This is a genomic window from Psychrobacillus sp. FSL H8-0487 (assembly GCF_038008385.1).
In the GTDB taxonomy this organism is placed as follows: domain Bacteria; phylum Bacillota; class Bacilli; order Bacillales_A; family Planococcaceae; genus Psychrobacillus; species Psychrobacillus psychrotolerans.
This window is the reverse complement of sequence record NZ_JBBOZA010000002.1, coordinates 57,672-98,742: the sequence shown is the minus strand read 5'-3', so window position 1 is coordinate 98,742 and position 41,071 is coordinate 57,672. Positions and strand designations below refer to the sequence as shown.

Sequence of the window (41,071 nt, the reverse complement as noted above, 5' to 3'; positions counted from 1 at the left end):
ATAATCCTTCAATCACATTAGCATTTAAGTTAGCTCGTTTATTTAATTGTCATATTGAAGATATTTTTATTTATGAGGAGGACCATCAATGAAACACAATAGAGCAATTTTTTTAATTTTAGGTTTCATTATGCTAATAAATGCACTTCTAATTAATGGTGTTTATATTTTTTCAGGTAAGTTTCCAGAAGGATTAATGGCAGTTGCTTTAACGATTATGGCGTTCTGTTTAGCTTATTTAGCACCCCACTTTTCTGCAAAAGATGAGCGGGCTCAAAAAATCCGTGAACGTGCAGTATATATTAGTTATTTTTGGGGTATTGGTTTTGCCGTTATTTTAATGATTATTTTCAACCCTACATCGTCGCTTAACCTTGCTGCCTTTCAAGTATTATCACTATTCATGGCATTATATATTTCTACTGTCTTTTTAAATATGGTTTATTATGCAAAAAAATATTAAAAACATTGTTAACGATCCCAATAGCTCAGCTCATTTTTTATGTGCTTTTAAATCAACCTTTACCTTTAACATAGCCTTATATTTTTAAAATTACTTATCAAGTAAAATTTGTTTTAAACGAGCGTTCGGATAATTCAGATTTAAGCCCTAAAACCCTTGTAAATTACCTATTATCTTGCTAATATAATAAGTGTAAATAACTTTTTTCGTTTTAGGATTTCTTTAACAGAAGAAATAAAATGAACAAAGTGACTTCTTTAAAATATTTTTTGGATTGGGGACGCTCCTGCGGAAACAGGGGCGTTTCTTTATGTTTTCAGTAGATGTGGCATAAAAATTACTTGCATGGTATAAGATAAAAGCTTATACTAATGATAGTTATTTAATCTTTGAAAGTCCTTATTTTCCCACCGTTAAGGTGAGCAGAAAACAAAAGGACATTACGTCTGTTTCCATTAGTTTCCCTACCTTTTTTTGGTATGAGCAGAAACACAAATGTGATAAAAAATTAACCTAATGAAATAATCCAAACTCCTACTTATTTTTGTCTTTCAGACACTAATTCTAGGAGTTTTTTTATTTTTATCCCCAACCTTTATACGTATCGTTATTCAAAAAGTCTGTATCTCAGTGTATTTATACACTCGTGCTACGGGCTTTTTTTATATATAAAACTAATCCAAAAAAATTCTAAGGAGGTCATGAATATCATGACAAAACAAATCGAATTAACAAAAGAACAACAATCACTTATTTGGAACACGAAACTAGTCCCTGCGAATGCAAATGAGATGGAAGCCAAAGCCTTCTTTTCAGTTTGTGAAGAATATGGTTTAAATCCTTTGCTTGGCGATATTACGTTTCAAAAACGCGAAACAAAATACGGACCTCGTGTTAACTACTTAATCTCTCGGGATGCTTACCTAAAATACGGAATGCGACAAGATGATTTCATCAATATTTTATCGTCAGTGGTAAAAGAAGGAGATGAATTCCGTTTTGATCCTGTTGAGGGTGTTCCAGTTCATAGTTTCGGACCGAAACGTGGAAAAATCCTGGGTGCATGGTGCGTGGTAAAAACGAAAACTCGTGGAAATACATTAGTATTTGCAGATTTTCAAGAATACCATTCATCTTTATCTTCCAAGAATCCTGTTTGGAACAGTATGCCTTCAGCCATGATTGAAAAGGTAGCTCATTCTATTGCATTACGTCGTACCTTCCCTTTAGGAGTGGTATTTACTGGTGAAGAGGAAGTAGTAGAAACTTCGGATTTCAATTCGGAGCAACCAAATGATGATGTTAAAAATACAGAAAGTACACCTTCTTTAACTGATGAACTAGAAGTAGCTCGTAAGAAAGAAGAAGCTAAAAAACAAGCGAAAATAAAGGCTGAAGCTAAAAAGAAACAAGTAAAACAGCCATCTGATGATTCTTCCGTAGACAAATCTGAACCAATTGCAGAAGTACTACCTAAAGTAGAAACACCTGCAGAAACAGAACAACCTACAAATGTTATCCCTTCTGAAGAAACTCCTGTAGAAATAGTACAAGAGAAAAAAGAAGAAGTAATACAAGAAGAACAACAGATTCCAGTTAGTACAGAACCAACAAATGAATTACCGAACAATCACTATGAATTCATCCATGCAGAAGTAGGAGTTTCAGGCACTAAGAAAGAAAAATTTCTTAAAGTCACTGCTAAAAAGGATGGAAACAATGTCCTACTATTTGTGCAGCAAGATAAAATCGAGCTATTTGATGAAATCGAGCAAGGTAATAAATTTGTAGCAGACACAGAAGATCGTAACGGATTCCTATTTGTTGAAACTGTACAAGCTGTCGCTTAATGAAAGGAGAATGTGAAATGTGTTTGCCTTCCATTGTTGATGTGGCACAAGAGCAGGGTTTAGAAATAAACCCTCGTTCCCTCAACAAAAAAGAAGTATATGCAAAATGTCCCTTCTGTCTAGGAGATTCTATAAACGGTAAATTTAAACTGTCGTTAAATCAAGAATATAACGTGTTTAAATGCTGGTTATGTAAGACTTCGGGTGGCGTATTAGAATTTGAAAGCCGACTTACTGGAAAGAGCTTTACTGAAGTGAAATCCAAATATTTCGGTCAATCAAAAAAGAAACGCCATTACGTCGAATATCTTAATCCTATTCAACTTCGTAAAATCGGATGGAATGACTATAAACGTCAAAATCGTGAAGATTTTATGAAAAAGAAGGACGAGGTACTTCGGGATTGGCAGAACTATGAGTATAACGAAATGGTAAAACATTTCGCTTTACTTATGGTCGTTTCGCATATTGAAAACGCTAAAGAACGTCAGGCCGAACTGTTGGAGTATGTTTATGAGTCAGCTAAAAAAACAGGTATATATAACTTGTTTATTAAGTTGATGGAGGAATATACAAAAATGGATTCCGAACGTTCTGAATGGGCATTAGAGGGAGTAGATATCGCACGTGCAGCATGGAAAATATCCTTGCAGACGTATGATTTTGATATGGACAATGTAATGAAACACGTATTGTTCATTTACTACTTGAATAAATCAGAAATGAAAAATATAAATCTAAAAGTAGAGAAGGAGATTGTTTAATATGTTAAATCAATGTAATTTTATCGGACGTTTATCAAAAGAGGTAGAGATGAAAGTTACACCGACAGGAAAATCAGTAGCTAATTTTTCACTAGCAGTTCAAAGAGATATTCCGAATGCTAGTAATGAACGAGAAACAGATTTTTTAAATTTTGTGATATGGGGTAAACCAGCGGAGAATATGGCAAATCAACTTTCAAAAGGCGATTTAATTCGAGTTACGTCAAGAGTACAAGTTCGTTCCTATGAAAAAGACGGGAAACGCTCATATGTAACAGAATTTGTCGTAGATGGTTTTCCAGAGTTCTTGCGAGTGAAGAAATGGGAAAATGGTGGACAAGGTGGTACTTCTCAGAATCATACACCTTCTACAAACCAAAGTTCTTATTCTTCAGCCCAAAATCATGATCCATTCTCTAATAATGGTGGATACCCTGAAGTGAGTGACGATGAACTGCCGTTCTAACGAGCGATACTCTAAAAATGTAAATAAGTAATCAGATACACACGTAATAACCCGATGAAAGGGAATTTAAACTCCCTTTTATTTGGGGAGTTATGTGAGGTGTTCTAAATGGATGAAAAGATAGGTCTAGAAATAGAAAATTTATTGCAAACCAATACTTTTTCATTTTCAAGACTAAATTTATTTGAAAGCTGTGCATTTGCATGGTTTCTTAAATATGTCGTAAAAATTGAACAAGAAGATACGTTGCCACTTATGTTAGGTAAAGCAGTTCATAAGGCAATAGAAATGAAAATGACTGGTTCTGAGGACAAACATGCACTACTCGAAGGATGGAAGGAAGTAGATTTTTACCCCTTTGATTTAGTTGAGTATCAAAAACTCTTTTCGCGAGCAAACGTGACGAAAGGAGAAGCTAACCGTCCGAATGTTAATGTTGAACTTCACTTCAAGTTACCGCTTGATACTCGTGAAGGGAGTCCTATAATTCAGGGATTCATCGACGTATACCAGGAAGTTTTCAGTACGTATAGTTTCACTGATTGGAAATCCAATCGTGTTATGTACGATCCTTTGGACACAATGCAATTACCACTATACGCATGGGCAATTAGCGAAATCTACAATGTTTCCAGTGTTACAGGAACATTGTTTTTTTTACGCTTTTTTAAGGACAACGCCAAAACAATGACTTTTACAGAAAAGCATATGAAACAAGCACGTAATTGGGCTTTGGAATTAGCAGAACAGATAAATTCCGCTTTGAAGCAGTATTACCTTCAAGATGAAAATTTAGAAAAAACGTTCCCGCCAAAACCAAACAAAGGCTGTGCTCATTGTCCGTTTGCTTTTACCTGTGTCATGAATTATCCAAATATCAAAAACAGTGAAGGAGTGTTCGCAAGTGAATAACTTAGCAACCAAAAAAATCGAAGAATTAGTACAGGAAGATGCAATTGCATTAGCTCAACAAGTAGATCGGTATGAACAAGCGTTAAAGCTCATGAAAGATAAGCTAAAGGCGTATGTTCAACTGAATGGACCTGTAGAAGCTAACGGAAAAGTATATGATTTCTTTCCATCATATTCTTGGGAATTTGAATCAGATAAATTGAAAGCAATATCAGGCATGATGGTGATTGATGGACTAAATCCATTTGAGTATTTGTCCCTCTCTTCAACAAGTCTGAAAAAGCTGAAATGGTCTGATGAATTACTAAGTCAATATGGCCAAAGGAAAGCAAGTAGTAAGAGCTTCCGTTCTGTCAAAGCCGAGAACTATCAAAAAAACTAAAGTAAAGAGGGTATTCACTATGAATCTTTTATTTAAAAAAGAAAAAAAGAAAGTTACACCATTATTATTTTCACCTGTATATATTCCTGAAATTTTAGGAGCTATGTACAAAGAGGGAGAATTCTTACCCCATGCTCGTATGAATTGCTTATTCCGAACAGATACAATGCTGGTTGGTACTGCAATAAAAGGGGAAGAAACTTTGTATTTTGTTGCTACGCATACTGATGTGATCAAGCATATTGATTCACAAGGAGCAGTTCCGTTGGCACAAACATATCATCTTCGATTTTTTAAAGATAAAAAACGAATGAATGCTCATATTTCGAAAATAGTAGCCTAAACAATCCAAAAACTAAAAAGTGAAGGAGTCATTATTATGACAACAATCAAACAACAATCGCTATTTGTATCTGAATCAACTCTTTTATATAACAAGGACTTGCATACAGTAATTACTGAAATGACAGGAGCAAGTAAGACACCTAAAGCAGTAGATGAGTTTTTACGTAACGTTTCTTTGAAAGAGGTATACAATTTATCTCTTGAGGATATTCAAACTTACGGATTCTCACCTAGTTCTGCCAAACGTCTTTATTTTGCTATTCAATTCGTTGAGCGTGTTAAAGAATTGAAACCTGCAGAACGTAGTACTATTCGTTCTCCAAAGGATGCAGCCATGTATATGATGGATGAATTAGGTCATTTACAACAAGAGCATTTCGTTGCGATATATTTAAATACCAAAAATGAAGTAATTAAAAAGAAAACTCTATTCATAGGTTCATTGAGTTCTTGTGTGGTCCATCCTAGAGAGGTTATGAAAGAAGCAGCGTTATGTTCAGCAGCTAGTTTCATGGTTTTTCATAATCATCCATCCGGTCAAATAATAAACATAGTATCCTAAACTAGAGTACTCTAAGTACTTAAAGTTTAGGATTTTTTTAATTCAATACTTTAACTAATGAATAAATATAGGTATTATTTATAGGAGTTAAGGTATTTAAAGGTGGTGGAGAAATGAAAGTTCAAAAAGTAGTTGTTGAGGAAAAATCATATCCATTATACATACTATTAGACAAAAATTTTGAAGTGGTAGAACCGGTTAAGAGATATATAAAGTACTTGGATAATACGGGGAAAGCGCCAAATACGATTAAAACATATTGTTATCATCTCAAGCTGTTTTATGAATTTATGAGCCAAAGAGGAATTAGATTAGAAGATTTGAAATTCGAGGAAATGTCAAACTTTGTGGGATGGTTAAGAAATCCAACGGGGGAGGTAAAGGTAATAGATTTACAACCAAAGAAGGCTAAAAGAGAAGAAACATCTGTTAATGCCATACTTAATGCTGTAACTAGTTTCTTAGAGTATTTAAATCGTACAGGAGATTTTAAAGCTATAGATATGACTAAAGAAGCGAGGGGAAGAAATTTCAAGGGGTTTCTTCACCATATTTCTAAAGGTAAATCTTATCAAAAAAATATTTTAAAGCTTAGGGTCAAAAAGAAACTTGTACAAGTATTAGAACACGAACAAGTTAAAGCAATAATCGATGCGTGTCATACAAAAAGGGATAAGTTACTTATTATGCTTATGTATGAAGGAGGACTTCGGGTAGGAGAGGTATTATCCCTTCGTATCGAAGATATTTCTACTTGGGATAATCAGATTAATATCATGCCAAGAGATCACAACGAAAATGGGGCTTATATTAAGCTTAGAAAAGAACGAACAATCGATGTTAGCAAGGAATTAATGGCTTTATACACCGATTATTTAGTTCATGAATATGGGGAAGATTTGGAGCATGATTATATATTTATAAATCTCAAAGAATCTTATTTTGGGAAACCTCTAAAATATCAAAGTGTATTAGATCTTATAAGGCGATTGGTGAAACGGACAGGGATTACCTTCACTGCCCATATGTTGCGTCATACGCATGCCACAGAACTCATTAGAAGTGGATGGGATGCTGCTTACGTACAAAAAAGGTTAGGTCATGCACATGTACAAACAACACTTGATACATACGTTCATCTTTCTGATCAAGATATGAAAAATGAATATAAAGCGTATCTCCAAGGGAGAGAAACATAAAAAATGAAATTTCCAAGCGTTGCAACAAATCGAAAGCTCGTCACTAACACAGAGATTAATAAAAAAATAGCGGATATGACTAGTGTCTTACAAGGGTTTTGGGCAGCAGATAGATGGGATATAAGAATTTGCCCACATCCTAGTGCGATAGAGTTAAGTAAGAATCCTTCGTTAAGAAATCGTTGGGTAAATTTTGATAAAGTAGAAAACATCTGGTTAAAAACAGAATTAAAATACTTTTATTATGTTCTCTTAAATAATGGAACTTGGAGTGCAAAAACTGTTTGGATTAGAAAAGGAACAGTGATAAGTCGAATGTTGGGGTTTTTAAATTTAAAATATCCCGATATTACCTCTATAACTGAAGTACCTATAGTAAAAGCTTTGACGGAATACCGAACTTACTTAGTAGAACAAGGAATAAAATCTACGACTAAAAATTACAAGCTTGATATAAATCAAAATAAAATTTCTGTGCAAGCGAACTCCTACTACGTTACTAATTTAAAACAGTTTATGGAGTTCTATGAGGATTTCTATTTTGATGGTGAAGAATGGGATAAAGATGTTTGGGATCTAAGAAAACTTTCATTGCCGGAAGATAAGATAAATCCAACGTCCTACGAATATACAATCAATTTCAAGGGTTTTGAAAATGATTATTTTAAAGAAATCGTCAAGCGATATTGTAAGTTAATGTTAAATACACGTAGCTTTTCCCATGTAGTTGATATGGCGTCAAAATTAAGAGAGTTTTTTAATTTTATAAATACAAATTGTGAAGGCATACGAAGGATTCATCAATTAACTAGGAATGAAGTTGAGCAATATTTAAATGAAATTAATTTAAAAGGTTTAAAACCTAGTACTGCGACTGGACGAATATCTACTTTAGAAGTTTTTTTCTCTACACTTCAAAGGTTTGATTGGAAGGATTCGCCTTCCCAAATCCTTATCTTTCGAGAAGATTATCCTAAAGTGCCGAAGGCACAACCACGTTATATAGATGAACATGTCCTTGAACAATTAAATGTTAAATTGGATAAATTGGAACCTTATATGGCTGCAATGGTTATGGTACTTCAAGAATGCGGAATGCGTATCGGTGAACTTTGTACATTGAAAAAAGGGAGTGTCATAACAGATAAAGAAGGGGATTGCTTTTTAAAGTATTATCAGTGGAAAATGAAGAAAGAACATACCATTCCTATTTCTAAAGAAATTGCTGCATTGATATTGGTTCAAGAGCAAAGAGTGGCTTATGAACTTGACGATGGATGTGTATATGTATTTCCACGGAAAGATGGTTCTCCATTGAAGCAAGATACCTTTAGAGTTAAATTAAATAAATTAGCTTATGAAGAAAAGATAACGGATAATAAAGGAGAGATTTTCCGATTTCATGCTCATGCCTTTCGGCATACAGTTGGCACTAGAATGATAAACAACGGAGTGCCACAGCATATTGTTCAAAAATTCTTAGGGCATGAATCACCAGAAATGACTGCAAGATATGCCCATATTTTTGATGAAACTCTAAAGAAAGAGTTCATAAAGTTTAAGGAAACTTTGGTGACGAATAGCGGTAGCATTCTGGATTTAACCGAAGAAAATACTGAAGCTGACAATACAGATCTTCAATGGTTTAAAAAAAATATCAATGCACAAGCACTTCCTAATGGCTATTGTCGTTTACCAGTAATTGCGGGACCGTGTCCTCACGCAAATGCTTGTTTAGATTGTACGAACTTCTGTACAAGTAAACAATTTCTAAATGAACATGAAGAGCACTTAGACCGAACTAAAGAAATATTAAATAGGGCTAAACAGAACCAATGGCAGCGTCAGGTTGAAACTAACGAACGTGTTAAAAATAGATTAGAGCAAATTATTCATTCGTTAAAGGAGACGAATTAAGATGACTAGAAAGAGTAACACAACTGCCATAATTCAACTATCCAAAGAAAAGTCGGAGAAGACAAGAATTAGGGTTGAAAAGACAATTTCAGAGATGGCACTGAAAAAAGAGAAGATTAATTTTAATTCCGTTGCACAAAAAGCAAGTGTTTCAAAGTCATGGCTGTACAAACAAAAAGACATTAGAACTAGAATAGAGACATTAAGAGGGATGCAAATAAGTGAATTAGTTCCCCGTAAACAGAGTAAAAACCTTCGTTCAGAAGATAGTTTAATTAAGACATTAAAAATCCGAATAAAGGCACTAGAAGAAGAAAACAAACAATTAAGGGATCAAGTTCAAAAATTACATGGCAAGTTGTTTTAGAGGTCTTGTTGAATAAGATAAAATAGTACATTGCAAATTAAAACAAGAAAAGCACTCTGTTAAATATGGAGCAAGGCATTCCCGAAGATCTTCTATGGTTAGACTACAGCTAATGTTACTGGATAGATAACATTCCCTTGGGGAAAAATCAAAATATACAAAAGTAAGTGGAGAAAAACGACTCGTTTTTCTCCACTTACCCTTTATTTTATGATTTTTATAAAAACTTCTCGAAATTTTCCCGAAATAGATTTGTTAATTTTGTTGCTTGGATATCATAAGCCTCTTTATCTTTCCATGTATTGCGGGGGTTAAGAATTTCAGATGGTACATTAGGACAACTTTTAGGTATGTTAAGACCAAAACTCCGTTCCATTTCAAATTCTGTATGTGCTAATTGACCTTCAATAGCTGCTGTAACCATCGCTCGAGTATGGGAAAGGGAAATACGTTCGCCTATTCCATAAGGGCCTCCTGACCAACCTGTATTAATTAAATAAACATCCACGTCATGTTTCCGAATTTTCTCTCGAAGCATTTCAGCATAAACTCTAGGTGATAATGGCAAGAATGGTGCACCAAAACAGGTTGAAAATGTTGCTTCTGGTTCTGTTATGCCCCTTTCAGTTCCAGCTAATTTACTGGTATAACCTGAAAGAAAATAATACATGGCATGTTCTTTTGATAATTTAGAAATGGGTGGTAAAACACCGAACGCATCTGCTGTTAAAAAGAAAATAACATTTGGATGTCCTGCCGTACTCGGATTAAGAGCATGCGGAATGTTATGGATCGGATAAGCTGCTCGTGTGTTTTCTGTTAAACTACAATCATTATAATCTGCCAAATGTGTATGAGGATCGATTATGACATTTTCTAAAACAGATCCATAAGTAATCGCGCGAAATATTTCTGGTTCTTTTTCCTCTGATAAGTTGATGCATTTTGCGTAACAACCACCTTCAATATTAAATACACCTTTGTCTGACCAACCATGTTCATCATCACCAATTAACATACGATTAGCATCTGCTGAGAGAGTGGTCTTTCCCGTACCTGATAAACCAAAAAATAAAGCAACATCTTCATTTAATCCTTTATTTGCAGAACAATGCATAGAAAGAACATCATTAATTGGTAAAAGATAATTCATTATAGTAAAAATCGATTTTTTAATCTCTCCTGCGTACTGTGTTCCTCCAATCAATACGATTTTTTTATCGAAATTAATCACAATAAAAGTTTCGGAATTTGTTCCATGAATGGAAGGTGTAGCTTCAAAATTAGGAACGCAGATTACAGTGAAATCTTCTTTGTGTACAGCTAACTCTTCTTTTGTTGGACGAATAAATAATTGATGAGCAAATAAATTATGCCAAGCATACTCGTTAATGATTCGAATAGGTAGACGATATGCTTGATCGGCTCCAGCGAACCCATCAAATACAAATAGTTCTTTTTCTTCTAGATAATTAGAAACATCCTTTAAAAGAAGATCAAAATTTGCTGACGTCATTTGTTGATTTGTTTTCCAATCAATTGCAAGTTCAGAGGCAAGTTCTTTAACAATAAATTTATCTTTAGGTGAACGGCCTGTATATTTACCTGTTTTCGCTACTATCGCGCCACCAGAAGAAAGTTGAACCTCTTTACGCTTGATAGCGATTTTTATTAGTTGACTAGGTGTTATATTAAAATGTAATTTGAGTGCGTTGTTTAGTCCCATTTTATATCCATCCTTTTTAGTTATCTTTTATTTTTTATATTTCTAGTAATTTAGACTCCTTTTTATCGAGATTTCCTGTATGTGAAAGTTGATTGCATTCATGAAAAGCGAAATGCTTACATCCTAAACATTTATTATGGTTAATTTCTGAGATGGAATAGTCAATGGCTTCGCCTGTACGACTAAATATATACTTTTCACCAATTTCATCATAAAGACCAGACTTTTTCAATGACTTTTTCAAATCATCAACTATACCTGAAAGCACAAGAATTCCACCTTGTTTTTTATAATAATTGACAATATTCTTCAAATTCGCTTCACCTGTCGAATCGATGAACGGTACTTTCCCCATACGTAAAATCAAGACAGTAGGTTCATAATGAATTGTATCCATTATGCGTTGTTCAAACACTTGTGCAGCACCAAAAAAAAGTGGCCCTTCAATTGTATAAATGCTAATTTGTGGGCAGTTATGAGCTTCGTTAACTACATGGGATTGAACAATTTCATTCTTATGAGTGTGGTCTGGTAACACTTTGGAAACAACCAACATATTACTCATGCGTTTTGCGAATAAAACGACAGCTAAGATGAGACCAACCATAACTGCTATCGTAATACTGGTGAAGACAGTTAAAAGAAATGTAACCAATAAAATAAGAGAATCGCCACTTTTCATTTTCAACACATGAAGAAACTGTTTTCTTTCACTCATATTCCAAGCCACTATCATTAAAACAGGCGCCATACTAGCTAACGGAATAAGTGAAGCATAGGGTGCTAATATTAAGAGGGTTAATAAAACAAAAATCCCATGAATAATCCCTGACATAGGAGAAGTAGCACCAGATTTAATATTTGTCGCTGTTCGTGCAATTGCACCTGTAGCTGGAATTCCTCCAAATAAAGGAGTAATGATATTTGCAATTCCTTGGCCCATTAATTCACGATTACTATTGTGTTTACTATTCGTCATCCCATCTGCTACTACAGCGGATAAGAGAGATTCAATTCCTCCCAATATAGCAATTACAAATGCAGGTACTATTAAACGCTGTATTCTTTCCCATGTTATATCGGGAAAGCGAAAATGAGGGAGTTGGCTTGGAATTTCTCCAAAGGTGGAGCCTATAGTTGAAATATTGCCTGAAAAGAATACTGTTGCTATTATTGTTGTTACGATTAAACCAATTAGTGATCCAGGAACTTTCGGCAATAATTTCGGTGTGAGTAAAATGACGAAAAGACACAATATGGCAATTCCTATACTATAAAAATTCATTGTATCAATATGAAAGATAATTTCCTTCATGTTGTCAATGAACTTCTCATGTTTTTCAAGCCCTGTCAGTCCAAAGAAATTTTCAATTTGCCCTGTGAAAATAATAATGGCAATCCCTGAAGTAAAACCAATTGTGACAGGACGAGGGATGAATTTAATCAAAGAACCTATTTTAAAAATCGCCATTAAACACAAGATAATACCGGCTAAAAAACCAGCAAGTAATAAATCTGTATATCCATAAGCTATGACAATCCCAAAAAGAATAGGTACGAAAGCACCAGTAGGTCCTCCAATTTGATATTTCGATCCACCAAATAAAGAAATTAAGATACCAGCAATACATGCTGTGTAAATCCCGTATTCTGGTTTCACACCTGATGCAATAGCAAATGCCATAGCTAATGGTATAGCAATTACCCCTACAATAACGCCTGAAAGAAGATCTTTTTGGAAATGCCGTATTGAATAGTCATCAAATCTTCCTGTAAAAAAGCTTTTCATTATACCCCTTCTTTTTCTATGAATGATTAAAATAGTAAATTGATTGTATATTATTGATTGTTTAGGGAGTTATATCTATTTAAATTTCCATTGATTACTCCGATTCTATGATTTAGAAAGTGTATCTTCTTCATCTAATTCTTCTAACATAGAAAGGGTATCAATTAAATGATTATTGAAGATTTCTCGTGTAACTATTAAAAGTTTTATAATGGATGGGTCGCGAAGTGAATAAACAACTCGTTTACCATTTTTGATACCAACTACAATATTTTTAGAGCGTAATACACTTAGTTGTTGGGAAACTGCGGAACCTTCACTATTAAGAGTGCTTTGAATTTCTGTAACGCTCTTTTCTCCTTCTGACAGTAATTCAAGAATCCGTATTCTTAGTGGATGTGCCAAGGCTTTAAAAAAATCAGCTTTAAATTGTTGTATATCTGTCCACAATCAATTTTCCTCCTTTGACAAATTCGATTATACATATTCAAATGTTTGAATATGTATAATCGAATTATACCTCCAGTTCTTTTGATTTACAAATCATTTTAAGTTAAAAATACAGAAATGTAGTTTTCTATCGTTAATACCTAAATTAATTAGTTAATCAACAATTCCTAGTGCGAAGTATCTTTACAGCGAACGACCAGACTTCGTTTATCCATCCAGTTGGTACAAGTTCCTGTTCTAATAAAGGCAAAACGACATGATCCCCACCGAAAACTAAATTTACAGGGGTAAACGAAATAAAAAGGCGACCACTCATTTGAAGTGCCCCCATAAAGTTAAACAGTTTTTCTTATCTTTTTTGACTAATTCTTTCATAAAAAAGGTAATTTTATAATTTAGTTATGCTAACTCTGAAGACATGTAGTCAAAGCCAAGAGATTGCTTTCATAATATTTCTCCCACTTTACTATTGATATAATCCCATCCCGTCGAGTGAAGATATTGATGTGACCAAAAGACTACAGGAAGTCGGTATATTAATGGGGATAGAACTATTAGATCATATTATTATCGGTGATCGTCAATATATATCACTAAATGAAAAGGGGTATATGTAATGACTTCTTATCAAAAATTCTTAAAAGAAAAGTCTAATGGAGATTTAACAAACCCAACATCTTATGCTTCTCTATTAATTTTGTCAGCCGTTGAAGGTGGACGAGAAGATTGTCTGAAACGTTTTACATTCGACAATATTCGACAACAATTAAATGATAGAAGGAAAGAAAAATGGGGAAAATCACTAACAAACTAACAATCCAAAAAATTAAATTATAAGGAGATCCACTAAATGAAAAAAGAAGAAAGCCAAAATCCAAATTACTTATGGCGTAAATTACAAGGTCACTTGAATGCAGCGAAAGAAAGTACATTAAATGCACTAAAAGAACGTGGTGTATTTATTGAATGTTGCGAGGAGCGAGGTTTTGTTTATCAACTTGCTCTATCTGCATTTGAAGAAGTGATTAACTTGGAAATAGGACTGAAAGATGGAGATATTATTATCCATCAAATGGTCCGTTATAACAGCCAAAAAGCAGTTTAATAAATTTAGAGAGCGTATTATACGTTCTCTTTTTTTATTTTAAAAACAATTGAAAAGGATGATTTTTAATGGAAATATCTCAAAATATAATAGAGCCTAAAACAATTCAACTGTTAATCAAGGCACGTAAAGAACTCTATAAACCAAATAGTCGAGTTATCCTAACCAAAGATATGGAAGATCCATTTCAGCCTTTAAAACGAGGTTTAAAAGGTACTGTGCGTCGTGTAGATGATACGGGAACTGTTCATGTTCGGTGGGATAATGGTTCAGGTTTAGGGGCTACACTAAAGGAATCGATTTCGGGTGTTCTCTATGAAAAAGAAATCACAAAGTATAAAAAAGAAGATGTTTTAGCTCGTATGGGAGATATGGGTTACATGGTTCATAACGCTATTTGGGATGATGTAGGCGACCATTATGATTTTTGTAATGTTTGTGAGAAATATGTAGATATAAAAAACTCTCAAAACCACATCTGTAAACAATGTGAAAGTGGTCTAATCCTGTAATTCTTTAAACGTTAATTTAAAAAATATAAAGGTGGAATATATTATGAATCTTAAAGAAAAATTAGAGCAATGCGTAAATATACCAGGGGAAGTAATATTATCAAAAATAGAGCAAGAGTATGGTGTAAGTGTCTTTGAATTTAACTTTCATTTGTTTAATACTGCTGAAGAACTCTTTGAATGGCTTTTTCTTGAAGAAGTTGAAAGTAAAACTGAATTTCTAAATATTATAAAGAAATTAGGTAGTTTTACAGAAGAAGATCTTCTGAATGATAGTGTTATGGAGGCATTTGTATCTCAACATGAGAACGTATTTGTTGTAGATGGTATTTTTGCTTACTCCAATGAATGGATTGAAAATATAAGGGTCTAACCAAATAATTTAATCGAAAAATTATCGGAAGAGTGCATACAATGTGTGCATTCTTTTTTTTATTAAAGGAGATAAGAAAGTAATGATACTAACAAAAGAATTTATAAAAGAGGTCCTACTAAAAGCAAAAGAAGAACTTCCTTATTCACAAAAGGAAATACATAAGGATGTTATTCTATTTGCTTATTATCTAGTAGGAGAAGATCATAAGGCGGCTGATAAAAAGATAGACCTTCATATGCACTGTGCGGAATTTAAATATAAGTAGTGATGAAGAAATGTGTATAGGTAATCAATTTTATAAAATGTGAAACTATAGATTGCGGGGAAAAGGCTTGTTATTCAAAAAGAAATTACCAATATTAGATAGGGAATTACTGGATTTACATAAAAGTGAAATCATTAAAAAATTGCAATTTAAGTATGTTCCCGTTGTACTTTACGGTGATGAAGCTTTTACTTTTGCTAGAGAGAATCTTCCTGGTTATCATAAAAAATCAGATAAACAAATGAGAGGTGGCTATTTCCATTATGAGGAGCTACCCCCAAAATATTATAATACAGGGGTCGTTCTTATTTTTAATGGGGAAATTGGTACTTTAGCACATGAATTACGCCATGCTAGACAATATCAAGATAAAAACAGATGGATGAAACGTGGAAAATGGTTAATGTTTCTTTATAAAACAATATACGTTTTTTATCCAACAGAGTGGGATGCTTTTCGTTATGCAGCAACTTATTTAACTAACTCAAAACTTCGGAAAGCCGCTTTCTGGTATAAATTTTGGATTGCACTCAATATAACTGCTTATTTACTGGTACCACTGATCTTTATTTGCTTATATTTCTTTAGTTAATTTATTTGGTTCACTTCACTTACTCTCTACTTTTAATTAAAGAGAGTAAGTTTTTAATTTTGAGTGAAATTATTCTATATGCTTGATTCCTTGCCTAACCCAATTCACTAATTGCTCGTAGTCCCTTTTTAATAAATTGTATTCTTGTGTGATATGTTCAAACGATTGCTTCATCTCACTATAACTCTCTATTGCCAACTGCATATGATTTGGAATTGTTGTATCTTTCGGCACTGTTTCTCGCTTGATAAGGAATGGACGAAGGGTTTTATTCCATCTAAATGCACACGCCTGCTTGGAGCGTCCTAACAAGATACTGGCTTCTTCAAATCCTGAAATTTGCGTTAATCCTTGTTCATTCTTCTTTAAAATTATCTCTTTTAGTAGATTATCTTCCTCAGTAGTCCAGCTATCTTTTCGAACTTTAACATTCATGCAATTCACCCTTTTGTTTTTAACAAGTATATGCGAAGTTGGGATATATTCATTACAGGAATTGGTTTGTCTATAACCTGGCTAAAACTAAATGTAAGATGGCCAACTAAAACAAATTAAATAGCCTTACTCCTATCTAGCATGGGTTAATTTTTTTGGCTAATAATCAAACTTTATCTAAAATAGAGACAATCTGAGGCAAACGCAACTTCCCTGAATTAGTCCATCCTCTCGCTTTCACTTTACAATGAAATGGTGGTGTTGTTGAAAGTATCTTTTCCTTAATTTCCTTAGTAAATCCGATTTTAACACTTCCTAAATAAATTCCATCCAAACTTTTTAATTGCACTGTTAATGGTCCAAATGTGACTTTTGAAATTGTACATTCCGTATAACTCCAAGCAATAGTTTTTCTCCAATTGTCTGAACGTCTGCCTGTAAGATAGGGAGTTCCTAGACGTTTAGCCACAATGCCCTCCATTTTACTTTCTTTCATTAAATTAAAGACAGCTTCACCTTCAGTGTATATGTATGGCATTAATTCAATAAAAGGTGAATCTATATTTGACACTACTTCAGTAAGAATTCCTTTTCTTTCTTCAAGTGGAAGTCTTGTAATTGTTTCATTTTTATATGTAATAATATCAAATGCAATGAAAGTTACTTCCTGTTCCTTATTTCCACTGAAACGAGACATTACTCGTTCGAAATCATCGGGTACTACAGTTCCAGGTGCAATTAGTTCTCCATCAAGTAAGGCTTCGGTACCTGAAAAAAGTAGTTCAGGAAAACGATTTGTTGTAATCGTACCATGTCTTGTATAAGAGTAGTTATTCCCTACTAATAGCCTTATTCCATCTCGCTTAGGTTCGTAGATCCAGCCTTCTTCTGATGTTGCTTTTTCCTTATACTCTAATAGCATTGGCTTTACTATTTTCATTACTATTTCACCTCAAATATATTGTTTCCAACTTGAAAAATTACAATACATAACCAAAGGGAGATGAAATACAGAAAAATTTACCGGTTGTAAAATGAAACAAACGTTCGTATAATGAAAGGAAAAGGAGGGTACAAACGTGCGTTTATATTTAATGAGATGTATGGAGCGTAAACAGTTGGTTGAGCTAATGTATTTAGATTCCAAAGGGAATATAAGCAAAAGGCGAGTAAAAGTCCTAAAGATTCAAGGTGATACATCCCAAGCATTTTGCTTCAATCGAAATGCTAAACGTACCTTCGTTATAGAAAATGTTCTCTCACTTGTTCCTGTCGTCCACAAGGTGCGTGAAGTTATATGATGCCAAATAGTCATATAAATATGGAGAAATCCAAATATGGAATTGATGTAAGAAGAAATGTGAAATGGAAAACTTCTATGATGCTGACAGAACATGTGAAGATGCTGCGGGAGTATGGGGCTGAAGTAAAAAGGGAACCTCGACCTGATTTAAATGAGTGGGATTTAGAAGCTATCCATGATTGCTTACAGCGTGCAAGCGTGCAAAAATCGGATACTAAAATAAAAATGTGGCGTGATGGTGAGTTTTTTTATAATCGTGGAATCATCGAAAGTATAGATCTCACTAGAAGAACATTAGAACTAGAAGATCCATTTTATTTATTTTTACTGAACTTGAATGAAATTGTAGATGTGACAATTATGGATTAAATAAGGTATATTGGAAGAAACCTATGAGGGCTGTGGTTGCTATGAAGATAATTGAGTGGAATATTAATCAACGTTTAAATTATTCTAAAAAAGATATGCCCGAGTGGATAGCAGATGTAATTAAGCAACGCCAAGCAGATATAGTAATTCTTACAGAATTTTTTCAAGGGAATAATTGGGGAGAAATTAAAAAGAAATCCTTTGGCGATGCGTACTATTTCTTAACTAGTAATAATTTTCAAGGTGGTAATAATGATGTAGCGATTGCCATAAAAAAAGAAAATTTAGAGGTTATATATTCAAAATCGTTTTTATCAGTTAATCATAACGTTGCGGATCATCTAGAGGTTAAATGTAAAACAAAAGATAATAAAGAATTTTTAGTCGTTGGTATGAGAATCCATGCTAGTGCAAGTCATGACGAAAAATTAGAAGAGATGATGCTTGTTATGGATAGTGTACGAGATGAAAAAGTCGTTATTATTGGCGGTGATTTTAATAATAATAGACGAGGATTTAATGCACCTGAAGGCTGGCATCTTGAAAAATTAGACGAAATTCTAAGTGACAAGTTTAAAAGATATACTCCTAGAGGTTCAAGTATTTTTTCGGAAAATCCATTTAACAGCAATTCAGATTATGAATTTGCATCAGACCACTTTCTCATAAAGGGAATTGACGATGATAAGATTTTTTTAAAAGATTATAATAGGGATTTTACAGAAAAAGACAAGCAAGTATACAAATGGGGAAGAGATTTCAATATATATTTAGGAAAAGATGAAAAAGGGAAAAATAAGTATGATAGTGTGAATCCCCCATATCCAGATCATGCTATATTGATTGCTGAAGTTAAAATATAAAAAAGTTCATCAGATTTTTGTTCAACCTATCTTAGTACAACAAATATCATAAAAGCTAAAAGACAGTAAAATTTATACTGTCTTTTTTGTTGTTTATTAGTTTATATATAATCTCCTAGTAAATCAGAATTCCATCTATGAATTGCATGGTTTTCCTTCGCAAGAACCTTCTCTAAGTAAATCTCCGTCGTTTCTAATCGTTCATGCCCCAAAGATAACATAATGGTATAAACACTTATTCCGCTTTTTTGAGAAATGATAGCAAAAGCGTGTCTGAAATAATGGGGAGTAATTTTCTTGATTTTATCAGGTTCTTTCCCCAAAGAAATATATAAAGAATTTATCTCCGTTGTAACATACTTCGATAAATAAGTCGGTTTGAAAGCAGTACCTTTATTTGTGGTAAATAAAGGCTCGTTTAAATCAGCCTTTTCAATAGAAAGAAGTCCTCTTGCAGCACGAAACATTTTGATTGTATCTACTACTTTACTTTTTAATGGAATCTGCCTTTTTTTATTACCTTTTCCTACAACATCTAAGTAATAGCCCCCTGAGATAATGTCCTCTTGTAAGGAAGCAATCTTTAGGTTACAAAATTCTTCGTTTCTTAGTCCAGTCGTTGTTAATACATGAACAATAGTAAACATGACAGGGTGTTTTATATCCCGAAAACCATTGAGTAACGTAACAATTTCCATTGCTCCTAGATCTCTATTCGGACGTTCTCTTTTTCGAGTATTTATTATCTTTAAATCCTCATAAATTGGTTCCTCAATATACTTTTTCTTGAATAAGAAGATAAAAAACGACTTTATAATAGAAGTTTTTCTTTCTAGGGTAGCAATGGAGTAGCTACCTTTCTTTAATACGTAAGGGCTACTGGTGGTTAGCCATTCTTGGTAACGCCTTAAATGACGAGAATCTAATGATTTAAAAAGAGAAGCCTCTACTATATGGTCAATATCAATATCAATTTCAGTATGATAGGTCAATATATTGGTAATAAATAAAGATAACTCTCGTTCATACTCTTTTACAGTTCGTTCAGCCCTGTTATGTTCTTTTATTAAATGTTTCCTTTCGTGTAAAAACCAAATAAGCATATCTGTATCCGAAAAGTCACTAAATTTTTGTTTATTATATTTTTCGGCTAAATCTAGTTGGTTTTGTAAAAAAGGGATTTTTTCTTTCTTAAATAATTCTTCATGCCAATTTTGTAATTGTGCAGAATTATTATTTAAGGTAATTTCAGAGGTCATAATAACAACTCCTTTGTAATATGAAACTATATGTAATAAATATAAAAATATTATATTATAACTATTTATATTAATAATTATATCATAAAATATTCTCATTTAATCACTAACTACTAATCTAGTAAAACAAATACACCATTTGTTATACTTTATTTTAATAATGAATTATATATAATATATTTTATAGTTAATTAAAATTGAATATGCATTAATAGTAGTTTATAATATTAATAGAAGGTTTAACATATTATGTTAATTTAAAATAAAATAAAAATAAGCATAATATAATTGTTTTTATAATGAATTAAAGATAAGGGGAAATTTTATTACTAATTAACAATAAGAAGGAAATTGATTAAATCTATGCGTAGCGAGGAGGTTTTTAGTAAATGGACGAATTTCTATTCCCTGTTGGTTCAATTGTAAAAGTTGAGAATATGGATGAAGAACTCAATAATTATTTAATTATTGGGCATAGAGTAATCAACCACTTTAGTATGAAGGCTTGGGATTATATATCAGTTCCCTATCCACAAGGGTTTACAAGGTATTTCAAATCTAATAAGGATTTTGACCACGATGATTATTTTTATTTTAATCATTACAACATTGATAAACTAATTCACAAGTGTGATGTGATAATAAATGAGGTTGAGGATTGATTGTTATGTTGTAGTACGTAGAAATACCGACGCAAATGACAATATAGCGAATTAAACCTTGAATGGTGGGAGGATACGCACTATGGAAGAATTAGAGCAGCTAACCATTTTTGATAGTTCTTCTGATATGGTGGTAATGATACCAGTAGCAGAAGAACTATCAATCGAGAACTTAAATGAAGAAAAAATAACACCTCTACCTATAATAGAAGATAGTCCTTACATAGAACATGAACTTGTGCCTTATGAGATTGGCGATACTGTACGAGTAGATCCCAACAGTTTAGATGAAAATGATGTGTTGAATTATAATTATCTGTTGGATTTTTTGAAAAAAGAGGGGATAGTAACGAAAGTTATTCATAAACCAACTCTCCAATATGAAGTTGCTTATAGAGATACAAATGCCTTTATGTACCATAAAGATTTGACAATATAAAGAGAATAGCGAGTGCCGCCAACTATTGGCATATAAGAAAGGATGAATAGTCATTAAAGAACTACAAGATATTGAAGATAAAATAAATGGTCGTATAGAGTGGTTAGAAGAACATCAGACACCGCAAAATCAAATTAGACTAATTGAGTTATCTAAGTTACAAGAATGGATTTTATTTGATACCGAGTATTAATATAGGAGGGTTTAAATTGCAGGAACGCACTTTATTCAGAGCAAGGAAAACTTACACTGTATCACCTATTGTGCACACTATTAAGGACGGTGTTACAACTCCGCATAATGCTTTTGTTGATAATCTTGGCAACATACTTTCCTTGCAAGAGGTACAGGATTTAATTGAAAAAACGAAAAGTTTCTATGAGTTGGACAGTATAGATAACCATATTAGAAAAAACAATTTAGAAGCGTCCTTAATTAAAATACGAGAACTTTATGATATATACCTGGAACAAGATGAAAACGGCTTATACCTTGTACCCGAACCTAACTATAATTATATTGAATTTGGCTTTAGAAAAAGGGCATGGTACGGTACTTGCGGATGGTGTAGCCATAAAATTTCTAGTAAATTAGTTGAGGGTTATTATGCATTAAACCATTTTTCTCATGAACTCGAACGAGAGAAAGCTTGTAGCGTAAATTGTGCTGAAGCGTTATGGAAAGATGTTGTGAAAGACTGGATACATAGACAAGGATTTCAAGAACTATTTAAGTTGTAGTTGTGAGGATATGAGGAGTGAAAATTAAGTGGAAAACTGTGATTACTGTGGAAAAGTGATAGATTTTGATACTTACTTTAATTTTGGTGGCTGTTGTAAAGTATGTGCTGATAAAGATTTAGATAAAAGAGGAGTGAAATAATACTTGGAATTCATTGATGAAACGCCTATAGAAAAATATTCAAGACAAGAAGTAGCAGATCTTTTGGGTATCTCCAAAGTTACTGTCTATCATTATTCCAAACAAAACAAGATAAGAAAAGTTCCTGATCCACATAAAATTATGAGAGAGGCTCATTATTACAAAGAAGAAGTAGATAAATTGGCTGAAGAAAAAAGGAAAATAGAGACTGTAGGTTACTCAATTCCACAACTCCGAAAAAAATTAGGCGTATCTGATCAAAAAATCTACTCATTAATAAAAGAGCACGACTTAGTAGTAAATAAAATTCCGCATGGTGATGAACGTTTTATATATGATATACCTGAAGATACTGCACGATGGATTGAAAGAGAATTAACTAGGACGGCTTCAGCAAGAGGAATCCGTTCAGAATTCTACGATTCAAATTTAGATATAGCCATATTTCAACGTTTCTCATCTAAGGATCAATCAGGAATTCGTCTAAAGCGTAATAACATAGGTGAGTGGGGATTTTATTCAGCCTCTCTTTCATGGATTCCATATAAAAAAGGTATTAATGAATATGGATATGTTGCAGATTACAATATTCATAGACCATTAATAAAGCTAAAAGGGAAGGGATATACTGATTTCATTTTACCGAAGGACTATGAGTATACATTTTTATTTCTAGATTTTGTCTATGCAAATCGAGGGATAGAGAATATTCGATTAAGAGAACATGAAGGGCATATCGCTTTATCAGTTAAGAGTGGGTTAATGCAGATTATCGAACCACTTAATGAAAAATTCCCTATAGATTTACTAGATTCATTTTTAAAGAATGGGGGAGCTGGAGAAGTTATATTCCATGAGGATGAATGGCATTTTATAAGTGGCTATCGTAAAACCTCTTTGGAATTACCAATATCTTTGCTAAATGATGTACAAAAGATTGCAGACCAGGAGCAGCAGCACACTAGTGAAATAATAGAGAAAGCAATTAAACAATTTGTTGAATCTAATGGTTAAAATGTAGCTTTATATAAGTTACAATTTAATTTAAGAAGAACAAGTAAAAAAATGTACACTCAAACGGGGGGGGAATATTTTGAAATCTATCTTTTGGTTTCTTTTAGGTTTAATTGTTTCATGGTGTATATTGGGGATTATTACAGGTGACTATAGTATTAAAAATATATTTTTTTTAATAATTGCCTATTTAGGTGCTAAATTTGCTATCCGTCAGAGGAAGAAATAGGATGGTTGAATTCTTTAAATCACGAGTAATATATTCTCTTAGTATTATGGGTAGAGATTTCTGTAATGGTTAACCCCTTCTTCAAGTAAGATGGCCTATTACAGTATTACGAGTAGCCACTACCAAGACTGGTAGTGGCTATAAACAATTTAATTATAAAATTGCTCATTTTACAAAAAAATATCTCTTAAAATATCCTTTTTAAACTAAACTTAGCAAGGAGAAAAAAATCATGAAATAGATAATTGTGTATGTGGTATATATAAAGGCAATACTTTGCTTTTCATATATTTTTATTACACCATTTCTAAAAAAGTTGCTTTTGATAAGTCTATCAATGATAAGAGTGGCAAGAATTGATAGTATGAAAAAGTAAAGAAAACTTTCAGTTGCTCTGAACGTTACATTAAAGATAAGAATTAATAAAGAGAGATTAATATAGGAAAACAGCTTTTTTAGTTCATTATTTTGAACAACGTTATTCATGTTCTTACTGATAATACCATTGAGATACATCATAATATTCTACATCTGTTGCCTGAGTATAGTTTGATTTAGCAAAATGAACTAATGTTGCATGGTAGATACGTTTTTGTTGATAGTTACTCCAAGAGCTAGTAATCCAGCTTCCAGAATAATGACTTCCTATATGAGTTGCTACCCAAGTTGATAACATTGCATTTGCCCATAGACGAAACTTTTCTCCGTTTTTAATTCCTGCAACCTTCTGTACGTAATAACCAAGAAAGAAAGAGGCGGTTGCTGCTACATAGGTGTGGTTGAAAGTTTGATAAGCTGGTGGAACTACTGTTACTGTAGTATCCCCATTATCTTCCGCAAATGTTCCGATAGTTTGTTCTGTTGGTGATACATTCACGACACCATCATATAAATTTTTTAATTCTTCTTCCGTCAAAGGTGTACTTCCACTAAAGTTTATTCCTTCATAAGAATAACTGAATTGTTCTTGTGTTAGCGCTTCATCGAGGGGTACAACACTTTCACCTTTACTAGCATAAACCGGTAAAGTAACAACACTGACTGTTAACACTAAGGATAAGAATGGTATTAGTATTTTTTTCATATTCATCTCAAAACCTCCGATTGTTTTATTGTTTTTTCCTAAAATTAACAAGCATTCTTTAATTCTTCTAGAAGAATGCTCTCCTATCGAGTTTTAAAACTATTGAACATAACTCCAGGGATTAATATAAATTAAAAAACATTATTCACTAAGAACAAGTAAAGTTATTGTAATTACCTTCCAGTACCTACTAACCATAGCTCTAGTATAGAAATCACTAATTCCATGACTATTTTCACCTCCTTATATAGATTTTAATGTATAATTATCTATATAATTCATAATATTCCAAAAAGAATATATCTTATAATGGGGGAATTAAAATGATGAAAGAGATAGGACATACAATTAGCATAATTCGTCAAAATAAGGGATATTCACAGGGATATGTTTCAGACGGTTCATTGACACAAGGGGCATATTCAAAATTTGAAAATTTAAGCACTGGTATTCGTATAAATACGTTCAGAGACTTATTAGCTAAATTAGAAATATCACTCGAAGAGTTTGAATTTATTCATAATGGTTATGAGTATAATGTCCGAGATCAGTTAATAAATAGACTTTTTGATATGTCTTATAATAATAAACAGAACTTGGATCAGCTCTTGGCTGAGCTAACAGAATATTTGAAAGTGCATGATGATATTCTTTTAGAAAATATTTCTAAAATATGTAAATCTCTAATATTATTAAGCGAAACTGGAAAAATTCAACAAGCACGTATTCCGTTACAGGTCGTTTGGGAAAGTTTATCTAAAAGAAATCATTTCTACATCATAGATATATATTTTATAAACTCAATATTATTTCTATTTCCTCTTGAAACAGCATTAGAAATTAAAGATTTTGCTTTTAGAAGTATAGATCGTTATAGAGACTTCAAGAATATAGAACGAATTAAAATCAATATTTCCGTTAATATCATGCTACTTTTAATGAAAGAGAAAAAATTTACAGAAGCATTAAATGAAACTACTCAAATAATTAAACTTAGTAAAAAACATCGCGACTACCTCCGGCTTGCTATTTGTTATGTTCGAAGGGGAATTTGTTTGAACACAATAGATATGTCAGGGGAAGTATGGATATCGAAAGGGAAAAACATGCTCTTGGCCTTAGAAGAGTATAAAATGATTGAAATTATGGAAGAAGAAATCAAATCTTACGAGGAAACAATTGTATGGTAGAAAGTTTTTGTTTATCCCAAAACAAACACCACAATCTTCATAGATTGTGGTGTTTTTGAACTTAACTATAGGAGTAAATATTACTTAATACTTCTTTGCAAATATCTTGTAGATATTTATCTTTAAAATTTTTCGGACTTACCAACTTGTCATATGTACTTTCTTGAAACAATTGATAACTCATAATTTGTTCATAAATCTCATGTTTAATTCCACTTTCATCCTTTCCTAACGATTCCTTTAATTCCTTAACTTGTAATAAATGTTTTTCAATTTCTTCAGGTAATCTATCATAATTCTCTTTCATTACATTCTCATTTTTTTCTTGTAATCTTTCTAGAAATTCTTCCTGCATGTCTTTCTTTTTAGGGTTCTCACTAGTTGAGATTGCAAAGTCTTTTTCAATTGCTTTTAGAATGTAAGCAGGAGGAGAATCTACCCTACCTAAAGCTATTTGTTCCTTAGTATAAATAACATTACGAGTTATTTGTTCTACTGAGTATTTTTCTATAATATTATTAATAACTTTTGGATTTAAATTAAATTCCATAAGATACTCTTGTTCTTTTAAAACTGTCTCTAAAATTAATGGTTCAACAGGACTTTTATTTTGGTTACGATAAATATGAAATTCGATCTTATTAACAGCTCTACCTTTTTTTATTTCTGTGAACTCAAAGTATATATCTGATTCAGCTTTTAGTTCTTTCTGAGCCTGTAAGATCACTCTCTGTTTGAAGTTTGCATATTTAGGATATTGTTCAGGATCAATTCCCATCTTAGCCTTTAAATCTTCAATTGATATAATCCTTACCGAATTTAAAGAAACTCGTGATTTAAGTAGTTCGTATAATCTAAGAGAATATATACTTCTTAGATTAGTTATGTTAAAAAGTTTATATGAAGTGAAATTGTTACTTAATGATAATAAATACTGTTCCCAAAATTCATCTACTTTTAATGTAATTGTACCTTTATTTTCATTATACTGAACTTTTGAGAACCATGTTATTTGAGTAGTAACATTGTCTGTAGTAAAAGTTATCGGTTTTTTATAAAGTTCTTCCGTCATTTTTTTAAGTGCTGAGTAACCAGAATTACCCTTTAAATCTAGTAGGTCTAAAAATTGCTTAACTGGGAAAGAATATGTATGAAATGAAATATCACCAGGTTGAATATTTGAAAACACAGTTTGAATTATTTTAAATTCAGAGGCACTCAATTTATAGGCAGCCTCAATTAATAAATTCGATTTTGTTACTGTGTTATCTTTGCTAACTAGAAAATCAAATGGAACATCCAAAAAAATTCACCGCCTAATTGGTATATTTCGAATTATAACACATACTAAAGGATATGTTATACTTTGTTTTATAAAATCTGTTACCACTTGTTATATTTCATTCATCTAGAATGCTTAATATCCATTAAAATTACGATTCATCAGTGTTTTTTACCATTTTTTTGATAATATACTAACCAAATCTGTTATATTTCATGCACATTAACCAAATCTGTTATATTTCATACACATTGACCAAATCTGTTATACTTCATGCACATTGACCAAATCCGTTATATTTCATGCACATTAACCAAATCTGTTATACTTCATGCACATTGACCAAATCCGTTATATTTCATGCACATTAACCAAATCTGTTATACTTCATGCACATTAACCAAATCTGTTATACTTCAAGCACATTAACCAAATCTGTTATATTTCATGCACATTGACCAAATCCGTTATACTTCACACCAATTTCGTTATATTATTTACCAAAATCGTTATACATACATCCCAAAATCGGTATAATTAACACCAAAAATGTTATAAAATTTACCAAAAAAGTTATAATTAACACCAAATACGTTATACTTCTTCCCAAAAACGTTATACTTCTTCCCAAAATTGTTATACTTTAAAGGTCCAAAGCTTTGATATAACAGGCTTTGAAATAATAGCAAACAATATAAACAATTAAACATTATAAACAATTAAACAATATAAACATTATGTATAAACAACTAAACAAGAGATCAAGAGATCAGTTTGTTAGTCATTTCATAAAAATAGATTAAAAGATTTTTTAAAAAAAATAATAAAAGCCTTATTTTCATGATATACTATTAGCAGTTATTTAATCTTTGAAAGTCCTTATTTTCCCACCGTTAAGGTGAGCAGAAAACAAAAGGATATTACGTCTTGCTCCATTAGTTTCCCTTGCCTTTTTTGGTATGTGCAGAAACATAAATGTGATAAAAAATTAAACCTTAATGAAATAATCCAAACTCCTATCTATTTTTGTCTTTTGACACTAATTCTAGGAGTTTTTTTATTTTATCCCCAAACTTTATACGTATCGTTATTCAAAAAGCCTGTATCTCAGTGTATTTATACACTCGTGCTACGGGCTTTTTTTATATATAAAAACCAATCCAAAAAAATTTAAAAGGAGGTTGCTTTATGCAACAAAATCAAAGCATTTTAGAAGGAGTATCCGCAAGTATTAATGGTGAACAATCAGAAAGTATAGGTTTTTTAACCTGGTACAGTGTTGGTGATGATTTATATTATCGAGAAGATCTGCGGAAATTATTAGTTTCAAATGGAATTGAAGAAAAATATCTTCCAAATCCAATTCGTTCTAGTGATGCGTTCAGACGTGCTACTAAAGCTATTGAAACAAAACGTTCTCGTGAATCAGATAATGCAGATACTTATAAAAATTACATTGTAAGGGATGTTGTCTCTAAAGGAGAAAAATTACAAAGAAATATTGTAATTGAAACAGTTAACCAAAAAGGTGAGCGACTTGATTATAATACTGAAGGTGCAAAAATGTATTTTGACAAACAAAATGACCAATTCACGTTTATATCAAATGATGAAATGGCGAATGATTTAGCGGAGGAAGCTCAAAAACATTATGATTTGTTTTCAAAAGCCCATAATGGGGCAGTTGTTAGATCTAGTGTGGTGAGTTATCTTTATTCGTTAAGTCCGACACCAGTTAGACTTTCAGGTGGTGTTTATTTTGTTCCTTTCAAATATGCTGAGAATCTAAAAAATCTTTGTAATTATGTTTCATCATTAGATAAAGGTTCAGCCCAAATGGTTGCTCTTACGAATGATGAAAATAATAGAAATATTATCAAAGAAAATGTAAAAGAAAACTTAGATAAAGTTCTTCAACAATGTCGCTCTGCAATTAATGATGAAGAAGGTAAGTTGCAGAAGGGACAAGTATTTACGATTATTGAAGATGCTCGTAGAATTGTTGGTCAATTTAAGGATTATCGTGAACTTCTAAATGATACAGTTATTGATTTAGAAAGTAGCGTTGATCTTATCCGTCAATCTATTAACCTTGTTTTAAGTAAGGTGGCAGATTGATGATTACTAAACAACCTACAACTTCAAAATTTAAAATTTATAGACGTGCTTGGAAACTGTTTGACTTTGGTTTAATTTCTAAAGAAGAATTAGTTGAAATGCTCGAAGCTTGTCAAAATCCAAAAATGGTAAAGGGGAATAGTTATGTTAACTAAAATTGAAAACATAAAATCATATTTAAATAAAAAATTCGTAGAAAGAGAAGAAATAGTAGATGCTTTATTTGTTGCACTTGTGGCTAGACAACATACTTTGTTGATTGGTCCTCCTGGTACTGCAAAATCCGCATTGGTTATGGAATTTTCAAAGCAAGTAACAGATATGAGCTATTTTCAATGGTTGCTAACACGTTTTAGTACGCCTGAAGAATTATTTGGCCCTGTTAGTTTGCAAGAGTTGGAGAAGGGTGTTTATAAGCGTAATACAGCTAATAAACTACCTGAATCTCAATTAACATTCCTAGATGAGATTTTTAAAGCAAACTCTGCTATTTTAAATGCTCTGTTGACATTAATAAACGAACGTTTATTTTACAATAACGGTAAACCAATTCAAACACCTCTACAAAGTGTGATTGGTGGAAGTAATGAGTATCCAGAAGAAGGAGAAGGTTTAGAAGCGTTATTTGACCGTTTCTTGTTACGTTTTGAGTTGGAGTATATTGGAGAAGATGCTAATTTCCTTTCTATGTTGAGAGGGGATACGGCGTACGTTCAAGAACCTATTCCACTGACTATGCAAGAAATTGAAAATCTTCAAATGTTGGCTGATATGGTTGATATTCCTGAAGAAGTCTATGGAACGCTTGTAAAAATACGCACTGAATTACGAGATGAAGGAATTCGTCCATCAGATCGTCGTTTCCGTCAAAGTTTGTCCTTGTTAAAAGCAAGAGCAGCTCTAGATGGTCGTAACTCTGTCAAAATAACTGATTTAATTATTTTGAAAAATGGTTTGTGGGAATCTACGGATCAGAGAGCAAAAACGATTGAAATAGTGGAATCTTATTCTACTGACCGTTGTAGTGTAGAACTTGAAAATATTAAAAAGATTGCTATTGAATTGTATAGTGTCGTGAAACAAGATCCTTCTACAGAATTAGGTATGGAGGCTACTGCGAAATTCAAGACATTATTACATCAAACAGCAAGTTTGGAAAAAATGTATCCTGAGCGTGAAGCAGAAATAACAATTGTGAAAACACAAGTTATTAAAGCACAGCAATTAATCGGGGAAGCATTATTAGGTATCTAAATATTTTAGAAAGAACGACTTTTATGGTCGTTCTTTTTTCTATTTAAAAGAAGATTTAAGTTTAAAAATGAAAGGGATGAATGAAATGAGAGGTTTACTTGATACACCACTATTTAATCTTTCTGCTATGAAAGAGTTGGTGAAAGAGGATGCTTTGTATTGCTTGGTAGCAAAGGATTTACAAAATAGAGGTCATAGCGAAGAATACGCTATGGAAATAATCTTTAATAGCTATATTTTAGATGATTTAGATTCTCTTGCTATTTATAAAAACTTATTATCTTACAAAAACGAAAAGGGGAATAACAAATGAAAAAATTAAAAGTACTTTATAAAGCACCAAATCTAGCAGCAGAGGTTAAGGAAATAGAAGGGTCAGTCGCTGGTATGCAAAAAGCAGTTGATGGTAGTTGTTTCGCGTGTACGGAAATAACTGATCAGATTGATTTATGGTACAATGATGAATTTTTATTTCATGATTTTCAGCCTAATCTATTTTTGGACTCCGTTATGTATCATGGTTCTGTATTTTTTGCAGGTCATGATGAAATGGGGAATACAATTTCTTTAAATGAACAACAAATCGACTATCTGAAGAAAAGAATTGTGAATGTTGGAGAAAATCTAGCACAAATATTTTTTAATTTAAGTGAATCAGATGTTGATTTAGCTATGTTCAAAATGATTATTAAAGATTTAGGTGCTGTTGGTACAGGTGATGTAAATGAGTAATCCAAAATATAAAAGACTTTATACAGAGAATCATACTGTTATGAACACTGATACGTTTGATAGAGAAAGATTTTTACAATTAACAAGTCTTTCTTCTAAATTAAATGATGTTGCAGAAAAACAAACTAGAAAGAATGTAAGCTATCTACCATTAATGGGGGATATGTGGTCATCTTTGTATAAAATGAAACCTCATTTAAAATCAACTGAAGGTGAGCATAAACCAAATAATCTAATGAATCATGAGTTAATGCAACGTGTATTGGAAGATGATGAATACGCGAAAATGAGACTTACGACAAAATTAGATGATTTTAGTTCAGCCATTGGAAGTATGCGAATGACGGAAGTAGTAACAGAGTGGATAGATGAACAAAAATCCAATGAAGAATTACAAAAGCAACTAAATGAATTAAATCAAAAAATGAAAGAACAGGCAGCACATGGTGATAAAAAGGAAACCAAAAACCAAAAAGAAAAAAATGTTCAATTACAGAACGATATTTCGGATTTACAAAATCAAGTTCAAGAACAACTGCATCAGGCAATAGAACAAAACGGTTCTAGTTTTTCAGATGCTATTGCTAAAGCCCATCAACAGACCAAAAATGCTAAAGAAGATTTAGAGGATTTACTTGGTGGTGGAAATGGTGCTGGTAGTGGAGATGCTGAAATGAAAAAAATACCGTTACGTGAACAAATTTCATTGGCTGAAACATTAAAAAGCAATAAGAAGTTAAAAGATATTGCTGAATGGGCAGGTAAATTCAAAAGTATTGCTCGAAAAAAACAAAAAAGTAAGCATACAGAATCACTGGATCGAAGTGGCATGACACTCGGGGCCGATGTGGAACGATTATTACCTCAAGAATTAGCATTGTTATCTAAAGAAGGTACAAAAAACGATTTTTTACGTCGTTTTGCCGAAGGTCAGACAATGATGTACAGTCCTAAGGGTAAAGAAACGTTAGGCAAAGGACCGATAGTAATGTGTTTAGATCAAAGTGGAAGTATGACTTCTTTAGACGCTCAAAGTAAGGGATTTGTATTAGCTCTTGCAATGATTGCTAAAAAACAGCGTCGTGATTTTTGTGTTATTACTTTTAGTGTAAAGGTATCGAAATTATATCTTTATGAAAAGGGAAAAATTACCCCTAATCAATTGGTAGAGTTGGCTACAGAATTTGCTGGTGGTGGTACACATTATGGTCCTCCACTGATTGAAGCCATGAATGTTATTGAAAAGTATAAACGATTCAATAAAGCAGACTTAATATTTGTTACTGACGGGGAACCCTCAGATACAGGCACTCTTAATAATAAAGAATGGATGCAAAATTATTTAAATAGAAAAAAGGTCAAACAAGTTCAAATTTTATCACTTTTAATTGGAAATGGTGTTTCAAATAGATGGATAAAATCATTTTCAGACAGAGTAGTTAGAGCGGCAGACTTCGATAAAGAGGAAACAACGGAATTGTTTACTATTTAATTACTAAGTATATTTATCTGAATCTAAATATAAATTAGCTTTGTAATAGATATTGATTATTTATTGAAAAGTTAGATTATTTGTATTAAATTTTGATTAAAAAAATCATCTATCCTCTGTAGATCTCTGAAGAGGATAGATGATTTTTATTGGATTTAATTAATAATTTTATATCCAGTATTTGAAGTATATAAAGTCAGACCGTACTTTGAAGCAGCCTCTACCCAAGGGGTGAAAAACACTGAATTACTAACAGTAACTTTTGTTAAATTTACTGGTGATGTAATGGTGCCATCAGTATACCCACCAACCACAACACCTATAAGTTGATAATTGCTATTAATTACTGCCCCTCCACTATCTCCTTGACCAGACATCCAACCCTGATTAGGATCTTTTTTTACTTCTATTACTATTCCAAATTCCTTGTCTATATATCTAGCAGTAGCAACCTTACCACATGTATAGCCTGTGGTAGCGCCAGTTTTACATGCAACAGAATTTAAGGGATACAGTGATGACTGTCCAACTAACTTTTTATCATATGCTGCATCACTACTTAAAGGATTTTGATAAAAGCCATTAGTTGCAGTTCTCCCGCCAGTATAGGTGTTTAAATCAATTGTAACTAAGCCGAGGTCGTAACCAGCATCCCTAAAATCGTGTGTAGAAGTACCAACCAATGCATTATATTGATACACAAGACCACCATTATAACAATGTCCTGCTGTTATTAAGAAATACCTGGAATCCTTTTTGGCAACTCCTGCAGTAGAGCAATAATTTTTATTGCCAACTTCTATTGCTAAACCTGCACCTAATTGATTCCAGTTCTCCCATCTTTTTTTGCTAAATTCAGTTATATTCTTATGTTCTTTTTTAAATTTAATATTCTTGCCAAACCTATTTATTAATAACTTTTTCTGTTCGTCAGTTATTTTTTCAGTTATAACTTCAATCTTAGCTTCTTCAATCAATAAAGAAGAATTTGCAACTACTCCTAAAGCATTTAATTGATTATGTAGTTCATCTTGTATTTCAGCTAATTCTTTGTAATTTTTTTCTACATATTCTACTTTAACTTTAATTCCGCTAGATTTTAAGTTAAGAGACTTTGCAACTGCCTTATCAACTTTTTTCCCTATTTCTGTATTTTTTAAATTAATATCACGTTGGATAATTATTTCAGTACCATCCTCGCTGAAATAAATGTAGCCATCCTGTTGAATTTGTTCTAAAGATAAACCTTCTTGTTCATATAAATTCATGATTGAACCCAAAATTTGTTGTTGGTTTTTACTTTCTTCCATAAGTTTTTCTTCGAAATCAGGTTCTGCCATTTTACCATTTGCATTTACAGTTCCAACTGCAAATAGAAAGAAAAACATTGTAATTAAAAGAGTTGAGAATAGATTTTTCATTTTATTCCTCCTATATTATTGAATTAAATTATAATTATAATTCAATAATATAGAATTTACTATAATTTTAAAATTTAATGAAAATAAAATTTATTAATAGCATCCTAATGGAAATAATAAAATGAACGTTCGTTTAAGGAGAATTCCTAACGGGATTCTCTTTTTTTTTGCTAAAGTATGTGCTAAACTTACTGTAGTTATTTAATCTTTGAAAGTCCTTATTTTCCCACTCTTTTAGGGTGAGCAGAAAACAAAAGGATATTACGTCTTGCTCCATTAGTTTCCCTACCTTTTTTTGGTATGAGCAGAAACACAAATGTGATAAAAAATTAACCTAATGAAATAATCCAAACTCCTATCTATTTTTGTCTTTTTAAGACACTAATTCTAGGAGTTTTTTTATTTTATCCCCAAACCCTATACGTAGCGTTATTCAAAAAGCCTGTATCTCAGTGTATTTATACACTCGTGCTACAGGCTTTTTTTATATAAACAATCCAAAAAATCTTAGGAGGTCATACACACATGTATGAACATTACGTAACACTTTATTTACAAGAAGATAGCTATATTTCTACTAAAGTACTTACAACGAAAGAAGTTCCTCAATTTATTGAGAAGCATAAAAGTTTCCACACCATACTAGTATGTGATCCGAAAAATCGTACTCAAACTAGTTACGAATATGGAATTATCAAAAATTTTAATAAGAGTTATATCTAAAGGAACGAGTTCTCTCTATATAATGTCAACTGACTTCTATAGAGCAGGCTCTTCCTTTTTTATTTACCCAATCCAAAAAATATGAGAAGGAGTGTTGTTAATATGGAATCTTTATTTGATTTCGATTTTGAACCTGTTGTTATTTCTGATGAAGAAGTAGAGGAAATGTGGAGTTTACTTCAATTGGAAATGAAGAAAGAAGGTAATTATTTTACAGAAAGAAAGTTTATCGAAAAATTAGGTCTTCAAAAGTATCAGGAATCCTTTGTAAAAAAAGGATACATGACTTTACGGCATGACCAATACAGTGCGGTTCGTTCTCATTTGATTTACCATACACTCGACGAGATTCTAGACGAATTCGAAGAAAAAGTGGAACGTTTTTTAGAAAATCCTAGCAGTGACTATAGAGGCTCAGCTAGTTTTCTATTAGAGCTACCATGTGATATGGCACCAACAATTGATGAATCTCAAAAAATTAAAGGGGAAGCTTATGAATTAATGAAACCTTTTTCCAAACGAATTGCAATAGAGCTAGGTGTGGACTACTATACAAAAAATATTTTAACCAGTGATTATAAAATGAACTGTTTTAGTGATAAGGCATATAAAACGCATTTTCTACCGTTCTTTTATGACCTGGTTATCCCTATTACTGACTACGATGAAATGTATGATTTGTTAAAAAATCACTCGTTTGTTGTTGGAAGAAATGATCACTTTATGTATGGAACAACGCCCTATTTAAAAGTTGAAAAACCAATGTTTTCTGACTTAGATATTGCAGTATTATGCCAAACCACTGACAAAAAGATAATTAACCATATTTTGCGACGGGTTGGCAAGTCGATGGGTGGAAGAAGTAATATTAATGACAACAATTTTAGTGGTCTTTTATTTGCCCCAACTTTCTCTTATCAAGATTATGTAAACTCGCTAACTATGGACGATTCTGTAAAGATTTTTGATGATATAGAACGTTTAAATCGTCTACATGGGAAGAAGGAGGTAGCTTAATGCTAATTCAATACGAATTAGCTTTAGAGACTTCTGACTGGGGAGAGGCTAATTATAATCCTATGGTAAGAGCGTGGGGATTAAAAAAAGACCGTAAAGCTAAATGTAAGAGTTGTGTGAACTTTAATGAAGAACAATGTATTTATCGTTGTCCTTTCAGTCATTCAGCCGATTACAGAGCTTGTCTAAGATATAAATCTAAAAGGAGGAAAAAGTAATGTTCCGTAAAATAAAGGGAGTAGAATCAATTCAATGTGAATTGTATATAAAAAAAGTTAGAAAAGTAGGTGTTATTCGTGGCTAGACTTCAATCCGAAGCTAAAGGTGGTTTTTATATTACACCACCTGAAGAAATGGAACATATTTTAAAAGTTTTAAACGTAAATAACGCTTCTAAATTAAATGGAATCACGCTGATTGATCCATGTGCTGGAGAAGGCGATGTACTAAACCAGATGGCCAGTTATTTCTCTCCAAGTATTCCAGTAACTACTTACGGTATCGAGTTGGAAAAAGGTCGAGCAAAAATGGCTGAAAATCAACTAGATCATGTAATTGCAGCTGGCTATGAAGAAGTAAGAATGAGCCACGAAGCATTTTCTTTAATGTATCTGAATCCACCATTTGCAAATGCAGGAAATCAAAGGTTAGAAGAATTGTTTTTAGATGATTTAACTTCTGATTATCTCCCTGCAGATGGATTATTAATTTTTAATATTCCTCAATATGTCTTGAGAAATGTAAGCAAAATACTAGCAAGTCGCTTTGTAGATATTCGAGTATTACGTTTTAGTGACGAGAATAAAAACTACGATAGATTTCGCCAAGTGATTGTCTTTGCAAGACGTAGAAAAAAGGGATTGCGGTCTGACCAAGAACGTTTGTATCAAGAACGTATGGAAAAAGAGCTTTACAACTACTCTTTCTTAGGAAAAGATGCTCTAACTCCACTTGATCAGATAGAAAAATTAGGATTTCAATACGATATAACTACAGCACCTAAGACGGTTCAATTATTCAAAAGTTTAAAAGTAGAGCCCGAAGATATTATTCGTTCTTCTCAAACGATTAATCACTTTGGAAAAGTAATGCAAAAAATGAGTTCACTTGAAATCACATCAACGACAAAAAATATTCGCCCGGCTTTACCATTAAAAACAACACATATAGCAGCTGCAATTAGTGCAGGAGCTTTACCTGAAACAATGGGTAGCCATTTGTTGGTAGGGATAACAAAACGTGAACAAGAAGAACGTAAGGGGCTTCATCCAAAAACAGGGAAAGAACAAACGATAACAACGTTTAGACCAAAATCTATCGTTCGGGTATTTTCTGACAAGGGTATTTTCAATCTAAAATAATAGAGGGAGAATTATAAATGAAAAATAATAAAAACGAAAAATTTCTTTTAGCGATTTGTTTATCAGTAATCGTTTTAATGATGTTATTTCTTACTTTAAGAATGGGATTTAATATTGGGGGTAGCATAGGACAATTCGTTATTCTACTGTCTGCGACATTAATTATCGTAATTCTAATAGCTATGACAATAGCATACTTTATCATTTTTAAAAGATAGTAATATGAATCTAAAATTAATTTAATAGTGAAGGAGGGACGTCCTCTTTGCATGAACATTTTTATGCGAAGGGGATTACCCCTTTGCTATGTTCATGTAATGGACGAATACAATGAAAAAAATAAGAGTGATAGAAGATGGAAAGAATTTTGAGGTTTACTTAAAGTTTGCATTAACTGAAGATTCAACCCTAATTGGTTGTGCATATGCGGGTAGCTTTTCTTCAGCCCGAGCAGTTCATGCGGCAATGTATAGCAATCAGGAGTTCCAAATTATTGATGAGCAAGGAAATATACTCAAAAGAGTAAAGCCTAATGGAGATTATCGTCGAGTAGAAACAATAGATGATAAAGTAACTCACCATACGTTACTACCACGCTCAACTACTGATGAAGATTATCAAAAAGATTTATTAGAAATGGTTAAGAATAAAAGAGACATCTATCCTGAACGTGTAATACTTGCACCAAAAGGAAATGTTACGGAGGTTGCAGGACAATTCTTAGCAGAAACATTTGGACTGCCGAGAACACATCAATGGGTAGTACAATATTTAAATATTCTAGGTTTTGATAAGTTTAAAAAAGTAGATGTTTTAACTACTGATTTGGCTGGTGATTGGCAACAATTAAAAGCAGTAAAACTAATCGGAATGAAAGAAATAGAAATATTAAATATCATTGAGGATGCAATCAAAAAAGGATTATTAAACACTCGTTCCACTTCCTTAATGGGAGAAGGAACTTTTGAAGAAGATATGACTACTGAAGAATATCTTCGTCAAAATGCAGAGATATTCGCTAAGAAATTAGATGCTACTATGAAACCTTTAACCGACGGTAGTTTTATTTCACCATTTGTTGGAGAATTAACAAGACTACCAGTACCGTCACAGGCGAAAGCTAGTATGGCGTCGTTAGAGGTGTTAAAGAAGAAAAAAGGAGTATTTATGGTTGGTGATATGGGAATCGGTAAAACGATTGTTGCATTAACTTCTGTTTATACACAAATGCGGATTCGTGAAGAATCGGGAGCAAAAGATGGTATGCGAGTATTGATTATTGCACCATCCAATGTTGTACCTAAATGGGCAAATTCCGAGATATATAAGACGATTAAACGCTATAAATACACAACTCGTATCATAAAGAATTCAAATGAAGCTTTACGATATGTAGATGAAGTGAAAAAAGGACAAACTGTCCCAAAAGGAACAATTGAGTTTGTTTTAATTGGTACAGATCGTATGAAATTAGCAGCTGATGGTTGGGTACTAGGAGCAAATTGGGATAGCCAAGATAAAGTATGGCGTTCTCCAAATACATGGAAACCACTTTTAAAACCAAACCAAACGAAGATGCAAAGGGAAGAAGATTTAGTAGCTGGTTGGAGTGATGTTGTTGAAAAACCTGCAAAACCTCCAACACCTATGGAAATCGAAGAAGCTCGTAAAAGTGGGACACTACTTCCAAATGGATTACCAAAAGCGTATATAAAATCATGGAAACCTGATATTCGTAATTTCCAAGAAGATTATAAGGGTAAAAAAAATCGTTCTCTAGCAAGACCTGGACGAAAAGAATGGGCTGAAACAAATAAAAAAGCTCGTTGGATGATTGCACAAATTTTTCAACGTAAGCTAAAAAATCACTTTCACATGGGTATCATTGATGAGGTTCATCAAATGAAAGCTAGTGATAGTGGTAGGGGCCTAGCGTTACACAAAATTATGAAGTCTTGTCGTAAATTAATGTTCCTTACAGGTACTTTAACTAATGGGGCAAGTACAAGTATCAAATCATTATTGTGGCGATGTTTTCCTAATGAATTATTAGCAACTGGTATCACATACGATACTTCAGCCGAACAATGGGCGAGTAGATATGGGGTATTAGAGAAAATTGTTACAAGAGCAGATGGGGACAGCGTAGTTGGTGTAAGTACAAATCGTAAAAAGGATCGCGTAGAAGTTAAAGAAAAGCCTGGTATTTCTCCTAAATTAATTTCTGACTTTTTACTTGATAAAAGTATTTTTGTAGAGTTATCGGATTTAGGTGTACCACTTGTTAGACTGGAAGAAATTCCAAAGGTTATCACTTTAGACGACGATCACTATGACGAATATAAAAAGTTACACACCAATTTATATAACTCTGCATTAAACTTCCAAAAGGAAATTGGTTCAGCAGCGTGGTCGCATTTTAATCCGACTACAATTAACTATGCAGATCAACCACATTTTGGGGCAGATGTTAAATATCACAAATATAACGAATTTGGTCAAAAAGAATTGCTCGGTAATGTAACCGCACCCGCTTTTCCTAGTAGCTATTATACGAACAAGGAACGGGAGATTTTAAAAGATATTGAGAGCGAAATAAGACAAAAAAGACGTTGTATTGTTTTCACACATTATTCTGGTGGATATCAAACAAATGAACGTTTAAAAAGAATTATTAAAGATAGAGGAATCGTTTGTGAAATCATGAATGACAAAGTCAGCACCGATGACCGATTTGATTGGTTGGATAAACAAGCACAAGCTGGTACAGAAGTTTTAATCATGAATATGAAATTAGTTGAGGTTGGGTTAGATTTAATGGAATTTCCAACTATTATGTTTTATCAGCTAAATGACGATATTAATGTTTTGAGACAAGCGAGCAGAAGATCTTGGCGTCTTGGTCAACCTAAAGTTTGTAAGGTTATATATTATATAGCCGATAAAACAACTCAAATGGTTCAATTCCAACGATTAATGAGTAGACGTGTAGCAGCAATGATTGTGGAAGGACGTATTGAACGCTCTGATGCACTTGTTAAATATGCCGATACTGCATCTACTGGAATGGTGGCAGATTTATCTAAAACATTATCTTCTGTAGAACTTACTAATGCTTGGGTTTCGGCTTCAGAAAAAGACTTGGATCAAAACTTAGAATTAGTAACTGAAGAAGAATTTCAGTCACGAATCAAAGAAGCGTTCCAACGATTGACTGCCAAAACTGTAGAAATTAGTGGGTATCAGCCGAATGTAGATGTTGAGTTTGATTTTGACGCCCTTGAAAAAGTATTAGGAAATATAGAGCAACCAAAATCATCTATGGAAAATGAAGATATCCCTCTCATTGAAACATCTGAGAAGGAAAAGCACATTTCAAAAGATGAAATAGAAGAGCTTCGCCAAATTAAAAAAATAAAAAGTAAGCAAGAAAACGAGCCAGTACCAACGACTTTCGAACAGTTGGACTTGTTTGCAGACTTAGCTTAATTCAAAGAGGAATCCTTATTTACTGGGGGTTCCTCTTTTTTGTTTTCAATCCAAAAAAAAAATTAAAGGAGAATCATTATGATTTTACAAAATATAAATGCTGAGGAAATTGAAGATAATTTTGTTGTTACAGAGAAGAATTATGAAAGTGCGTTATATCTGTTCTTATTGGGGTTTAAGCAATCTGATTACAATACAGAATGTTTTTCTTCTAGAGAAGTTAGTCGTTATTTAGCTATACAGGAAGCCACTGATTATATGATACAAAACATTATTGATGAAGGTTATTGTCCTTATCAACTAATAAAATCGGTGGAAGAAAAGCTAGAAATGGATCTTGGGATTTATCCAAGGCCAGGGCTAAAAAAACAAATAGATTCGCATTTTCGTATTGTCGTGAATGGAAATATT

48 protein-coding genes and 1 pseudogene (1 of these 49 running past the window's edge) are annotated in these 41,071 nt (G+C 32.6%); 39 read left to right on the top strand and 10 right to left on the bottom strand.

Annotation, left to right across the window (positions count from 1 at the left end; translation table 11 throughout):
• Positions 1-88 precede the first annotated feature (88 nt).
• The 11 genes from MHI47_RS20090 to MHI47_RS20040 all read left to right on the top strand — a co-directional run bounded on the left by MHI47_RS20090 (position 89) and on the right by MHI47_RS20040 (position 9,227).
• Entirely contained in the window at positions 89-463 is a 375-nt protein-coding gene (locus MHI47_RS20090) for a hypothetical protein (RefSeq protein ID WP_340830726.1), read from the top strand.
• Positions 464-1,173: 710 nt separating this feature from the next.
• Positions 1,174-2,313: a recombinase RecT gene (locus MHI47_RS20085; protein ID WP_340832263.1), complete on the top strand. Its 1,140-nt coding sequence runs from the start codon at positions 1,174-1,176 to the stop codon at positions 2,311-2,313.
• Positions 2,314-2,330: 17 nt separating this feature from the next.
• Entirely contained in the window at positions 2,331-3,077 is a 747-nt protein-coding gene (locus MHI47_RS20080) for a hypothetical protein (protein ID WP_340832262.1), read from the top strand.
• A gap of 1 nt (position 3,078) precedes the next feature.
• Complete coding sequence (gene ssb, locus MHI47_RS20075; RefSeq protein WP_340832261.1) at positions 3,079-3,543, top strand: single-stranded DNA-binding protein; 465 nt, start codon at positions 3,079-3,081, stop codon at positions 3,541-3,543.
• Between the two features lie 108 nt (positions 3,544-3,651).
• Entirely contained in the window at positions 3,652-4,455 is an 804-nt protein-coding gene (locus tag MHI47_RS20070; RefSeq protein ID WP_340832260.1) for a PD-(D/E)XK nuclease family protein, read from the top strand.
• Positions 4,448-4,837 carry a hypothetical protein gene (locus tag MHI47_RS20065; RefSeq protein WP_340832258.1) on the top strand — a complete coding sequence of 130 codons (390 nt, stop codon included), beginning with the start codon at positions 4,448-4,450 and terminating at the stop codon, positions 4,835-4,837. The genes MHI47_RS20070 and MHI47_RS20065 overlap by 8 nt, the downstream gene beginning before the upstream one ends.
• A gap of 19 nt (positions 4,838-4,856) precedes the next feature.
• Positions 4,857-5,180 carry a hypothetical protein gene (locus MHI47_RS20060; protein ID WP_340832257.1) on the top strand — a complete coding sequence of 108 codons (324 nt, stop codon included), beginning with the start codon at positions 4,857-4,859 and terminating at the stop codon, positions 5,178-5,180.
• Positions 5,181-5,216: 36 nt separating this feature from the next.
• Positions 5,217-5,744, top strand: a complete 528-nt coding sequence (locus MHI47_RS20055) for a JAB domain-containing protein (RefSeq protein ID WP_340832256.1) — start codon at positions 5,217-5,219, stop codon at positions 5,742-5,744.
• Between the two features lie 113 nt (positions 5,745-5,857).
• Positions 5,858-6,943, top strand: coding sequence for a tyrosine-type recombinase/integrase (locus tag MHI47_RS20050; protein WP_340758916.1), 1,086 nt, complete (start codon positions 5,858-5,860; stop codon positions 6,941-6,943).
• Between the two features lie 3 nt (positions 6,944-6,946).
• Positions 6,947-8,860: a tyrosine-type recombinase/integrase gene (locus tag MHI47_RS20045; protein WP_340758915.1), complete on the top strand. Its 1,914-nt coding sequence runs from the start codon at positions 6,947-6,949 to the stop codon at positions 8,858-8,860.
• 1 nt (position 8,861) lies between these two features.
• Positions 8,862-9,227 (top strand): DUF6262 family protein, encoded by a 366-nt coding sequence (locus MHI47_RS20040; RefSeq protein ID WP_340758914.1) that lies wholly within the window; start codon positions 8,862-8,864, stop codon positions 9,225-9,227.
• A 217-nt stretch (positions 9,228-9,444) separates the two neighbouring features.
• Here MHI47_RS20040 and pckA read toward each other — a convergent pair whose 3' ends face one another.
• The 4 genes from pckA to MHI47_RS20020 all read right to left on the bottom strand — a co-directional run bounded on the left by pckA (position 9,445) and on the right by MHI47_RS20020 (position 13,508).
• Positions 9,445-10,953: a phosphoenolpyruvate carboxykinase (ATP) gene (gene pckA, locus MHI47_RS20035; RefSeq protein WP_340758913.1), complete on the bottom strand. Its 1,509-nt coding sequence runs from the start codon at positions 10,951-10,953 to the stop codon at positions 9,445-9,447.
• A gap of 34 nt (positions 10,954-10,987) precedes the next feature.
• Positions 10,988-12,742 carry a SulP family inorganic anion transporter gene (locus MHI47_RS20030; RefSeq protein WP_340758912.1) on the bottom strand — a complete coding sequence of 585 codons (1,755 nt, stop codon included), beginning with the start codon at positions 12,740-12,742 and terminating at the stop codon, positions 10,988-10,990.
• A 105-nt stretch (positions 12,743-12,847) separates the two neighbouring features.
• A complete protein-coding gene (locus MHI47_RS20025; protein WP_340758911.1) occupies positions 12,848-13,192 on the bottom strand; it encodes an ArsR/SmtB family transcription factor in 345 nt (114 codons plus the stop codon).
• A gap of 157 nt (positions 13,193-13,349) precedes the next feature.
• A complete protein-coding gene (locus MHI47_RS20020; RefSeq protein ID WP_340764609.1) occupies positions 13,350-13,508 on the bottom strand; it encodes a hypothetical protein in 159 nt (52 codons plus the stop codon).
• A 160-nt stretch (positions 13,509-13,668) separates the two neighbouring features.
• On the opposite strand from MHI47_RS20020, the pseudogene MHI47_RS20015 reads away from it, so the two are divergent.
• From MHI47_RS20015 to MHI47_RS19985, 7 genes and pseudogenes are all read left to right on the top strand, one after another.
• Positions 13,669-13,809: pseudogene (locus tag MHI47_RS20015) on the top strand (JAB domain-containing protein); the annotation flags it as partial.
• Complete coding sequence (locus tag MHI47_RS20010; protein ID WP_340832254.1) at positions 13,809-14,006, top strand: hypothetical protein; 198 nt, start codon at positions 13,809-13,811, stop codon at positions 14,004-14,006. The pseudogene MHI47_RS20015 and the gene MHI47_RS20010, both read left to right, overlap by 1 nt.
• Positions 14,007-14,042: 36 nt before the next feature.
• Positions 14,043-14,297 carry a hypothetical protein gene (locus tag MHI47_RS20005; RefSeq protein ID WP_340832253.1) on the top strand — a complete coding sequence of 85 codons (255 nt, stop codon included), beginning with the start codon at positions 14,043-14,045 and terminating at the stop codon, positions 14,295-14,297.
• Positions 14,298-14,365: 68 nt separating this feature from the next.
• Positions 14,366-14,809 (top strand): DUF4314 domain-containing protein, encoded by a 444-nt coding sequence (locus tag MHI47_RS20000; protein ID WP_340832251.1) that lies wholly within the window; start codon positions 14,366-14,368, stop codon positions 14,807-14,809.
• Positions 14,810-14,852: 43 nt separating this feature from the next.
• Positions 14,853-15,182: a hypothetical protein gene (locus tag MHI47_RS19995; RefSeq protein ID WP_340832250.1), complete on the top strand. Its 330-nt coding sequence runs from the start codon at positions 14,853-14,855 to the stop codon at positions 15,180-15,182.
• A gap of 82 nt (positions 15,183-15,264) precedes the next feature.
• Positions 15,265-15,450 (top strand): hypothetical protein, encoded by a 186-nt coding sequence (locus MHI47_RS19990; protein ID WP_340832249.1) that lies wholly within the window; start codon positions 15,265-15,267, stop codon positions 15,448-15,450.
• A gap of 67 nt (positions 15,451-15,517) precedes the next feature.
• Positions 15,518-16,042: a hypothetical protein gene (locus MHI47_RS19985; protein WP_340832247.1), complete on the top strand. Its 525-nt coding sequence runs from the start codon at positions 15,518-15,520 to the stop codon at positions 16,040-16,042.
• A gap of 69 nt (positions 16,043-16,111) precedes the next feature.
• On the opposite strand, the gene MHI47_RS19980 is transcribed toward MHI47_RS19985, so the two are convergent.
• Positions 16,112-16,477, bottom strand: a complete 366-nt coding sequence (locus MHI47_RS19980; protein WP_340832245.1) for a transcriptional regulator — start codon at positions 16,475-16,477, stop codon at positions 16,112-16,114.
• 166 nt (positions 16,478-16,643) lie between these two features.
• Positions 16,644-17,417 (bottom strand): ATP-dependent DNA ligase, encoded by a 774-nt coding sequence (locus MHI47_RS19975; protein WP_340832244.1) that lies wholly within the window; start codon positions 17,415-17,417, stop codon positions 16,644-16,646.
• A 357-nt stretch (positions 17,418-17,774) separates the two neighbouring features.
• On the opposite strand from MHI47_RS19975, the gene MHI47_RS19970 reads away from it, so the two are divergent.
• Both MHI47_RS19970 and MHI47_RS19965 read left to right on the top strand, forming a co-directional pair.
• Positions 17,775-18,149 (top strand): YolD-like family protein, encoded by a 375-nt coding sequence (locus MHI47_RS19970; protein ID WP_340832242.1) that lies wholly within the window; start codon positions 17,775-17,777, stop codon positions 18,147-18,149.
• Between the two features lie 41 nt (positions 18,150-18,190).
• A complete protein-coding gene (locus MHI47_RS19965; RefSeq protein ID WP_340832241.1) occupies positions 18,191-19,012 on the top strand; it encodes an endonuclease/exonuclease/phosphatase family protein in 822 nt (273 codons plus the stop codon).
• 101 nt (positions 19,013-19,113) lie between these two features.
• Here the strand turns inward: MHI47_RS19965 and MHI47_RS19960 are convergent, their stop codons facing one another.
• Positions 19,114-20,271, bottom strand: a complete 1,158-nt coding sequence (locus tag MHI47_RS19960) for a tyrosine-type recombinase/integrase (protein WP_340832240.1) — start codon at positions 20,269-20,271, stop codon at positions 19,114-19,116.
• 389 nt (positions 20,272-20,660) lie between these two features.
• Between MHI47_RS19960 and MHI47_RS19955 the strand changes: the two genes are divergently transcribed.
• From MHI47_RS19955 to MHI47_RS19935, 5 genes are all read left to right on the top strand, one after another.
• Complete coding sequence (locus MHI47_RS19955) at positions 20,661-20,933, top strand: DUF4176 domain-containing protein (RefSeq protein ID WP_340832237.1); 273 nt, start codon at positions 20,661-20,663, stop codon at positions 20,931-20,933.
• 82 nt (positions 20,934-21,015) lie between these two features.
• On the top strand, positions 21,016-21,372 hold the full coding sequence (locus MHI47_RS19950; RefSeq protein WP_340832236.1) for a hypothetical protein: 357 nt from the start codon (positions 21,016-21,018) through the stop codon (positions 21,370-21,372).
• A 209-nt stretch (positions 21,373-21,581) separates the two neighbouring features.
• Positions 21,582-22,112: a hypothetical protein gene (locus MHI47_RS19945; protein WP_340832235.1), complete on the top strand. Its 531-nt coding sequence runs from the start codon at positions 21,582-21,584 to the stop codon at positions 22,110-22,112.
• A gap of 145 nt (positions 22,113-22,257) precedes the next feature.
• A complete protein-coding gene (locus tag MHI47_RS19940) occupies positions 22,258-23,268 on the top strand; it encodes a helix-turn-helix domain-containing protein (protein ID WP_340832233.1) in 1,011 nt (336 codons plus the stop codon).
• A 79-nt stretch (positions 23,269-23,347) separates the two neighbouring features.
• The gene (locus tag MHI47_RS19935) at positions 23,348-23,497 is read left to right on the top strand and encodes a hypothetical protein (RefSeq protein WP_340832231.1); all 150 of its coding nucleotides are present in this window, start codon (positions 23,348-23,350) and stop codon (positions 23,495-23,497) included.
• Between the two features lie 490 nt (positions 23,498-23,987).
• On the opposite strand, the gene MHI47_RS19930 is transcribed toward MHI47_RS19935, so the two are convergent.
• Positions 23,988-24,587, bottom strand: a complete 600-nt coding sequence (locus MHI47_RS19930; RefSeq protein WP_340832229.1) for a hypothetical protein — start codon at positions 24,585-24,587, stop codon at positions 23,988-23,990.
• Positions 24,588-24,904: 317 nt separating this feature from the next.
• Between MHI47_RS19930 and MHI47_RS19925 the strand changes: the two genes are divergently transcribed.
• Positions 24,905-25,771: a helix-turn-helix domain-containing protein gene (locus MHI47_RS19925; protein ID WP_340832227.1), complete on the top strand. Its 867-nt coding sequence runs from the start codon at positions 24,905-24,907 to the stop codon at positions 25,769-25,771.
• A gap of 61 nt (positions 25,772-25,832) precedes the next feature.
• On the opposite strand, the gene MHI47_RS19920 is transcribed toward MHI47_RS19925, so the two are convergent.
• The gene (locus tag MHI47_RS19920; protein WP_340832225.1) at positions 25,833-27,074 is read right to left on the bottom strand and encodes a replication initiation protein; all 1,242 of its coding nucleotides are present in this window, start codon (positions 27,072-27,074) and stop codon (positions 25,833-25,835) included.
• Between the two features lie 1,167 nt (positions 27,075-28,241).
• On the opposite strand from MHI47_RS19920, the gene MHI47_RS19915 reads away from it, so the two are divergent.
• The 6 genes from MHI47_RS19915 to MHI47_RS19890 all read left to right on the top strand — a co-directional run bounded on the left by MHI47_RS19915 (position 28,242) and on the right by MHI47_RS19890 (position 32,649).
• Positions 28,242-29,171 carry a DUF6744 family protein gene (locus tag MHI47_RS19915; RefSeq protein ID WP_340832224.1) on the top strand — a complete coding sequence of 310 codons (930 nt, stop codon included), beginning with the start codon at positions 28,242-28,244 and terminating at the stop codon, positions 29,169-29,171.
• Positions 29,171-29,326, top strand: coding sequence for a hypothetical protein (locus MHI47_RS19910; protein ID WP_340832221.1), 156 nt, complete (start codon positions 29,171-29,173; stop codon positions 29,324-29,326). Before MHI47_RS19915 ends, MHI47_RS19910 begins: the two co-directional genes overlap by 1 nt.
• Positions 29,316-30,425, top strand: coding sequence for an AAA family ATPase (locus tag MHI47_RS19905; RefSeq protein WP_340832220.1), 1,110 nt, complete (start codon positions 29,316-29,318; stop codon positions 30,423-30,425). Before MHI47_RS19910 ends, MHI47_RS19905 begins: the two co-directional genes overlap by 11 nt.
• A gap of 85 nt (positions 30,426-30,510) precedes the next feature.
• Positions 30,511-30,738, top strand: coding sequence for a hypothetical protein (locus MHI47_RS19900; protein ID WP_340832219.1), 228 nt, complete (start codon positions 30,511-30,513; stop codon positions 30,736-30,738).
• Positions 30,735-31,157 carry a DUF3846 domain-containing protein gene (locus MHI47_RS19895; protein WP_340832217.1) on the top strand — a complete coding sequence of 141 codons (423 nt, stop codon included), beginning with the start codon at positions 30,735-30,737 and terminating at the stop codon, positions 31,155-31,157. The genes MHI47_RS19900 and MHI47_RS19895 overlap by 4 nt, the downstream gene beginning before the upstream one ends.
• Entirely contained in the window at positions 31,150-32,649 is a 1,500-nt protein-coding gene (locus MHI47_RS19890) for a vWA domain-containing protein (RefSeq protein ID WP_340832215.1), read from the top strand. Before MHI47_RS19895 ends, MHI47_RS19890 begins: the two co-directional genes overlap by 8 nt.
• 155 nt (positions 32,650-32,804) lie before the next feature.
• Here the strand turns inward: MHI47_RS19890 and MHI47_RS19885 are convergent, their stop codons facing one another.
• A complete protein-coding gene (locus MHI47_RS19885; protein WP_340832213.1) occupies positions 32,805-34,070 on the bottom strand; it encodes a S1 family peptidase in 1,266 nt (421 codons plus the stop codon).
• Between the two features lie 525 nt (positions 34,071-34,595).
• On the opposite strand from MHI47_RS19885, the gene MHI47_RS19880 reads away from it, so the two are divergent.
• From MHI47_RS19880 to MHI47_RS19850, 7 genes are all read left to right on the top strand, one after another.
• Positions 34,596-34,793, top strand: coding sequence for a hypothetical protein (locus MHI47_RS19880; RefSeq protein WP_340832211.1), 198 nt, complete (start codon positions 34,596-34,598; stop codon positions 34,791-34,793).
• A gap of 102 nt (positions 34,794-34,895) precedes the next feature.
• Positions 34,896-35,810, top strand: a complete 915-nt coding sequence (locus MHI47_RS19875; protein ID WP_340832210.1) for a hypothetical protein — start codon at positions 34,896-34,898, stop codon at positions 35,808-35,810.
• The gene (locus MHI47_RS19870) at positions 35,810-36,028 is read left to right on the top strand and encodes a hypothetical protein (protein ID WP_340832209.1); all 219 of its coding nucleotides are present in this window, start codon (positions 35,810-35,812) and stop codon (positions 36,026-36,028) included. Before MHI47_RS19875 ends, MHI47_RS19870 begins: the two co-directional genes overlap by 1 nt.
• A gap of 78 nt (positions 36,029-36,106) precedes the next feature.
• Entirely contained in the window at positions 36,107-37,171 is a 1,065-nt protein-coding gene (locus MHI47_RS19865; protein ID WP_340832208.1) for a DUF6094 domain-containing protein, read from the top strand.
• A gap of 17 nt (positions 37,172-37,188) precedes the next feature.
• On the top strand, positions 37,189-37,389 hold the full coding sequence (locus tag MHI47_RS19860) for a hypothetical protein (RefSeq protein ID WP_340832207.1): 201 nt from the start codon (positions 37,189-37,191) through the stop codon (positions 37,387-37,389).
• 112 nt (positions 37,390-37,501) lie between these two features.
• Positions 37,502-40,660: an SNF2-related protein gene (locus MHI47_RS19855; RefSeq protein WP_340832205.1), complete on the top strand. Its 3,159-nt coding sequence runs from the start codon at positions 37,502-37,504 to the stop codon at positions 40,658-40,660.
• A 78-nt stretch (positions 40,661-40,738) separates the two neighbouring features.
• A protein-coding gene (locus MHI47_RS19850) for a hypothetical protein (RefSeq protein WP_340832203.1) crosses the window boundary here: on the top strand, positions 40,739-41,071 show its 5' portion. The gene runs 54 nt beyond the window's last position; only the first 333 of its 387 coding nucleotides appear in the window; it begins with the start codon at positions 40,739-40,741; its stop codon lies off the right edge, out of view.

What these genes read in the sequence shown, in the direction of transcription:
- MHI47_RS20090 (WP_340830726.1), top strand. Translation starts at nt 89, where the DNA reads ATGAAACACAATAGAGCAATTTTTTTAATTTTAGGTTTCATTATGCTA.
- MHI47_RS20085 (WP_340832263.1), top strand. Translation starts at nt 1,174, where the DNA reads ATGACAAAACAAATCGAATTAACAAAAGAACAACAATCACTTATTTGG.
- MHI47_RS20080 (WP_340832262.1), top strand. Translation starts at nt 2,331, where the DNA reads ATGTGTTTGCCTTCCATTGTTGATGTGGCACAAGAGCAGGGTTTAGAA.
- ssb (WP_340832261.1), top strand. Translation starts at nt 3,079, where the DNA reads ATGTTAAATCAATGTAATTTTATCGGACGTTTATCAAAAGAGGTAGAG.
- MHI47_RS20070 (WP_340832260.1), top strand. Translation starts at nt 3,652, where the DNA reads ATGGATGAAAAGATAGGTCTAGAAATAGAAAATTTATTGCAAACCAAT.
- MHI47_RS20060 (WP_340832257.1), top strand. Translation starts at nt 4,857, where the DNA reads ATGAATCTTTTATTTAAAAAAGAAAAAAAGAAAGTTACACCATTATTA.
- MHI47_RS20055 (WP_340832256.1), top strand. Translation starts at nt 5,217, where the DNA reads ATGACAACAATCAAACAACAATCGCTATTTGTATCTGAATCAACTCTT.
- MHI47_RS20050 (WP_340758916.1), top strand. Translation starts at nt 5,858, where the DNA reads ATGAAAGTTCAAAAAGTAGTTGTTGAGGAAAAATCATATCCATTATAC.
- MHI47_RS20045 (WP_340758915.1), top strand. Translation starts at nt 6,947, where the DNA reads ATGAAATTTCCAAGCGTTGCAACAAATCGAAAGCTCGTCACTAACACA.
- MHI47_RS20040 (WP_340758914.1), top strand. Translation starts at nt 8,862, where the DNA reads ATGACTAGAAAGAGTAACACAACTGCCATAATTCAACTATCCAAAGAA.
- pckA (WP_340758913.1), bottom strand. Translation starts at nt 10,953, where the DNA reads ATGGGACTAAACAACGCACTCAAATTACATTTTAATATAACACCTAGT.
- MHI47_RS20030 (WP_340758912.1), bottom strand. Translation starts at nt 12,742, where the DNA reads ATGAAAAGCTTTTTTACAGGAAGATTTGATGACTATTCAATACGGCAT.
- MHI47_RS20020 (WP_340764609.1), bottom strand. Translation starts at nt 13,508, where the DNA reads ATGAGTGGTCGCCTTTTTATTTCGTTTACCCCTGTAAATTTAGTTTTC.
- MHI47_RS20010 (WP_340832254.1), top strand. Translation starts at nt 13,809, where the DNA reads ATGACTTCTTATCAAAAATTCTTAAAAGAAAAGTCTAATGGAGATTTA.
- MHI47_RS20005 (WP_340832253.1), top strand. Translation starts at nt 14,043, where the DNA reads ATGAAAAAAGAAGAAAGCCAAAATCCAAATTACTTATGGCGTAAATTA.
- MHI47_RS20000 (WP_340832251.1), top strand. Translation starts at nt 14,366, where the DNA reads ATGGAAATATCTCAAAATATAATAGAGCCTAAAACAATTCAACTGTTA.
- MHI47_RS19995 (WP_340832250.1), top strand. Translation starts at nt 14,853, where the DNA reads ATGAATCTTAAAGAAAAATTAGAGCAATGCGTAAATATACCAGGGGAA.
- MHI47_RS19990 (WP_340832249.1), top strand. Translation starts at nt 15,265, where the DNA reads ATGATACTAACAAAAGAATTTATAAAAGAGGTCCTACTAAAAGCAAAA.
- MHI47_RS19980 (WP_340832245.1), bottom strand. Translation starts at nt 16,477, where the DNA reads ATGAATGTTAAAGTTCGAAAAGATAGCTGGACTACTGAGGAAGATAAT.
- MHI47_RS19975 (WP_340832244.1), bottom strand. Translation starts at nt 17,417, where the DNA reads ATGAAAATAGTAAAGCCAATGCTATTAGAGTATAAGGAAAAAGCAACA.
- MHI47_RS19970 (WP_340832242.1), top strand. Translation starts at nt 17,775, where the DNA reads ATGATGCCAAATAGTCATATAAATATGGAGAAATCCAAATATGGAATT.
- MHI47_RS19965 (WP_340832241.1), top strand. Translation starts at nt 18,191, where the DNA reads ATGAAGATAATTGAGTGGAATATTAATCAACGTTTAAATTATTCTAAA.
- MHI47_RS19960 (WP_340832240.1), bottom strand. Translation starts at nt 20,271, where the DNA reads ATGACCTCTGAAATTACCTTAAATAATAATTCTGCACAATTACAAAAT.
- MHI47_RS19955 (WP_340832237.1), top strand. Translation starts at nt 20,661, where the DNA reads ATGGACGAATTTCTATTCCCTGTTGGTTCAATTGTAAAAGTTGAGAAT.
- MHI47_RS19950 (WP_340832236.1), top strand. Translation starts at nt 21,016, where the DNA reads ATGGAAGAATTAGAGCAGCTAACCATTTTTGATAGTTCTTCTGATATG.
- MHI47_RS19930 (WP_340832229.1), bottom strand. Translation starts at nt 24,587, where the DNA reads ATGAATATGAAAAAAATACTAATACCATTCTTATCCTTAGTGTTAACA.
- MHI47_RS19925 (WP_340832227.1), top strand. Translation starts at nt 24,905, where the DNA reads ATGATGAAAGAGATAGGACATACAATTAGCATAATTCGTCAAAATAAG.
- MHI47_RS19915 (WP_340832224.1), top strand. Translation starts at nt 28,242, where the DNA reads ATGCAACAAAATCAAAGCATTTTAGAAGGAGTATCCGCAAGTATTAAT.
- MHI47_RS19910 (WP_340832221.1), top strand. Translation starts at nt 29,171, where the DNA reads ATGATTACTAAACAACCTACAACTTCAAAATTTAAAATTTATAGACGT.
- MHI47_RS19905 (WP_340832220.1), top strand. Translation starts at nt 29,316, where the DNA reads ATGTTAACTAAAATTGAAAACATAAAATCATATTTAAATAAAAAATTC.
- MHI47_RS19900 (WP_340832219.1), top strand. Translation starts at nt 30,511, where the DNA reads ATGAGAGGTTTACTTGATACACCACTATTTAATCTTTCTGCTATGAAA.
- MHI47_RS19895 (WP_340832217.1), top strand. Translation starts at nt 30,735, where the DNA reads ATGAAAAAATTAAAAGTACTTTATAAAGCACCAAATCTAGCAGCAGAG.
- MHI47_RS19890 (WP_340832215.1), top strand. Translation starts at nt 31,150, where the DNA reads ATGAGTAATCCAAAATATAAAAGACTTTATACAGAGAATCATACTGTT.
- MHI47_RS19885 (WP_340832213.1), bottom strand. Translation starts at nt 34,070, where the DNA reads ATGAAAAATCTATTCTCAACTCTTTTAATTACAATGTTTTTCTTTCTA.
- MHI47_RS19880 (WP_340832211.1), top strand. Translation starts at nt 34,596, where the DNA reads ATGTATGAACATTACGTAACACTTTATTTACAAGAAGATAGCTATATT.
- MHI47_RS19875 (WP_340832210.1), top strand. Translation starts at nt 34,896, where the DNA reads ATGGAATCTTTATTTGATTTCGATTTTGAACCTGTTGTTATTTCTGAT.
- MHI47_RS19870 (WP_340832209.1), top strand. Translation starts at nt 35,810, where the DNA reads ATGCTAATTCAATACGAATTAGCTTTAGAGACTTCTGACTGGGGAGAG.
- MHI47_RS19860 (WP_340832207.1), top strand. Translation starts at nt 37,189, where the DNA reads ATGAAAAATAATAAAAACGAAAAATTTCTTTTAGCGATTTGTTTATCA.
- MHI47_RS19855 (WP_340832205.1), top strand. Translation starts at nt 37,502, where the DNA reads ATGAAAAAAATAAGAGTGATAGAAGATGGAAAGAATTTTGAGGTTTAC.